The sequence below is a fragment of the Neobacillus ginsengisoli genome (assembly GCF_030813055.1).
Map to the genome: position 1 here is coordinate 1 of NZ_JAUSTW010000001.1, position 57,369 is coordinate 57,369.

A 57,369-nucleotide genomic window follows, 5' to 3' on the forward strand; every position below is an offset into this window, starting at 1 on the left:
AGGTTGATAGGTCAGAGGTGGAAGCGCGGTGACGTGTGGAGCTGACTGATACTAATCGTTCGAGGACTTAACCAGTTTTAAAGCGAACTCGTTTTACAAAACTTCTTCTGAATTATCTAGTTTTGAGGGAATGAAAAAAAATTAAATTTCCTCTTGAAAAATATGAAAAAGACATTATAATTAAATAGTGTCTGATAAATAGTCTGGCAATAATGGCGAGAAGGTCACACCCGTTCCCATACCGAACACGGAAGTTAAGCTTCTCAGCGCCGATGGTAGTTGGGACGCGAGTCCCTGTGAGAGTAGGACGTTGCCAGGCTGTAAATATGGAGGATTAGCTCAGCTGGGAGAGCATCTGCCTTACAAGCAGAGGGTCGGCGGTTCGATCCCGTCATCCTCCACCATATTTAATGCCGGTGTAGCTCAATTGGTAGAGCAACTGACTTGTAATCAGTAGGTTGAGGGTTCAAGTCCTTTCGCCGGCACCATTTTTCGAGCCATTAGCTCAGTTGGTAGAGCATCTGACTTTTAATCAGAGGGTCGAAGGTTCGAGTCCTTCATGGCTCACCATTTCAATTTATATGCGGGTGTGGCGGAATTGGCAGACGCACCAGACTTAGGATCTGGCGCCGCAAGGCGTGGGGGTTCGACTCCCTTCACCCGCATCAAAGTTTTTTGCGATTGCAAAATAACTTATCATAACGCGGAAGTAGTTCAGTGGTAGAACACCACCTTGCCAAGGTGGGGGTCGCGGGTTCGAATCCCGTCTTCCGCTCCAGAAGTGCCGGGGTGGCGGAACTGGCAGACGCACAGGACTTAAAATCCTGCGGTAGGTGACTACCGTACCGGTTCGATTCCGGTCCTCGGCACCAAAGTTTTTTGCGAAAGCAAAATAACTTTCAAAATACGCGCCCGTAGCTCAATTGGATAGAGCGTCTGACTACGGATCAGAAGGTTATGGGTTCGACTCCTTTCGGGCGCGCCATTATCAATACGGGAAGTAGCTCAGCTTGGTAGAGCACTTGGTTTGGGACCAAGGGGTCGCAGGTTCGAATCCTGTCTTCCCGACCACTTTTAAAAAGATCTTCATGGGGCCTTAGCTCAGCTGGGAGAGCGCCTGCTTTGCACGCAGGAGGTCAGCGGTTCGATCCCGCTAGGCTCCACCATATTTTAATCTTATATTTGGCGGTGTAGCTCAGCTGGCTAGAGCGTACGGTTCATACCCGTAAGGTCGGGGGTTCGATCCCCTCCGCCGCTACCAATTTTTGAGGACCTTTAGCTCAGCTGGTTAGAGCAACGAGCAAGTCTTCCTTGAGTATGCTACGAGTTGTACCCATCGAGCTGCTTCTTGATTAGGCTTTCTGAGATGGGGACAGACAGATTTTAAACATAAGTAAAAGAACTCTTATTTGGACCTTTAGCTCAGCTGGTTAGAGCAGACGGCTCATAACCGTCCGGTCGTAGGTTCGAGTCCTACAAGGTCCACCAGTAATTTTTTATAATATGGAGGAATACCCAAGTCCGGCTGAAGGGATCGGTCTTGAAAACCGACAGGCGGGTTAAACCGCGCGGGGGTTCGAATCCCTCTTCCTCCGCCATATTATTTGTTTTTTATCTTATCGTCGCGGGGTGGAGCACGTTCGAATAAGCTTCTTCGAATATTATTCAGCGCACCGATTGAGCTGCTTCTTGAGTAAGCTTTCTGAAATCAGGGCGACAATTACTCCGATTAGTGTAATGCAACAAATTTATATTTTTTACCGTCGCGGGGTGGAGCAGTCCGGTAGCTCGTCGGGCTCATAACCCGAAGGTCGCAGGTTCAAATCCTGTCCCCGCAATCCGGTCTGGTAGTTCAGTTGGTTAGAATGCCTGCCTGTCACGCAGGAGGTCGCGGGTTCGAGTCCCGTCCAGACCGCCATTTGTTGGCTCAGTAGCTCAGTCGGTAGAGCAAAGGACTGAAAATCCTTGTGTCGGCGGTTCGATTCCGTCCTGAGCCACCATTTAATGAAAAATATTAATCTTATATCATGGCGATTGTGGCGAAGTGGTTAACGCATCGGATTGTGGTTCCGACATTCGTGGGTTCGATTCCCATCAGTCGCCCCATTTTTAATACTCGTATGCGGGTGTAGTTTACTGGTAAAACCTCAGCCTTCCAAGCTGATGTAGTGGGTTCGATTCCCATCACCCGCTCCAATTATGGGCCTATAGCTCAGCTGGTTAGAGCGCACGCCTGATAAGCGTGAGGTCGATGGTTCGAGTCCATTTAGGCCCACCATAATTTATTTAATTATTCCGCAGTAGCTCAGTGGTAGAGCTATCGGCTGTTAACCGATCGGTCGTAGGTTCGAGTCCTACCTGCGGAGCCATATAGAGAAGTACCCAAGTGGCTCAAGGGGCTCCCCTGCTAAGGGAGTAGATCGGGTAACCGGTGCGAGGGTTCGAATCCCTTCTTCTCTGCCATATTGGCCCCTTGGTCAAGCGGTTAAGACACCGCCCTTTCACGGCGGTAACACGGGTTCGAATCCCGTAGGGGTCATACAAAAAAACTGGTGACAGATTGTCATCAGTTTTTTTGTGCGTTTTTTTCAGTAAAGAATTAAAGATCTTTATTCCCCAAACAAAACGCGATTGTGTCGTTCCCTTAGAACATACCTCAGGACTTTGATTATCTCCCCATGATGTCTCAAGATTATTAACATTGCATTCTTATAGGAATAATGTAACCGCTTTATTTTTAAAAAAATTTCATTTCTTTTGTCGACATCTGAATTTTTTTTCATCAATTTTTGTCGAATACTGTTGAATTATAAATCATTATGATGATTAAAGAAGTTTATTGTCCGAAAAGATAAAAAACTTTTTGAGGAATATATTAAATTTCCAATTATAATTGAACGATGTAATACATATTTTCAAGAGGAATGAGGAGAGCCATGACAGTGAACACATTATTTCCTACTGATTACCAGCTGCATTTATTTCATGAGGGTAGTCTTTTCCAAAGTCATCAGCTTTTTGGCGCTCATATCTTAAAAGATGCCACCAGGGTATATACACGATTTTGCGTATGGGCCCCTAATGCTAAGCAGGTGAGGCTTGCAGGGGATTTCAATAGCTGGAATGGTGAAGGATATGAACTGCAAAAAGTAAATGATGAAGGGGTTTGGATTATTGTTATTAATCAAAACCTGGAAGGTAGTCTTTATAAGTATGAAATTTTATCACAAACCGGAGAAACCCTCCTAAAAGCAGATCCATTTGCATTTTATTCTGAACTTAGACCGAATACGGCATCAATTGTGTATTCTTTACAGGATTATGAGTGGCAGGATTACCAATGGATTCATCGCAGAGAAAAAACAAATTTTTTATCTGAGCCGGCAGTTATATACGAAGTTCATGTAGGGTCTTGGAGAAAAAAAGCTAATGGTGATTTCCTTACATATAAAGAATTGGCCTCAGAATTAATTCCATATGTAATTGAGCATGGTTTTACCCACATTGAGTTATTACCACTTGTTGAACATCCTCTTGATGCCTCCTGGGGATACCAAGGTACAGGTTATTATTCCGTCACTTCCAGATACGGAACACCAAATGATTTCAAGTATTTTGTGGACCAGTGTCACCAGAATGGATTAGGTGTAATTCTAGACTGGGTGCCGGGACATTTTTGTAAGGATGCCCATGGATTATACCAGTTTGACGGTACACACTTATATTCATATCGCACAGAAAATGATAGAGAAAATCATGTATGGGGAACAGCGAACTTTGATCTTGGAAAAGGAGAGGTACAAAGCTTCCTCATTTCGAATGCATTTTTTTGGATGGACTACTACCATATAGATGGATTTAGGATGGATGCAGTTGCTAATATCATTTATTGGCCCAATTCTTCCGAGAATGTAGAAAATCCATTTGGAATAGAATTTTTAAAGAAATTAAATAAAGAAGTACACGAGTATGCTCCTAATTTCCTAATGATTGGTGAGGACTCTACTGACTTCTCTAATGTGACTGCACCTGTTCATTATGGCGGATTAGGATTTGATTATAAATGGAATATGGGCTGGATGAATGACGTTCTGGAATATGCAGAAACCCCGCCGTTCAACCGCTCCAATGTACATTCAAAAATAACTTTTTCGTTTTTATATGCTTATTCAGAAAAATTTATGCTGCCATTTTCACATGATGAAGTAGTCCATGGAAAAAAGTCATTACTAGATAAAATGCCAGGTGATTACTGGGAAAAATTTGCTCAACTTCGGTTATTGCTGGGTTATATGTTTGCCCACCCAGGCAAAAAGTTATTATTCATGGGGTTTGAATTAGGTCAATTTGCAGAATGGAAAGATAAAGAACAACTCGATTGGAATTTAATGGAATATGACATGCACCGAAATTTAAACACATATGTTAAAGAATTATCAAAGATATATAAACGTTCAAAACCGCTATATGAATTAGACCATTTATGGGAAGGGTTTGAATGGATAGACGTAAATAACAGCAAGCAATCCATTTTTTCTTTTATCCGAAAAGGTAAGAATGAAGATGAATTCTTAGTAGTCATTAGCAATTTTACCGGCGTTAGTTACCAAGATTATAAAGTGGGTGTACCGAAACTTGGCGAGTATCGGGAAATTCTTAATAGTGACTATGTGGAGTACGGTGGTACAGGACATATTAACAAAAAAGTAATTGTTGCTGCTGATGAGCCATTTCATGGAAGGCCATATTCGGTAAATATAACAATTCCACCATTTGGTTTTTTAATTTTAAGACCGGTCAAAAAACGGAAGGAGCGAAAAGGAAATGGCAAAGAAAAAGTGCGTAGCAATGCTGTTGGCAGGAGGGAAAGGAAGCAGGCTTAATTCGCTTACGAAAGATTTAGCAAAGCCGGCTGTTCCCTTTGGCGGGAAATACCGCATCATTGATTTTCCATTAAGCAACTGCAGCAATTCAGGTATTGACACGGTAGGAGTGTTAACACAATATCAACCCTTGCTGCTAAATTCATACATTGGAATTGGAAGTGCCTGGGATCTTGACCGTAAAGATGGAGGAGTAACGGTTTTACCGCCTTATGCTGAATCGTCAGAGGTAAAGTGGTACACCGGGACAGCAAGTGCAATCTATCAAAATCTTAATTATCTAAAGCAATACCAGCCGGAATATGTGTTAATCCTATCCGGCGATCATATTTACAAAATGAACTATGAGAGCATGCTTGATTATCATATTGAAAAACGGGCAGATGTCACAATTTCTTTAATTGAAGTTCCATGGGCGGAGGCCAACCGTTTTGGAATTATGAATACAAACGAAGAAATGAGAATAACAGAATTTGAGGAAAAGCCAAGCAGCCCGAAAAATAACCTAGCTTCCATGGGCATATATATCTTTAACTGGAATATACTTAAAGAATATTTGGAAATGGATGACCGAAACCCTGATTCTAGTCATGACTTTGGTAAGGATGTTATTCCATTACTGTTGGAAGAGAAGAAGAAATTATTTGCTTACCCGTTTAAAGGATATTGGAAAGACGTTGGTACGGTTGAAAGCCTTTGGGAAGCAAATATGGATCTCTTAAATGAAGAGTGTGACTTGGACTTATTTGACCACGGTTGGAGAATTTATTCAGTCAATCCGAATCAACCTCCGCAATATATATCTCCGGACGCATTAGTTAAAGAGTCATTAATTAATGAGGGCTGTACAATTGAAGGGGAAATTGAAAAGTCTGTTCTCTTCCAAGGGGTAACAGTAGGAAAAGGCTCGATTATCAAAGAAGCAGTGATTATGCCTGATGCAGTAATTGGGAAAAATTGTTTAATTGAAAAAGCCATCGTTCCAAGCGACGTGACTGTTCCCGATGGAACCGTGATCCGTTCATTTGATGATGAGATTATTCTAGTAACAGAAGAAATGTTAAGTGGGTTATACCCTGCTTTTTAAGTGTCCAGCTTCAGCGCCTAGCCCCTCGAGGTCGCGTCACGCCTGCCAATGAAGTCAAAAACCGACTTCACCGTCAAGCCCGCAAGCAGCCGTCAGGGCAGACCAAGGCGCTTCAGCTTTTCTATAAATATTAGGAGGGAATCGGGTTGAAGAGAAAGTTATTAGGAGTAATTGACGCAACAACTTACCATGATGATTTAGAGGATCTTTTAACACACCGATCACTGGCAGCTCTGCCGTTTGCAGGACGTTACCGCCTGATTGATTTTGTTTTATCAAATATGGTGAATTCAGGAATTCGCAGTGTAGCCATATTTCCAAAAATGCAATATCGTTCATTAATGGACCATCTTGGTTCGGGTAAAAATTGGGACTTGAATCGCAAGCGCGATGGCCTATTCTTTTTCCCGTCTCCGATTGTTGATAACGATGATAATCGAATCGGATCCTTTGATCATTTTGCTGCTAATATCGATTTCTTCTACCGCAGCACACAAGAATATTCTATCATTGCTAATAGTTATACCGTTTTTAATACAAATTTTAGGTCGCTATTAGAGTGGCATATCCAATCAGGCTGTGATATCACGGAAATTCATCATAAAGACGGTCATTCGATGGAAATGTATTTAGTAAAAACCTCTTTATTAATTAAGCTGATTGAAACAAGAGATGTTACAGGCTATTCCTGTATGAAGGATGTCGTTAATGATCTTCATAGCCTTTATACCATTTGCCACTACGATTATTCCGGATACACTATGATGATAGATTCAATTCAAAACTATTTTTCTACTAGTATGAATTTATTGCAATCCAACGTATGGAAACAGCTATTTTTAAAGGAGCAACCGATTTATACAAAAGTGAAAGATGAACCTCCAACGAAGTATGTGAAAGGGTCGTCTGTTCAAAATGCAATGATTGCAAATGGCTGTATCATCAACGGTACAGTAGAAAATAGTATCGTTTCCCGCGGCGTAAAAATCGGTAAAGGAACGGTTATAAAGAACTGTATTATTATGCAGAAGTGTCAAATTGAAGATAATTGCTATCTGGATTCCGTTATATTAGATAAGGATGTAAAGGTGGAGGCCGGAACGCACCTAACCGGCTCGGCCCGTTCACCATTTGTGATTCGTAAAGGTACCAAGCAAGGAGCGTTGATGAATTCGTGAAAGTATTATTTGCAGTTTCTGAATGTGGTCCATTTGCAAAATCTGGGGGACTCGCTGATGTAGCAGGTTCCCTCCCAAAGGAACTAAAAAGTCTTGGAACAGATGTTAGAGTGATTCTTCCAAAATACGGTACGGTCTCTGAAGAATATAAAAAGGAAATGAAAAAGGTAAAAGAATTTTCAGTTTCTGTCGGATGGAGAAACCAGTATTGCGGTATAGAAGAACTGACATACCAGGGCGTCACTTTTTATTTTATTGATAATGAATACTATTTTAAACGGGATCGCCTTTATGGTTATTACGATGACGGCGAAAGATTTGCATATTTTAATAGGGCCGTATTGGAAGCAATCGAACACCTTAATTTCTATCCGGATGTCGTTCATTGCCATGATTGGCATACTGCAATGATTCCCTATCTTTTAAGAATGGAATATGTTAACCGAAAAGGCTATGGCACCATTCGTACAGTTTTTACCATCCACAATCTTCAATTTCAAGGGATTTTTCCAAAAGAGGTATTGGGAGATTTGTTGGGAATGGATTTTCAATATTTCCATCCTGAACATTTAGAGTTTTTTGGCGCTATTAATTTTATGAAAGGCGCACTTGTAGCGGCAGATGAAATTACGACCGTCAGCCCTACCTATAAAGAGGAAATTCAAACAGCCGCATTTGGAGAAAAACTGGAAGGTCTACTGAAGACAAGAGAAGAGGATTTAGTAGGGATTCTAAATGGGATTGATGAGGATTTCTATAATCCGGCTAATGATTCATTAATCTATCAGACCTATACACCGAATGAGTATAAGAAAAAGGCTATTAACAAAAGAGAGGTTCAAAAGCTTTTTGGATTGCCGCAAAAATCAAAAATACCGTTAATGGTGATGATTTCACGGCTTACAAAGCAAAAGGGTCTCGATCTTGTTAAATGTGTTCTTCATGAAATTTTACAGGAAGATATTCAAGTAATCATTCTTGGAACGGGTGATTATGAATATGAAGAATACTTGAAGTATGCTGCACATATGAATCCTGATAAATTAAAGGTTAATATTGGTTTCAATGAAAATCTAGCACATAAGCTATATGCTGCGGCTGACTTGTTTTTAATGCCATCACTTTTTGAACCATGCGGACTTGGACAGTTAATTGCCATGAAATATGGTGCAGTTCCGATTGTTCGGGAGACGGGTGGGTTAAATGATACAGTACAAGCTTGGAATGAAGTTACAGAAGACGGAAATGGTTTCTCATTCAGGAATTTTAATGCCCATGATATGCTCTACACCATAAGAAGAGCAATTAGTTTTTATCATGAGAGCGATGTCTGGGGCAAAATTGTCCAGCAAGCGATGCTGATGGACAATAGCTGGGCTCAGTCAGCATTTAGATATAATCAGCTCTATGCCGGACTCATCTCTAGGAGTGAAACCCATGTTTTCTAATAAAACAGAGTTCAAGGAGACCTTTTTAAAAAGGCTTGAGATGTTATATGGTAAGAGTTTTTCGGAGAGTTCTGAGCGGGACCATTATCAGACACTCGGTAACATGATACGTGAATATGTAAGTAATGATTGGATTAAAACAAACGAGAGTTACTTAGCTGGTAAAGAGAAACAAGTCTATTACTTATCCATTGAATATTTATTAGGGAAGCTCCTAAGGCAAAATTTAATCAATTTGGGGATTGAAGATACTGTACAGCAAGGTCTTCATGAACTGGGAATTGATTTAAGTGAGCTGGAGGAATTAGAAGCGGATGCAGGTCTGGGAAACGGCGGCTTAGGAAGATTGGCCGCCTGTTTTTTAGATTCCCTTGCTTCTTTAAATCTCCCCGGTCATGGTCATGGAATCCGTTATAAGCATGGCTTGTTTGAACAAAAAATCGTCGACGGCTATCAAGTAGAATTACCGGAACAATGGCTTAGGGGAGGTAATGTTTGGGAGGTTCGTAAAGCGGATTTGGCCGTTAAAATCCCATTTTGGGGTAAGGTGGAAGCAAGGACGGAAAATGGGCGACTTGTGTTTCATCATTTAAATGCTGAAACGGTTACGGCCGTTCCACATGACATGCCGGTCATTGGTTATGAGACAAAAACTGTCAATACCTTAAGGCTTTGGAATGCGGAGCCTTCCCAGTTCCCGTTTCATACCGATATTCTACAATACAAAAGAGAAACGGAAGCTATATCGGAATTTTTATATCCGGATGATACACACGATGAGGGGAAAATCCTGCGGTTAAAGCAACAATACTTATTAGTTTCGGCGAGCCTTCAATCAATCATCAAAACCTATCGGAAACAACATCCCAACATGAATCTTTTCCATCACCATGTCTGTATCCATATTAATGATACTCACCCGGTTTTGGCCATACCGGAATTGATGAGAATCTTAATTGATGAAGAAGGATTCGAGTGGGAGCGTGCCTGGCATATTACAACAAATACAATCTCCTATACCAATCATACAACCTTAACAGAAGCTTTGGAAAAATGGCCAATTCGAATTTTTCAACCGCTTCTCCCAAGGATCTATATGATCGTTGAGGAAATTAATGAGCGCTTTTGCCAACAGCTTTGGGAACAGTCTCCGGGAGCTTGGGAGAGAATAGGTCAGCTTGCAATTATCGCTGACGAATATGTAAAAATGGCTCACTTGGCAATCGTTGGCAGCTTTAGTGTAAATGGTGTGGCAAAGCTACATACAGAAATTCTTAAAACACGGGAAATGAATCAATTTTATCAACTGTTTCCAGAGAAATTTAATAATAAAACCAATGGTATCGCTCACCGTCGCTGGCTTTTAAAAGCCAATCCAAAACTATCAACGTTAATATCCGATGCAATTGGGACTAACTGGGCTACTTCACCAAATGATCTTACCCAATTATTGAAATACCAGGACGATCCATCATTTTTAGAACAATTGTTTAAGATTAAAAAGGAAAACAAACAAACACTTGCCGATATCATTTACAGTAAAACGGGAACAATTGTCAATACGGACGCGATTTTTGATGTACAGGTGAAACGGTTGCATGCCTATAAAAGGCAGCTGTTAAATGTTTTACATATAATGTACCTTTATAATCGTATTAAAGAGGATTCAAGCTTTACAGTAGTTCCAAGAGTGTTTATTTTCGGAGCAAAAGCATCACCAGGTTATTATTATGCAAAAAAAATTATCAAATTAATTAATACAGTAGCAGAAAAAGTAAACAATGACCCAATTATCGGAGATAAAATGAAAGTGATTTTCCTTGAAAATTATCGGGTTTCCCTTGCAGAAAAAGTATTCCCGGCATCTGATGTGAGTGAACAGATTTCCACAGCCAGTAAAGAAGCCTCAGGAACGGGAAATATGAAATTTATGATAAACGGGGCTCTTACGTTGGGAACTTTGGACGGTGCCAATATAGAGATTCAAGAATTGGTAGGGGCATCGAATATCTTTATTTATGGTCTTACAGCTGAAGAAGTTCTTCATTATTACCAACATGGAGGTTACCAATCCATAGAATACTACCATCATGATAGCCGTATCCGACAAGCGGTGGATCAGCTTGTAAATGAATTTTTCCCTGGGGTACACAATGAATTTGAGCCTATCTTTGATTCATTACTTGAGGAAAATGACCAATATTTTGTATTAAAGGATTTTGCCTCATATGCTGATACGCATAAAACAGTCGGAGAAACTTTTATGGATCAGCGAAAATGGCAAAAAATGAGCCTCATTAATATTGCCCATGCCGGATATTTTTCAAGTGATCGGACGATAAAAGAATATGCGGATAATATATGGGGGATTAAACCACGATAAAAAAAGCTTTTGCCAATTGGCAAAAGCTTTTTTTTTAAGAAAAATAGTGTCCAATGAAAATTCCAACGGCTAGTAAAAATCCAAAAATCGTATTCGTTTGCGCAGTAGCTTTCATCGCCGGTGCCATTTGAATCGGCAAGGTATTTTCAATAAATCCTTTTGTCGCTTTAATGGCTTTTGGTGCACTTAAAATTACGATCGCAATCCAGATAGGCGCAACTCCAGTTATAATGAGGGCTAAAACCCATAAATATGAAAATGTAAACATGCCGGCTAATAAATAAATGGCTCTTTTTTTGCCTAAAAGAATTGCAACAGTTTTGCGCCCATTTTCTTTATCGCCATCAAGGTCACGGATATTATTCGAAAGCATGATTTCACCAACAAGGACCATAATTGGAACTGAAACCAGAATACTCGTGCTATCGACCGTTCCCGTTTGAATAAAGAAGGAAATTAAAATGATTAGCATTCCCATAAAGAAGCCCGCAAAAACTTCTCCAAATGGAGTATAAGCAATCGGGAATGGTCCGCCAGTATAAAAATAACCGACTGCCATACAAAAAAGCCCAACTAATGCCAGCCACCAGCTGCTATTGGCACAAATATAAACGCCTATTAATAACGCAATTCCATAAAAGCCAAACGCAAGGTTGATGACTGTTTTCGGTTTGATGCCATCGCGGACAATGGTACCGCCAATTCCTACAGAATGCTCCGTATCGAGGCCCCGTTTAAAATCGAAATATTCATTAAACATATTGGTTGCTGCTTGTATTAATAAACTGGCGATTAACATTGCTACAAAGAGCCCTACATTAATTTTGCCATGCCTAAGGGCAAGTGCTGTCCCCAGCAATACAGGTACGAATGATGCTGTTAAGGTGTGGGGACGGGTCATTTGCCACCAAACCTGGAAACCACGGTTGGATTCAACAGCAGGTCGCTGTATATTTGGCTGCATATTTTTTCTCTCCCTTTTTAAAAATTTTATTTTCTATTTTCAAAGCGTTCTTTATAAGAAGGATAAGGTTTTCCAAACCTTAGTTTAGGGAATCGAGCTACTAGTGTCAATGACTTTTTCCTAGATTAACTAGAAGAAAATGCCTGTTGGATTATTATTATGGGATTAGAGGAAAACTGAAATAACTATATAAGCACGTTTACAACCTGATTTGTTTTTTTTGATATATAATAGGAATATAAATGGATAGGTAGTGACAAGAATTATTGACTTCTTTACAATTGGAGTAGTATCTTAAAATAAGCTTTAAAATGAATGGATAACAGTCATTTTGGCTGTTTTGGAGGGATTTTTTTGGTTACCATTCAAGAAACGGAATTAAAGGAAAGGGGTCTTTTGGCTGTTAGTCGTGCTAAAGAACTTGGCCGGCCCATTTTAATTAGTGAAGTTCATAAAATGGACACGATTAACCCTTTATCATTTTTTAATATTGGAAAAGAGCGCTTTCTGGGTGAACGTTTTTTCTGGAAAGACCCGACTGACGAGATTATGCTTATTGGACTTGGAATATCAAAACAAATTCAATCGGATCAGGTTACTGACCGCTTTTTTCATGTTGAAGAAGAATGGCAGAAATTTTTATTGGAAAGTCTTATCTTTAATCCATATCCGGAAAATGGTTTAGGTCCTGTTATGTTTGGAGGATTCTCATTTGACCCTAATAAAATGAAAACGGATTTATGGTCCAAGTACTCTGATTCTTTGTTCCATATTCCAAAATATTTGTTGAGTATCATTAAAGGTCAAACGTATCTAACCACGAATATCGTTTGTACTCCCCATGATAATCAAGATTTATTTATTAAAGTAACGGAAGAGAGAAAACGGTTATTTAATTCTCTTGATCAAAGTTATCAGTTAAGAACAGTTAATCTTCTTGAAACAAAAGAAGTTTCCCCTGAAAAATGGAAAAAGACTGTAGAGGATGTTGTACAGGATTTGAAGTCAGGACCATTAAAAAAAGTCGTCCTTGCACGAGAGCTCAGATTAGTTTTTGACGCTCCTTTTGAAGCTGAAACAGCACTTTTCAATTTGTTTAATCAGCAGCATGAAAGTTTTATTTTCGTTTTTGAATCGAATGGTGACGCCTTTTTAGGTGCATCCCCAGAAAGACTTGTAAAAAAACAGGGGAATGACGTTTTTTCCACTTGTCTTGCAGGTTCGATTCCAAGAGGCAATACCGAAGAGGAAGACAAAATTTTAGGCGAACAATTATTAAATGATCAAAAAAATCTAATTGAGCATGGATTTGTCGTGGAAATGATCAAGGAAGCATTAGAAGAAACCTGCGACCAGGTTATACTCCCGGACAAGCCGCAATTAATGAAAATTAGAGATATTCAGCATCTTTATACACCTGTTATTGGAAAATGTCAAAAGGATGCTTCCATTTTGTTATTAGTCGAAAGACTTCATCCAACACCTGCTCTTGGCGGACTTCCTAAAAAGGAAGCAGTTGAAAAGATTAGGGAACTAGAAGAATTGGACAGAGGTTTTTATGCCGCTCCATTAGGATGGGTTGATTATCGTGGAAACGGAGAATTTGCTGTTTCGATTCGCTCCGGTCTCATCCAAGGCAATGAAGCATCATTATTTGCCGGATGCGGTGTTGTAGCGGATTCTAATTCTGAAAGTGAATATTTGGAAACAGGCTTGAAGTTTAAACCAATGCAGAGAGCCTTAGGGGGAAAATAACATGGAGCATCAAGAATCACTAACAGCTTATATCGCTGCCTTTGTCAGCGAACTCGTTCAAACCGGGATAACGGATGTTGTTGTCAGTCCGGGATCCAGGTCAACACCAATGGCGATGGTAATGGCGGAGCACCCTGATCTCACGCTGCATATCCATGTTGATGAACGCTCTGCTGCATTCTTTGCCTTGGGGATTGCGAAGGCGTCCAAAAGACCTGTCGCTATTCTTTGTACTTCAGGTACGGCTGCCGCCAATTACTACCCGGCAATTGTAGAAGCGCATTATTCCCGGGTACCTTTACTGGTGTTAACAGCAGACCGGCCTCATGAACTTAGGGAAGTAGGAGCACCGCAGGCGATAGATCAAATTCATCTATATGGAAATCATGTAAAATGGTTTGCCGAAATGGCCTTACCGGAAAAAAATAACGATATTATCCGCTATGCCCGGACAGTGTGCGCACGTGCTGCAGCACTTGCTAGTCAATCTCCTTCAGGTCCGGTCCATTTGAATTTTCCATTTCGGGAACCGCTCATACCTATTATGGATGAAAATCTTTTTCAAACTGAGGAACGCCCGAATGGGTATGTAAAGGTACATAATGGAGATTTAACAATAAATAGTTATCAGTTTAGAGATATTGCTGCTAAGTTGAGTAGAAAAGAAAAAGGTATCATAATTTGTGGAAATTTAGAGACGGAAGGATTTGCTGATGCTGTAACCATTTTAGCTTCTGTTTTAAATTTTCCTATTATAGCTGATCCCTTATCACAGCTAAGAAGTGGTAAACACTCTAGCGAAAATATTATTGAAGCCTACGATACGTTTCTACGGAATGAAGATGCTAAATCATTTTTAAAACCTGATGTAGTTATCCGATTTGGAGCTATGCCGGTTTCAAAAGCGTTAACGATATTTTTAAAAGAAAATCACAGTGCTGAACAGTATGTAATTGATAGCGGCGGCGGCTGGCGAGATCCTGCCGCCTTATCTACTGATATGATTTTTTGCAATGAAACATTCTTTTGTAAATCTCTCATTTCGTATATCAAGCCTAAAGCTCCTACCGGTTCATTGGAGAAATGGAGAAACATTAATACGCTTACGAAAGAACACATGAAAATAATTAATGACTCTACAGAATTGAGTGAAAGCCGCCTGTTCTATCAATTGGCTGATATGCTGCCGGAAGGGGCTACCCTTTTTGTTGGAAATAGTATGCCAATTCGTGATTTAGATAGTTTTTTCCTCAATAATGAGAAGTCTATTAAAGTCATGGCTAATAGGGGAGCAAATGGAATTGATGGTACTGTTTCTACTGCCCTGGGCGCCGCCTTATACTCTAAACCATTATATTTAGTATTAGGTGATTTAACGTTTTTCCATGATTTAAATGGTCTTATAGCGGCAAAGCTATACAATATTGATATTCATATCATTGTTATTAACAATAATGGCGGCGGGATTTTTTCTTTCCTTCCACAGGCGGAACATGCAAAAAAATTCGAACTACTCTTTGGTACGCCTTTAAATATTGAATTTGAACATGCAGTAAGAATGTTCAATGGGAATTATATGAACATAAAGGATTGGGACCAATTTGGCTCGGTTATGAAAGTTTCTCTGGAAACTCCCGGTTTAAACGTTCGTGAAATTTCAACAAATAGGGATAGAAATACATTAGAACATCGCGAATTTTGGCGTTCTGTTTCCTGGGAAATATCAAATTTTGTAAAAGGTGAACGTAAATGAATGTTGTAATCGACGGGATTCGCTACCATGTCGAAAAAGAAGGTGAAGGGTTTCCACTTCTTCTTCTTCATGGCTTTACTGGAGATTCATCTACATGGACTTCCTTTTGCCCTACATGGGGAAAGCATTCAACACTCATTTTCCCTGACATAATTGGACACGGGAAAACGGATTCTCCCGATAAAGGCGATCGTTACCAAATTGAATCGGTTGCAAATGATCTTAAAATCATCCTTGATAAAATAGGTGTGAATCAAGTTGATATATTGGGATATTCAATGGGAGGAAGGCTTGCACTGACCTTTGCGATTCTTTTTCCTGATAGAATTCGGAAGCTAATATTAGCAAGTGCTTCTCCAGGTCTATTAACGGAGCAGGAAAGAGAATCAAGGCGGATGAAAGATAAAGAACTTGCAGAATTTATTCAGGAAGCCGGTATTAAGCCTTTCGTAGATTATTGGGAAGCAATCCCGCTCTTTTCTACTATGCATCGTCTCTCTCTGACCGTTAAGGAAACGATTCGAAATCAACGTTTGCGAAATTCTCCATCGGGCCTTGCAAATAGTCTTTTAGGAATGGGGACAGGCACGCAGCCTTCCTGGTGGGAAAATTTAAGCAAAATAACAAATGCGGTTCTGCTGGTAACCGGAGAAGAAGATGCGAAATTCTGCGATATAGCCCAAAAGATGCTTGAAAAATTACAAAATGGTACTTGGATAGCGCTTAATAACAGCGGGCATGCATTACATGTGGAAGAACCAGAAAAGTTTGGTACAATAGTAAGTGACTTTTTGTCAAATTGATAATACGAGGAGGATTCTTGTTTTGACAGTAGAATGGGTTGCAGCACGAAAATATGAAGAAATACTTTATGAAACCTATAACGGTATTGCTAAAATCACGATTAATCGCCCCCATGTACATAATGCATTTACACCAAAAACCGTTATGGAATTAATCGATGCAGTTGCTTATGCACGTGATGATTCTAGTATTGGCGTTATTGTGTTAACAGGGGCCGGAGATAAGGCATTTTGCTCCGGCGGAGACCAAAGTGTACGTGGACATGGCGGATATGTTGGTGAGGACCAAATTCCTCGTTTAAATGTTCTCGACCTCCAACGTTTAATTCGTGTGACTCCAAAACCGGTGGTTGCAATGGTTAAGGGATATGCGATTGGCGGCGGCCATGTACTCCATATTGTATGTGATTTAACAATAGCGGCAGATAACGCTGTTTTTGGACAAACAGGACCGAAAGTTGGTAGCTTTGATGCCGGTTATGGTTCCGGCTATCTTGCCAGAATCGTCGGGCATAAGAAGGCACGTGAAATCTGGTATTTATGCCGTCAATATAATGCTCAGGAAGCGCTTGACATGGGCTTGGTCAATACCGTTGTTCCTTTAGATCAAGTGGAAGAAGAAACAATTAAATGGTGTGAAGAAATGCTTGAGAAAAGCCCGACTGCTCTTCGTTTCTTGAAAGCTGCATTTAATGCTGATACAGACGGCTTGGCAGGTATTCAACAATTTGCCGGTGACGCGACACTACTTTACTATACAACAGATGAAGCGAAGGAAGGCCGCGATGCATTTAAAGAAAAGCGTAAGCCGGACTTCGGTCAATTTCCGCGTTTTCCTTGATAAGAGTTTTTTACAGCAGCTTGGTGGATTCCATCAAGCTGTTTTTAATAAGAAAAGCGCAAGCTCCCCGTTTAGCGGCGTATGGACTGGAGCGCTTCGACTGAGATAAAGGAAACACGGAGAGCGTTAGCGATCCGATGTTGACTTATCGTAGGGAGAAGAGCGAAGTACACTAGCCGCTGGGAGCTGAAGCTAGACATTATAAAGGGTAGTGACGAGTATGCAAAACAATAGCCTGCCTAATTTTTTGAAAAAAAGAGCGTTTCTGACACCTGATCGGACTGCGATTTATTTTCATGAAGAGGCTATAACCTTTAAAGAACTTTATCATCGTTCGTTCAAAGCTGCCGGCCAGCTTCAAGCATTAGGGATTAAAAAAGATGATTATGTTGGTGTATTACTAAAAAACCATCTTGATACAGTTATTATCTTATTTGCTCTACAATTATTAAGTGTAAGGGCAGTCATTCTGAATAACCGTTTAACATCAGGAGAATTGGTTTGGCAACTGAATGATTCAAAAGCAAAATTCGTAATTCTGGAACCGGCTTTTTCCGAAGTGGAAATGGCATTAAAAGCTGGTGTAGCTTCCTTAAGATGCATTTCCAAAGATCAAATGCTTTCATCCAAAGCAGAAGATCCAATCATTCAAGAGGAAGTGGATTTGTCTAACGTCTGTACTGTTATGTACACATCAGGGACAACCGGAAATCCAAAAGGGGTAATGCAAACCTATGGAAACCATTGGTGGAACTCTGTAGGGTCTGCATTAAATCTGGGATTTATTGAACGGGATTGCTGGCTATGTACCGTACCGATTTTCCATATTAGCGGATTTTCCATTTTAATGCGCGGTGTGATTTATGGCATGCCAATTGTACTTCATGAAAGCTTCGATGTAGAGAAAGTATTATTTGATATTAAAAATAAACAGGTCACGATTATGTCTGTGGTTGGAACGATGCTTTCCCGGATGATTGACACCATTAAAGATGCTCACCTTCCTGAACAGTTCCGGTGCATGCTGCTTGGGGGTGGACCTGCACCCTTGCCTTTATTACAATCTTGCGTTGAGAAAGAAATTCCCGTTTTTCAAACGTATGGTATGACAGAAACGGCCTCACAAATTGTAACCCTTTCCCCGGAATACAGCTTAACGAAACTTGGTTCTGCCGGGAAACCGTTGTTTCCTGCGCAAATTAAAATAGAACTTGAAGATGGGACAATTGCTTCATCAGGGAAGGCAGGAGAAATTATAGTAAAGGGACCTAACGTTACCCCCGGTTATTTAAATCGGCCCGAGGCAACAATGGAAAAACTAAGGGATGGATGGTTGCATACAGGTGATGTTGGATATTTGGATGAAGAAGGCTTTTTATACGTGCTTGATCGCCGGTCTGATTTGATCATTTCAGGGGGAGAAAACATTTATCCAGCTGAACTCGAAAGTGTTTTATCAGGACACCCTAATGTAGCAGATGTTGGGGTTACAGGATTAGAGGATGATAGATGGGGGCAGGTCCCGATTGCATTTGTTGTCAAAAAAGATGGGGCAGATGTCTCTGTCGAAGAGCTTGTTGATTACTGCATGAGCCGGATGGCTAAATATAAGATTCCGAAAGCAATATATTTTATCGACCACCTTCCGAGAAATGCAGCAAAAAAATTATTGCGAAGAAAGCTGAGGGAATGGCTGAGTGAGGGCAGATTTGAATGAGAAAACTATCATCTGTTAAACTCTATGTAATTAAGATGCCATTAAAATCGCCTTTCCTTACTCATTTAGGGGCTGTAAATGAGCGGGAGGGAATTATTGTTGAGGTAACAGATGCAGACGGAATTTCCGGGTTTGGAGAGGGTGTAGCATTTTCATCACCATGGTATACCGAAGAAACGGTTGAATCAAGTCTTCATATGTTAACTGATTTTTTAATTCCGCTTCTGCAAAAACAGCCGATTAAACATCCTGAGGATGCTTTGACCCTGTTTAAATCAATTAAAAGAAATAATATGGCTAAAGCAGCAATAGAAACAGCATTATGGGATTTGTACGCAAAGAAAATGTCTTTACCGCTTTCAAAAATCCTTGGAGGTACCCGTGAGAAGATTCCTTCAGGAGTTGTCGTAGCTACTGATTCCGTTGCAAATGCTTTGAAGCAAATAGAAGCATATCTTGATGAGGGGTATCAGCGGATGAAAATAAAAATTAATCCAAATCAGGATTATTTCTTTTTATCGGAGATTCGCCGCTACTACCCGGATCTGCCGATTATGGCTGACGCTAACTCTTCTTATAGTTTAAAGGACATGGACCGGTTAAAGGCACTTGATGATTTTCACTTACTTATGATTGAGCAGCCGCTCGCACATGACGATATTATTGACCACGCGCTCCTTCAGAAAGAAATTAATACACCGGTTTGTTTGGACGAAAGTATTGTTACCTTTGATGACGCTAGAAAGGCAATTGAATTAGGCAGCTGCAAGGTTATCAATATTAAGGTTGGGCGTGTTGGCGGACTTTACGAAGCTAAACGAATACATGATTTTTGTGTAGAAAAGGATATTCATGTTTGGTGCGGTGGAATGATTGAATTTGGAGTCTCACGTGCTCATAATATTGCTCTTGCTTCTTTGCCGGGGTTTTCAATTCCGGGAGACATATCCGCATCCGATCGTTTTTGGGAGCAAGATATCATTACCCCGGAGGTGACGGTTGAAAATGGATATGTAACTGTGCCGCAAAAACCCGGGATTGGATTTGAGATCAATCTAAAAAGGCTAAATGAGCTTTTACTGGATAAAAGAGTATTCACTTTTTAATAATAAGAACCAGGACATCATCCTGGTTCTTATTATTAAAGTTACGATGGTTCAAAGGTTTTACAGTCTGTTTCCGCTTGTGTATCAGCTGATTTCCCTGTATGGCTGACCACATAGATTTGTTCGGCACTGCATTTATTTCCTTTTGCCCAATAACTGCAATTATTTACTTCACATAATACATCTTGTGCCATTTGTATCACTCCTTTAGTTTTGTAATACAGGAATAGCATTTGATGATTTTAGTAAAACAATGCCTGCCAGTAATAGGGAACAAAATAGGAAAATAGGAGGAATTTAATGATTGTCATTTTGCTGCGAGTAAAAAAATTGGTTAACATGGCTAGATTTCTGTATCCTAAAATATGAGATTAAAAAAAAGGCGGGGGTAAAAATGAGCGCATCATTATTGAAAGATATCCTTGAATTCAATCAAAAATTCGTAGAAGATCGTGAATATGAAAAATATGAAACGACTAAATTCCCAAAAAAACGAATGGTCATTCTCACTTGTATGGATACAAGATTACTCGAATTATTACCGAAAGCTATGAACGTTAGTAATGGGGATGTAAAATTGGTGAAAAACGCCGGTGCACTTGTTTCCCATCCTTTTGGAAGTATCATGAGGAGTATTCTGATTGCTGTTTATGAATTGCAAGCGGAAGAAGTTATGGTAATCGCTCATTACGACTGTGGCATGAGTGGGTTAAAAGCCGAGCCTGTTATCGAAAGTATGAAAGAGCGAGGAATTACACAAGAAACCATTGATACACTTATCTATTCCGGCATAGACATTAAACAGTGGCTTCACGGATTTGATAATGTTTCAGAAAGTGTTGAGCACAGTGTCGGGATCATTAAAAATCATCCATTAATGCCAGAAGGAGTTCCTGTTCACGGTCTTGTCATTGATCCTAAAACCGGTAAGCTTGACCTTGTTGTTGATGGATCTTTGGCTTAATGATTTTTTTTCTCCGGAACGGGGTCAATCCCGCCAGGATGAAAAGGGTGGCATTTCAGGATCCGTTTGATTGTTAGCCATCCGCCTTTTATGGCGCCAAAGCGCTGCACAGCTTCCAACCCATAATGGGAGCATGTGGGATAAAATCGGCATGTTGGCGGTTTTAATGGTGATATCACTATTTGATAAAAACGAATAAGCGAAATGAATACTTTTTTCACCATGTGTCTCTCCTTTACTGCAATTAGTTTAAACATACCATAAAAAATTTTTTTAGTCTAAATTGTTAATTATATGTAAGTAGATGAAAAAACTCGGATTTTAATGTATGATATTTGTAAATAATAAAAGGAGTGATAACATGCCTTCAGTTGAAAGCTTTGATTTAGATCATAATGCTGTTAAAGCCCCTTATGTCAGACATTGCGGTGTCCATAAGGTAGGAAGTGACGGTGTTGTTAATAAATATGATATCCGTTTCTGCCAGCCTAATAAGCAGGCAATGAAACCTGATGCCATTCATACGCTTGAACACTTGCTCGCTTTTAATATTCGGAAGCATTCTGAAAAATATGACCACTTTGATATAATTGATATTTCTCCGATGGGCTGCCAAACAGGTTATTATCTTGTTGTCAGCGGTGAACCGACTGTTGAAGAAATCATTGATCTTTTAGAGGATACGATGAAAGATGCGGTTGAAATCATCGATATCCCTGCTGCAAATGAGAGACAGTGCGGGCAAGCGAAGCTCCACGATTTAGAAGGTGCAAAACGTTTAATGCGCTTCTGGCTTGAACAAAGTAAAGAAGATTTAAAGCAAGTATTTGCATAAAAATAGAGGATGACTCTTTGGGTCATCCTCATTTTTCTTCCTTCTTATCCATTTGATTTTCATTCATTTCATTATGAATATTCGGGTTATTCTCCAGTGGATCCACTGTATGCTTGTAGGTGTAGGCTTTTGAAGTGGTAATAACACTAAGTAAGAGAACAACAATGACAATAATTATACAGACTACAAAAATGGTATACAAATTTGTCCCTCCTCACTTCATATTGTAGCATGATTGCTTAAGGAAGAAGGGGATATTATTTCAAGAGGATTTTTAAATATGGAAGGAATAAAAAGGGAAGCTTACATTTTATGCTTCCCTTTCCTGTCGTATGTAATTTCAATGAATATTTCTTGGATAGTAAGTATGGGTTCGATGCTGTCCGTACTCTTCCTGTGCAAATTTCGCTTTTAAGCTTTCGATTAAATAAAGACCCATTAAATCGTAAAGTTCCTGTTTATCCATCTCCTGAATTAAACTTAGCAAATCTTCATGTGTCATTTCTTCTAAAAATGCAAAGGCGAGCATATCGATATCTTCTTCATCGCCTGTAAGCTTGTTTCGATACATTTCGTAAAGTTCATCTACTAATTTCATTTGGTTCACCTCCCGGAGATTGTTATTTCTTATCCATTATTAATCAATTCCCAAAAACTTGAAAAATATCCCTTGGCCAATTGTTAGAAAAATCTGTTTTTTTAATTTTATATCATTATATCGTATTCACCGTTAAAAAATGAACTAAATTTTGAAAAAGAATAAAATTTAGCCGTTTGTGGAAAACGATAAACATTGAGAAAAAGGGAGCTGAAAAAATGGATGAACAAAAGAAAACCTATTATATAGATGTTGGCACTGGGCATATAACACAAAATGCAACAAGTTCCACATGGAGCTATAAAATACAAGCCAATGATGAAGAGATTATACAGTTACGTGAGCTTTTTGATCAAAATTATTCGACTGAATGGCAAAACTTTTTTCGAGCCCATGTCCCATATGTTCAATATCATTATGACCGGGAAAATGATGCCTATGACAATATGATTCAGCAAGTATATAGCATGATTCACAAACTTGGTGACGAAGATGCAAAAAATCATATTGAAAGTATGAATATTTTACCTAATGGAGATTAATTAAACAAGACGGAGAATCCTTATCAAACAAAAGGTAAGGATTTTCCGTTTTTTTCGATTATAATAAGAGCAACATTGTAATGGGTGAGGCGGTATTTACATGAAAGAGTTTTTAGATTTATACGGGAATAAGGTCGAGCTTTCCTTCCTCCAATGTTCTTTTCAAGAGGAAGCCAAACATGTGTTGGTTATTTGCCAATATGGTGAAGCCTGGCTTTTAACAAATCATAAGGAACGGGGGCTTGAATTTCCCGGAGGAAAAATGGAGATCGGGGAAAGCCTTGACGAAGCTGCACAGCGTGAAGTTTATGAAGAAACGGGTGCCATTTTAGGAAAACTGCAACCTATTGGCTCCTACAGAGTTACAGATTGTAAAGGATCATTTGTCAAAGCGATATTTTGGGGAAAGGTAATTAAGCTGGTGGACACGAATACTTTTTACGAAACAAAAGGTCCAATTCTTATAAAGGGAGACATCTTACAATTACGCTTTGGGGCTGAATATAGCTTCATCATGAAAGACCCGGTAGTTGAGGAATGTATTAAATACATTCATGAGCTGCAAAGCAAAAAAGAATAGCAGATGCCTAAAACAGTCCACTACTCTTTAATAAGTTTTTTCTCCAAGAGGTCTACAAGCTGATACATAATCGTAGCGAAAACAGCGATCACCACGAGGGACAAGAAGACGAGGGTAAAATTAAAAACTTGAAAGCCGTAAAGTATCATATATCCGAGACCTTGTGAGGATACAAGGAATTCGCCGACGATTACTCCGACCCATGATAAGCCAACGTTCACCTTCAACGTTGAAATAATTGTAGGAAAACTTGCGGGCAGTATTGCTTCTTTAAAGCATTGAAAACGTGTGGCGCCAAATGTTTGGAGCACTTTTATATAGTTTGGATCTACTTCCTTAAACGATGTATAGACAACAATCGTTGTGATGATGACCGAGATGATCGCTCCCATTGCGATAATGGAAGGATAACCGGTACCGAGTGAGACGATTAGAATAGGACCTAAGGCTACTTTTGGCATGGCATTAAAAATAACAAGATAGGGGTCAAGAACTTTTGAAACCATGGGCGACCACCAAAGAATAGCGGCTAAAATTGTACCTAGTAAAGTAGCAAGGATAAACCCAAATATGGTTTCAGTTAAGGTAACCCCCAAATTTGTTAATAGGGAACCATCTTGAAGCTTTTCGAAAAATAATTTCCCAATTTTTGATGGTGAACTGAAAAGCAGCGGATCGATCCATCTTTTTTGGCTTGATAGTTCCCAGCCAAAGAAAAAAAGCAAAAATATGACTACTTGATAAATACGAACCCTTCTTTTTTCAATTTTTAATGATTGAATATACTTTTTATGGAGGAGTTTGACTTTATTGTTTTCGTGATTCAAGGGACTCCAGCTCCTTCCATATGGTTTGAAAGATACTTGAGAATGCCTCATGGTTTCTGGCCTCAAACGGGGACAATCTACGTAGCTCTTCCGGCATAACAAATGTTCGATGCAGCTTTCCGGGACTTGGGGAAAATAGAAAAACCCGATCACTCATAGCAATAGCTTCACTAATGTCATGGGTCACAAGAATAGCGGTTTTACCATAATTCTTTAGCGTTCCGGATACCAAATCCTCTAATTTTAGCTTTATTTGATAATCAAGTGCGGAGAACGGCTCATCTAACATCAGCAGTTTTGGTTCAGTTGTCAACGTTCTCACCAGAGCAACTCTTTGTCGCATACCACCTGATAATTGTTTGGGCAGCTGTTTTTCTACTCCGCTCAAACCAATTTGGTTTAATAGGTTTAACGCATTCGCTTTGGTCTTTGAATTTAGTTGTTTTGATAATTTCAGACCTAATAAGATATTTTCTTCAATCGTCTTCCAAGGAAACAAATAGTCCTGCTGAAGCATGTAGCCAATTTTATTTTTTGAAGTTGACACAGCCTCATTTTCTAAGATTACAGTACCTTGCGTTGGTTTAATCAAGTTAGCAATGATGGAGAGAAGAGTTGTTTTTCCACAGCCGCTTGGGCCAAGGAAGGAAACAAATTCTCCTTCCTCAACCTGCAGTGAAATATCGGAAAGAGCCGTGGTGGCCGAGGTTTTTGTAAAATAAGTGTGATGAATATCCTGAACCAATAAGAAACTCATAAGGACGGCCCCCTTTTTCGCTTATTTTTTGATGACTTTTTCTGCAATTGCTGTGTTTACAATAGCCTTATAGTCAACTTCCTTTGGAAGCACTCCGGACTCTTTCATGATCGTCTGAAGATTGTTCCACTCTTCCTTATCGAGGATTGGATCAGTTGAGAAGGAGCCTTGGCTTTTATACCGTTCGACAACCGTTTTAATAATTTCAAAATCTGTATCCGGGAAATACGGTTGAACAGCTTTGGCTATCTCCTCTGAACTATGTGTAGCAACCCATTGTTGAGCCTTGTAAATTGCTCTGGTGAAGCTTTCAACAGTTCCTTTGTGATTGTTGATATAGCTTTGTTTCGTCATAAAGGTTGTATAAGGGACATGTCCTGACTCCGTACCGAAGGAAGCGACAATATACCCTTTTCCTTCCTTTTCAAAAATACTGGCAGTCGGTTCGAATAATTGAACGAAATCACCGGTTCCCGATGCAAAAGCGTTCGCGATATTGGCGAAATCAATATTTTGGATTAAATTTAAATCTTTATGGGGATCTATTCCATGGTTCTTTAAAACAAATTCACCAACCATCTGCGGCATCCCGCCTTTGCGTTGACCTAGGAATGTGGTTCCCTTTAATTGATCCCATGTAAAATGATCGATTTTTTTTCTTGAAACAAGGAAGGTCCCATCTGTTTGTGTCAATTGGGCAAAGTTAATGACCGGATCATTCGCGCCTTGGGCATAAACATAAATGGATGTTTCAGAGCCAACCAGTGCAATGTCAGCACCGCCTGAAAGCAATGCTGTCATCGTTTTGTCTCCGCCGGCGGTCGTGGTTAGTTGAACATCCAAACCTTCATCCTTGAAAAACCCCTTTTCTAAGGCCACATATTCAGGGGCATAGAAGATGGAACGGGTAACTTCGGCAAGCCGAACCTTCACCAATTTCTTCGTTTTCGAATTGTTAGTATTAGTATTGCAAGCAGCTAAGGAAAACATAAGAATAGCAATGAGAAGAAAGGAAAAACTGAATTTTGACCATTTTTTCATGAATTGTACCTCCTTAAATCTGGGCTTCTTTTGCCTGGAATATCGTATGAAGGGGATAAAAAATGTGTGAATGCCCAGTTGCAGAAATTTCAAAAACAAAGAAAGGAGGGATTAGGGCTGGAAGAATATAACGGTAAAATCGTTGAAATAAATGAGTTTCCCTCACCAAATCCGAAGGTTGAATTAAAGGTGATTACTTACATATCAAACGGACTCCGGGTAAAAGGAATGCTCGCCGAACCGAAAACCAGGGATACCAGTGAAGGGTTTTTATATTTGCGGGGCGGGATAAAAAACGTCGGTAAAGTCAGACCTTCAAGGATTGCCCAGTTTGCTTCCGAGGGTTTCATCGTCTTTGCCCCCTATTATCGCGGAAATCAAGGTGGAGAGGGCAATGAGGATTTCGCAGGGGATGACCGCGAGGATGCTTTTGCAGCTTATCGGCTATTACAATCACTTCCCGGGGTGAGACATATTCATATCTTTGGATTTTCGCGCGGCGGTGTAATGGCATTGTTGACAGGGATCCAATTTTCTGAGGCTGCGTCCATTGTTACATGGGGAGGGGTCAGTGATATGTCCTTAACCTATCAGGAACGCAAAGATTTACGCAGGATGATGAAAAGAGTAATTGGCGGAACACCGGAAAAATATCCGGAAAGGTATCAAATACGTACACCACTTTACGAGCTGGAAAAGCTTTCACCACCGGTTTTAATTATTCATGGTGTAAATGACGAGAATGTTTCTGTTGAGCATGCCTACCGGCTTGAACGTAGGCTAAAGTTGCTGAATAAATCGGTGGCATGCTGGTATTTTGAAAAGTTTACACATTATTTTCCTCCTGCTGTTAACAGAAAAATAGTTGAGGACTTAACGAAGTGGATGAAAAATCAAATCAAAAGATGATAAAATAAAAGAAATAAACAAGCAGAGGAGTGTAAAGAATGGGTATGCCCCTTGAATTAAATACAATGATTGTGACAAAGGGAAGAGAAAAAAGGGTCGAAGAAAATCTGTTCCTTCTTGAAAAGGAAGGATATCGACTTTATCCGATTGAGATTCCTATTGATGTAAGAAAAACAATGGACAGCGATTCAAGCGGAACAGCATTAATCAAAAAAGTCGAGTGGCAAAAAAACAGCACGACGTTGACATATCAATTAATTTCCTTAAATACGACGAATTAAGCAGGGCACCTGACCTTTGTGTTTTTTTGAAAAAACCCCCATCAATTGATGGGGGTTTCTTTCTGTTTAGTAAAACTCTTCTTAGGCAATTGGGCCGCCTTTTTCTTCAATGTCGGCTGAAACGTTTGTGAATTTTTTAAAGTTCTCACGGAATTTTTCCGCTAATTCTTTTGCTTTCTGTTCATAGGCAGCCGCATCCGACCATGTTTTATTTGGTTGGAGAACTTCATCAGGAACACCGGCAATGTGTAACGGAATATTTAAGCCGAAAATTTCATCCTTAACCGTTTCCACTTCATTCAATTCACCTTCAAGAGCAGCCTGCACCATTGCTCTTGTAAACATAAGCTTCATGCGGTTACCTACACCATATTCTCCCCCTGTCCAGCCTGTATTAACAAGGAAGACATTCGCATTATGCTCGAGTATTTTTTCACCGAGCATTTCCGCATACCGTGTCGCCGGCAATGGTAAGAACGGAGCTCCAAAGCAGGTTGAGAAGGTTGCCTGCGGAGAAGTGATTCCGCGTTCTGTCCCGGCAAGCTTGGAGGTATAACCGCTTAAGAAGTGATACATCGCTTGTTCCTTAGTTAATTTTGCAATTGGCGGTAATACTCCGAATGCGTCAGCAGTTAAGAAGATGATTGTGTTTGGATGACCCGCAATACTTGGCAGCACAATATTATCAATTGCATCAATTGGGTAAGCTGCACGAGTATTTTCTGTTAATGTGCCGTCATCATAATCAGCAATTCTCGATTCTTGATTAAGGGTCACATTTTCTAAAACTGTTCCAAAACGAATCGCATCAAAAATTTGCGGCTCTTTTTCACGGGAAAGATTAATGCATTTTGCATAGCATCCGCCTTCAATGTTAAAGACGCCGTTTGATGACCAACCGTGCTCGTCATCGCCAATTAGCCGGCGATTAGGATCGGCAGATAATGTGGTTTTTCCTGTACCTGAAAGTCCAAAGAACAGGGCTACATCACCTTCTTGACCTACATTCGCAGAACAGTGCATGGATAAAATATTATTTTCAGGTAACAAATAATTCATCACGGAAAAAATCGATTTTTTCATTTCACCTGCATATTCTGTCCCGCCAATTAAAACAGTCCTGCGTTCAAAAGAAATAATAATAAATGTTTCTGAGTTCGTACCGTCAACTGCTGGATCTGCTTTAAAATTTGGAGCAGAGATGACTGTGAATCCGGGATCATGTGCCAGTAATTCATCTTCATTTGGACGAATAAACAATTGATGAACAAATAAATTATGCCAGGCATACTCATTAATTACCTGGATTGGCAATTGCGATTTTTTATCAGCGCCTGCAAATCCTTTAAAAACATAAATTTCGTTTTTTTGTTTTAAATAGTCTACTACCTTATTATAGAGGTTGTTGAATTTTTCCTCTGATATGGGTTGATTTGCACTCCAGGCAATCTTATCTTTTGTTGATTCTTCACTAACAATAAATTTATCTTGGGGAGATCTCCCTGTGTATTTACCCGTGGATACCCGAATGGCTCCAGCAGAAGTTAATGTCCCTTCGTTACGGCTTAAGATTTTTTCAACTAATTGGGGAACCGATAATTGCACTTGAACATGATTTTCTTTTAATAATTCATTTAATTCATTTGGAATGTGAACAGAATTCATTTAAGGGGACCTTCCTTTTCCATGTATTTAAATGTGATAACATCTTATGATTAGTATAACACATTTATTCTAATAGTCTATACTAATTAGTAATTCAGATTGTATTTTATACTATATCCGCAAATTTGATGAATAGTTATTAAAAATCATTATTTTAAAAAAATATTCAAGATAAAAACGTACTGCGCTTTTTTTAATTTGGGCTCAAACAAAAAATACTATTTAATTAGGAATGATAAATTGTATGTCCCTACTAAGGCGATTTTTTTATATTCCCGTTAAATTTTGAAAAAATCCATTGACATTGTTCGATAATGTGCGGTATGATTCATCCTTGAACGGATACTCTCTTATCCCGAGCTGGTGGAGGGACAGGCCCTATGAAACCCAGCAACCTGCTATATGAGAAAAACGACCTCTTAATGGTCTTTTTCCTAGCGAAGGTGCTAATCTGACGCAAGGCTCTGACCTTGAACGATAAGAGTGAAAGGCCCGGAACAACCTTTCCTCACTGGTAAGGTTTTTTGTTTTGTATAAGTCCTTTTATGATAAGAGTTAGGAATAAAGCTTTTAGTTTATTCCCTTCTAATAAAAATCCTTTGTTTATTTCATACTATAAAGGGAATGAGTTCCGTATCAATGCACGAGGTTCAAGAAGTATTCCTGTAACCTTCTAAAACCTCGATTATCTCATATTATAGGAGGAATTCAGTTGTCAACAAAACGTCGTTTGTTCACTTCTGAATCAGTAACTGAAGGTCATCCTGATAAAATCTGTGACCAAATTTCTGATTCCATTTTAGATGCAATTTTAGCGAAGGATGCTAATGCTCGTGTTGCGGCAGAAACTTCAGTAACAACAGGACTGGTACTTGTAGCCGGTGAAATCACAACTTCTACTTACGTGGATATTCCAAAAATTGTTCGTGAAACGATTAAAGGTATCGGGTACAATCGTGCTAAATACGGCTTTGACTCTGAGACTTGTGCCGTTTTAACTTCTATCGATGAACAGTCTCCGGACATTGCCATGGGTGTTGATCAGGCACTTGAAGCACGTGAAGGTCAAATGTCTGATGAACAAATTGAAGCAATAGGTGCAGGAGACCAAGGTTTAATGTTTGGTTTCGCTTGTAATGAGACAAAAGAGCTAATGCCTCTTCCAATTTCTCTAGCTCACAAGCTTGCACGCCGTTTAACAGAGGTTCGTAAAGAAGAGCTTCTTCCTTACCTCCGTCCGGATGGAAAAACTCAAGTAACAGTTGAATATGATGAAAACGACAAACCGGTTCGTATTGATACAATTGTTATTTCTACTCAACATCATCCGGAAGTCGCTTTAGAGCAAATTCAACGCAACCTAAAGGAATTTGTCATCAACCCGGTAGTTCCGGAAGAACTAATTGATGAAAACACAAAGTATTTCATTAACCCAACAGGCCGTTTCGTAATCGGCGGACCTCAAGGGGATGCAGGCTTAACCGGCCGTAAAATCATCGTTGATACGTACGGTGGATATGCTCGTCATGGCGGCGGTGCATTCTCCGGTAAGGATCCAACGAAGGTTGACCGTTCTGCAGCCTATGCTGCACGTTATGTAGCTAAAAACATTGTCGCAGCAGGACTAGCTGAGAAATGTGAAGTACAGCTTGCCTATGCAATCGGTGTTGCTCGTCCGGTTTCAATTTCTGTGGATACATTCGGTACAGGCAAAGTCAGTGAAGATGTTTTAGTTGATCTGGTAAGTGAAAACTTTGACCTTCGTCCTGCCGGAATCATTAACATGTTGAACCTTCGCCGTCCAATTTACAAACAAACAGCAGCATACGGACATTTTGGACGTACTGATGTAGATCTTCCTTGGGAGCGCACTGATAAAGCAGACTTATTGCGTGAACAAGCAGCAAATCGTTAAAATAAAAGGGAGTTGCATTTTACATGTAACTCCCGTTTTTATTTTAACGTCTAAATGAACAGTATACGTCTTCAAATGCGAGGTTTAAGCAGGCTAAAATAGGTGAAAACTGAATGGTACCTTAAATTTCCTAACGTTCACAGTGCCATTTTTGCAAAAATAGTGGTAGTATTAGAGAGTATGTTTTTTGAAGTACGTCCTATATAGGATATTTAGAATGGAGTAGGTGAGGTACATAATGTGTGGTTTTATTGGTTGTGTACACGACAAAACACAAAACAATAGTGATGAACAAAAACAACAATTTAAAAATATGAACGATATTATTACCCATCGCGGCCCTGATGATGATGGTTTTTATTATGATGACCATATTCAGTTTGGGTTTCGGCGTCTAAGTATTATCGATATTGAAAGCGGGCATCAACCGCTTACTTATGAAAATGAGCGCTACTGGATTATTTTTAACGGCGAGGTTTATAACTATGTAGAGCTTCGTGAAGAACTTCAGAAAGTTGGTTTAAGCTTTGCAACGAGTTCTGATACAGAGGTTATTATTGCCCTCTACAGTCACTTGAGAGAAAAAGCCGTGGAAAAACTTCGCGGGATGTTTGCGTTTGTCATTTGGGATAAACAAGAACAAACCCTATTCGGAGCAAGGGATCCTTTTGGAATTAAACCATTTTTCTATTTAGAAGATAGCGGAAAAACTTTCTTCGCTTCTGAAAAGAAAAGTATCTTACTGGCTCTTGAAAACGATGTACTTAATTATGATTCCTTACAGCATTATTTAACCTATCAATTTGTTCCTGAGCCAAGCACGTTGTCGGAAGGCATTAAAAAGCTGGAGCCTGGACATTATTTTACAAAAAAAATTGGCTCTCCAATGGAAATGAACCGGTATTGGAAGGCGCATTTTAAACCTGTTCAAAAATCGGAACCGGATTTTATTAAAGAAATTAAAGATGTATTATTTGATTCTGTAAAAATGCATATGCGCAGTGACGTTCCGGTTGGTTCTTTTTTATCGGGCGGGATTGATTCATCCATCATTGCTTCTATTGCCAAAGAGTTTCATCCTTCCATCAAAACGTTTTCAGTTGGCTTTGAACGCAATGGCTTTAGCGAAATTGACGTTGCCAAAGAAACGGCTGAAAAGCTTGGTGTTGAGAATATCAGTTATGTAATCTCGCCGCAAGAGTATATGGATGAGCTGCCAAAAATTATGTGGCATATGGATGACCCTCTTGCAGACCCGGCGTGCGTTCCGCTTTATTTTGTGGCCCGTGAAGCAAGAAAGCATGTAACGGTTGTTCTATCAGGTGAAGGTGCCGATGAGCTTTTTGGCGGCTACAATATTTACCGTGAGCCGCAATCATTAGAAGTATTTAATAAAATTCCCCGTGTTGGAAAGGTTCTGTTAAAAGGGATTGCCAACATGATGCCGGAAGGTGCAAAAGGGAAGAGCTTCATTGAGCGCGGTGTTACTCCAATGGAAGAGCGCTACATCGGTAATGCGAAAATGTTCACTGAAGAAGAAAAACGTGAGCTTTTAACAGTATATCGTGAGGGATTAAATTATACTGATATTACGAAGCCGCTTTATATGGAATCCAGAGGCTACGATCCTGTCGATCGGATGCAATACATCGATATCCATACATGGATGCGCGGTGATATTTTACTCAAGGCAGATAAAATGACGATGGCTCATTCGTTAGAGCTGCGCGTTCCTTTCCTTGATAAAGAAGTATTTGCAGCAGCATCAAAAATACCGACAAGCTTGAAAACAGCTAACAATACTACTAAATATATTTTACGAAAAGCAGCCGAAGGAATTGTCCCGGCACACGTGCTTGACCGTAAAAAACTAGGTTTCCCTGTCCCAATCCGTCATTGGCTGAAGGATGAAATGAATGAATGGGCGAAAACAATAATCCGTGAAAGCAATACGGATCATTTAATCAATAAAACGTACGTATTGAGATTACTTGAAGACCATTGCCAAGGTAAAGCAGACAACAGCCGGAAAATTTGGACTGTTCTCATGTTCATGGTGTGGCACCAAGTGTATGTAGAAGAAAAGTATTCCTTTGCTGAGAAAAGAGTCCTTGAGACTGTTAATAACTAAATGGTAATAAAAACGAGGCTGACTTATTTCATATAAGTCAGCCTCGTTTTTATTGGGATTGAATTGACTTATAATACTGAGCTTTTTCTGCATATTCACGAACGATTCTTTCCATATCCTCAATATCATCAGGATTTAATTCTCTAATAACTTTAGCAGGTCTGCCAAATGCTAAGGTATTAGGAGGTATTTTCTTTCCTTGCGGAACAAGGCTGCCGGCACCGATGAAAGCACCTTCACCAATTTCTGCATTATCAAGGACTATGGAGCCCATTCCGATTAACGCCTTTTTTCTTATAATACAGCTATGAAGAATTACTTGATGACCAATGGTGACCTCGTCTTCTAAAATAAGTGGATTATTAGGGCTTTGGTGTAAAACAGAGTTGTCTTGGATATTCACTTTATTTCCAATTTTCGTCGGAGCTACATCACCTCTGATGACTGTGTTAAACCAGACGCTCGACTCTTCACCAATTTCAACATCACCTGTAATGGTTACAAAATCCGCTAAAAAGGCAGATTCAGCAATTAAGGGGTATTTATCATTAAATGGGTAAATCACAATTTTTCTCTCCTTTTTAATGAATCATGAAAGTAATTTAAGAAAACTTTTCCTATCTATGGTAAAGTACTTTCAACAGTACATGCAAATATTTACTCACCTAACACTGGATAATTCTTGCTGTTATACGTTCAAAGTGTAATAATGTTAAAATAAAAAAATATGGAGTTTTATTTTTTAGGAGGAAAAGATAAATGTGGAAGTGGGAAGCGGAAGGGGAAGCGAAAGCAGTCATTGTGATGGTTCATGGGGCAATGGAACACCACAGACGATATGGCTGGCTCATTGAAATGTGGCGAACATCTGGTTTTCATGTGATAATGGCTGATCTTCCTGGACAAGGTATGACAACTAGATCCCGCAGGGGCCATATTGATTCTTTTGATGAATACATATTTGAAGTAAAGGACTGGGTACAGGCAGCTTATCGTTATGATTTACCTGTATTTTTGCTTGGACACAGCATGGGAGGTTTAATCTCGATTCGTCTGCTTCAGGAGGAAAGGGTAAATATTGCTGGAGTCATACTATCCTCTCCATGCCTAGGTCTGGTTAAAACTCCATCCAAATTTTTAAGTGCTGTATCATATGGATTAAACGTGGTGTTTCCATCTTTAAGGATGAATTCTGGATTGACCGTTCAAATGGCAACAAGAAACCTAGATGTTTGTGAAGCAGATTCAAATGATACACTTTATGTAACAAAGGTTTCCATTAGGTGGTATCGCGAATTAGTGGCTGCCATAAAGCTTGCGTTCATGAATCTTGAGAAAACCTTTGATGTTCCAATGCTGGTTATGCAAGGCGGAGATGACAAGATCGTCAATAAAGCCACGGTCAAGCAATGGTTTAACCACGTGCCATTATCAGAAAAGAGATTTAAAGAATGGCCAAAATGCTACCATGAAATCTTTAATGAACCTGAACGCGAAGAGGTATTTGAATACGCAAAGGACTTTGTCAACAGCCAATTAAAATCAATTGGTTATATTGTTTAAAGGGGTGAAGGGATGATGTTTTCCATGAAGCCAATCAGCCTCATGTCTCAGGTATACCGCAAAATAATCCCTGCCGTCCATCAAGAACTGGGTTATTGGAAAAGCCGCGCGGAAAAAATTCCGAACCCGGAGCTGCGAAATCAGGCTCTTGCCAGTATTGAGCATAAAACGTTTCACTGTGAAGGAGGGGCAATTCTCGCTTTAATGGCAGAGGAACATTACCAAAAGGCGGTAAAGTTTATTGTAGCCTATCAGACCATCAGTGACTACTTAGATAATCTTTGTGACCGGAGTACTTCCCTTGACCCTAATGATTTTGCTGCGCTCCACGAATCAATGGCAGATGCATTAACATTGGAAGTCAGTGATAAAAACTATTACAGGCTTCGAGCGGATCAAGATGATGGCAATTATTTAAAAGATCTATCAGAAACATGCCGTTCTGTTTTACGTGAAGTGAAACATTATGATTTAGTCAAGGATTATCTCCTTGAGCTTTGTGAGTATTATTGTGCCTTGCAAATTCACAAACATGTTGCCCATGAAGAACGGGTGCCTCGTTTAGAGAAATGGTTTCATAGCTATCAAAATAAACTGCCTGAGATGGAATGGTATGAATTTTCAGCATGCTCTGGATCGACATTGGGGATTTTTTGTTTGATTTCTTATGCGATGCGAGGGGATTTTAAGGCTAGTGATGCTGAAAATATTCGCAAGGGATATTTTCCTTATATTCAAGGTTTGCATATCTTATTGGATTATTTCATCGATCAGGAGGAAGATTTGGCTGGCGGTGATTTGAATTTTTGTTTTTATTACGAAAATCATGAAAAGCTTTTTAATCGATTAAAGCACTTTGTTATGGAAGCTGACCGACATACAGAGTACCTTCCGCATAAAAAATTTCATCAGCTCATCAATCGGGGCTTATTAGGGATATATTTATCAGATAGTAAAGTCCGAAAGCAAAAAAATGTCCGAAAGCTGGCAAAAAGGATTATTAAGTCCGGTGGAATCATCAGTTACTTCTTTTATGTAAATGGCCTTGCATACCGTTCATTTCAAAAATTCGTGCCCTCGTTTGTGATGAGGCTGATCTTAAAATGAAAAATCCAGGGCGCCAACTGTAAAATGTACCCTATAGAGTAGACACTTAAAAGTCTGCCTATAGGGGTACTTTACTGCGTGGTTTTATCTTTTTTCAATTGCGACAATAAAAGGCGGATTTTTTTGTTGATTAATAAATTGATACTGTAAAACATGTGCAGCTTTTTGATCAATTTGTTGGCAATAGTCGAGCAGAATATCCCGTTCAATAGCCCCTTCATCGTGACCATGATAAATGACAATGACAATTATTCCTTCGGGTGCCATAATCTCTAATAACTGTTCAACCGCTGAAATTGTGGTTTCAGGTCGGGTCACAATTGCTTTATCACTTCCGGGTAAGTAGCCTAAGTTAAAAATTGCCCCGGTTACATTTCCATGATGTATGGAAGGGATATTTTCCAAAAGCTTTTCATGACCCTCATGAAAAAGTGTCACCCGCTCCAAAAGACCCTTCTGAATAAGTCTTTCTGTACTGGCGGTAATCGCTTCCTCTTGAATATCAAAACCAAATACCAAGCCATTTGCTCCAACCAGTTCGGCTAAAAATAACGTATCATGTCCATTTCCCAAGGTTGCATCAACAACAATATCTCCACGTCTAACAGCTTTTTCAAGTATTTTTTTAGCAAAGGGAAGAATTCGTTCTAATTTCATGCTGTTACTTCCCTTCCAAATAAAATTTACCCTGCCAGCTGTCTCTTCGCTTAAGTTCTGCATCAATGGAATTTAAAACTTCCCATTTGTTTACACTCCACATCGGACCAACCATTAAATCAATCGGTCCATCACCCGTAATTCGATGAACAATCATTTCCGGCGGTAAAATTTCCAATTGGTCGCATACTAAGCTTACATAGTCCTCTTTAGAAAGGAATTCGAGCATTCCTTTTTCATATTGCTTCACCATTGGTGTACCTTTCAAAAGATGAAGCAAATGGATTTTAATGCCTTGCACATCCAAATTCGCTACTTCCCGAGCTGTTTCCATCATCATTTCATAAGATTCAAGCGGCAGGCCATTAATAATATGGGAGCAAATGCGGATTCCATGTTTTCTGAGCTTATTCACGCCGTCAACATAGCATTGAAAATCATGAGCCCGATTGATGAGTAAGGCTGTACGTTCATGGACAGTCTGTAAACCAAGCTCGACCCATAGATAGGTTCGTTCGTTTAATTCCGCTAAATACTCAACGACATCATCGGGCAAACAATCCGGTCGTGTGGCAATCGACAACCCAACAACTCCATCATGTTCGAGGACCTTCTCAAATTTTTCACGAAGAACCTCTACCGGGGCATGTGTATTTGTGTAGGCCTGAAAATAGGCCATGTATTTGCCGTCTCTCCATTTTGTATGCATCTTTTCTTTAATTTCGCGGAATTGTGTTTCCAGGGTCTCAGTCCGGTCACCGGCAAAATCCCCTGAACCGGCCGCACTGCAAAAGGTGCAGCCGCCATGAGCGACGGTACCATCACGGTTTGGACAGTCAAAGCCGCCATCGAGTGCCACTTTAAAAACCTTATGGCCAAATTGCCGGCGAAGGTGGTAATTCCATGTATGATAACGTTTATCGTCCGAAGCATATAGAAAAGGTTTGGTCTGAAGCATGTCAGAAACCTCCTTTAATTTTAAAAATTTAAACACATAAATTCAATTTTATCATGAAGTATATGACATATCCAATTGTACAAATTGGCAGCAATTATCGATAATCCTTTGTCATAGGAAAATGAATGGGGAACACAATAAGAAATGAAGCAGTGTGCTTCAAAGAAGGTTATTCCTAGTGCCACACATTTAAGGGGGTTCTTAGATGGCTACTCGTGAATCAATGGAAAGTCTAATACAAAAATGTGAGGATACTCTTCGGTTTGCCCAAAATCAATATAAAGAAAGCAGCCTTCAGCAGCATTATAACAACGATGATTATACAGCAGCATTGCAGCAGCTTGAAGAAACATACCAAGATATTTGTACGATGGCACATAGCGCAAATGCACAGCAGAGAGAGCAGCTGCACAGAATGAGGCTGCAGCTTCAACAGCAACAAAACACAATGATATTACAAGGGTATTAAGAGGAGGAAAAGCAGTTGAAAAAACGTTCTAAACAACAAAACCCCGAACAAAAGACACGAAATGGCAGTAACAATCAAGATATAGAGCTTGGGCAGGATTATGATCTAGTCAAACAGTCCAAGAAGAATTATGAAAAATCAGGCGGACAGCCGGTTAAATCGAAATTTCATCAAGAACAATAACTATCATCTTAAATCAAACAGAACCCTCAACTTCATTAGTTGAGGGTTATTCTTTTGACGAAACCTGCCTAAGAAAAATCATTGCGCCTTACCGGAAAACAGTCTAAAATTACCTAGGGAATCGAAATAAGTATTAAAGGAGCGTTTTTCATGCCACGTGCCTTATGGCTCTTAATTATTGGGATGGCGGTGAATGTTACTGGCAATTCTTTTTTATGGCCTTTAAATACAATTTATATCCATGATCATTTAGGGAAATCATTATCTGTTGCCGGAGTTGTTTTAATGTTAAACTCCGGAGCGAGCGTTATCGGAAATCTTTTTGGCGGCCATTTATTTGATAAAATAGGCGGCTATAAATCTATTCTTCTAGGAATCTGTATCACCCTTCTTGCACTTGTCGGACTATCCATCTGGCATGAATGGCCGGAGTATGTGGTCTTTTTAACCATTGCCGGATTTGGCTCCGGGATTGTTTTTCCTTCTATGTACGCCATGGCAGGAACCGTATGGAAGGAGGGCGGGCGTAAGTCATTTAACGCCATTTATGTTGCCCAAAATCTTGGAGTAGCAATAGGGACTTCGCTTAGCGGAGTTGTTGCGGATTATTCATTTCAACTAATCTTTCTAGCCAATGCCATTGCGTATGTCATCTTCTTGCTCATTGCGATTTTTGGCTATAAAGGGATCTCTACAGGGGGAACATCAAAATCCAAAACCACTAAGGGTCAACAGGCTATCCACAACAGAAAAAATATTAATGCTTTATTGATCCTTTGCTCCGGCTATCTATTATGCTGGGTAGCCTATGTTCAATGGACCACCACTATTGCTTCCTATACACAAGAAATCCATATTTCGTTAACACAGTATAGCTTTTTATGGACCGTGAATGGTATGTTAATTGTCCTCGGACAGCCAGTACTAAATAAATTATTAAAATTCATTGCAGCCTCACTAAAGGCTCAAATGCTAATTGGAATCGTCGTTTTTATTATTTCATTTTTGGTTGCCGGAAACGCCCATGCCTTTATCGGTTTTATGGTTGGGATGATTATTCTAACAATCGGCGAAATGTTTATCTGGCCTGCGGTTCCAACGGTCGCATTCGATTTAGCACCAAAGGGCAGGGAAGGATTTTATCAGGGAATTGTAAACAGTACAGCAACCGGAGGCCGAATGCTTGGACCTTTACTTGGCGGAATGCTCGTTGATCTCTACAGTATGTCCATGCTATTTTTTGTATTAATTGCCTTGTTCCTTATTGCGATTGTTACCACTCTTGTTTATGATCACCGCTTAAAAGCAGGAAAGAAATTTGCTGCAAATGGTTCTTAATCTAATAGCCGGTTCCTCTTGGGGAGCCGGTTTTTTCCGTTTATAGAAGGCTCTTTTCTTTAAAGATTGTGATTTTTGAAATAGAAAACTGCTATCCGCAAATGAAAGTTCTTTTTCATTACATTGATATTAGAGACAGTTTCAGGTAAAGAATAATCATATTTAAATCTTGTTTAAAAAGTAGATATTTCGTCTAACCTGAAATTAGGCATTCCTTTGCTTGCAACATGTTAGAAAATTTAATACAATAACCGTATACTTTTATATTGAAAAAACAGTGATGAGGAATAGTAATGGTTAATACCCGAATTTAGAGAGTTGACGGCTGGTGGGAGTCAACCGGGAACATCATGAACTCGCCTTAGAGTTGCAAGCATGAACTAAAAAGTAATGTTTGCCGTTTTCCGCGTTAAGGATGAATGAAGCGAGTGTTGACAACACTAATGTGGGTGGTACCGCGGGAGATACATACAATCCTCTCGTCCCGTTTTTGGGATGAGAGGTTTTTTATTTTTTTATAGGAGGAAATCGTTATGAGTTTCGATCATCAACAAATCGAAAAGAAGTGGCAACAGAAATGGGAAACAGAAAAAACCTTTAAAACAAGCGAAGAATTTGGAAAAAGAAAATTCTACGCTTTAGATATGTTTCCATATCCTTCAGGGGCGGGGCTACATGTTGGACACCCTGAAGGCTATACAGCAACCGATATTCTTTCCCGCTTAAAGCGGATGCAGGGCTATAATGTACTTCATCCGATGGGCTGGGATGCCTTCGGGTTACCCGCGGAGCAATATGCATTGGATACCGGTAATGACCCGGCAGAATTCACAAAGCAAAATATTGATACATTCCGGAGACAAATTAAATCACTAGGATTCTCCTATGATTGGGACCGTGAAGTGAATACGACGGATCCTGAATATTATAAATGGACGCAGTGGATATTTTTAAAACTATTTGAAAAAGGCCTTGCCTATATTGATGAAGTAGCGGTTAACTGGTGCCCGGCACTTGGAACCGTTTTGGCAAACGAAGAAGTTATTGATGGAAAAAGTGAACGCGGCGGCCACCCGGTAGAACGCCGTCCAATGAAGCAATGGATGTTAAAAATCACGGCTTACGGTGATCGTTTGCTTGAAGACCTTGAGGAGCTTGATTGGCCGGAAAGTTTGAAGGAAATGCAGCGCAATTGGATCGGTCGTTCTGAAGGTGCAGAAGTAACCTTTAATATTGATGGTCACAATGAAACCTTTACTGTCTTTACAACACGTCCTGATACATTGTTTGGTGCAACCTATGCAGTGCTTGCTCCGGAGCATTCATTTGTCGATAAAATTACTACCGCTGAACAACGTGCTGCAGTGGATGCTTATTTAGATAAAGTAAAAACAAAAAGTGATCTTGAGCGTACGGATCTGGCAAAAGAAAAAACAGGAGTATTTACCGGTGCGTATGCAATCAATCCGGCAAATGGCGAGAAAATGCCAATCTGGATTGCCGATTATGTTTTGGTAAGCTACGGTACAGGTGCGATCATGGCTGTACCTGCACATGACGAGCGTGACTATGAATTTGCTAAACAGTTTGATTTACCGATCAAGCAGGTTGTTGCCGGCGGAGATGTTCAGAAAGAAGCTTACACAGGTGACGGCGAGCATATTAATTCCGATTTCTTAAACGGTTTGGATAAGCTTGAGGCAATTCAAAAAATGATTGCTTGGCTTGAAGAAAAGGGCATTGGTACAAAGAAAGTAACCTTCCGTTTACGCGATTGGCTGTTTAGTCGCCAGCGTTATTGGGGTGAGCCGATTCCTGTTATCCATTGGGAAGATGGTACAATGACCGCTGTTCCGGATGAACAGCTTCCATTAACATTACCGAAAACGAAAGAAATCAGACCATCTGGAACAGGCGAATCGCCACTTGCAGTGATTGAAGACTGGGTTAATGTTGTTGATCCCAAAACGGGTAAAAAGGGTCGCCGTGAAACGAATACAATGCCGCAATGGGCAGGCAGCTGCTGGTACTATTTACGCTATATTGATCCGAAAAATGATCAAGCATTAGCTGCTGAAGAAAAATTAAAGCATTGGCTTCCGGTGGACACTTATATTGGCGGAGCAGAACATGCGGTGCTCCACCTACTTTACGCTCGCTTCTGGCATAAATTCTTATATGATATCGGGGTTGTGCCTACAAAGGAACCATTTCAAAAGCTATTTAACCAAGGAATGATCTTAGGCGAAAACAATGAGAAAATGAGTAAGTCAAAAGGAAATGTTGTAAACCCTGATGATATCGTAGCCAGCCATGGTGCTGATACTCTTCGCTTGTATGAAATGTTTATGGGACCGCTTGATGCATCGATTGCCTGGTCAACGAATGGCCTAGATGGATCACGACGCTTCTTAGATCGGATTTGGCGTTTAATGGTTGAAGAAGATGGGGAAGTAAATCCAAAAATTCAGCCAAATGAAGATGCTTCTAATTTAGAAAAGATATACCATCAAACAGTGAAAAAGGTAACCGAGGATTACGAAGGCTTAAGATTCAATACGGCCATTTCGCAAATGATGGTATTTATAAATGAAGCCTATAAGTCAACGGTTCTACCAAAGGATTATATGGAAGGCTTCGTGAAATTACTGTCACCTGTTTGTCCGCATATCTCCGAGGAGCTATGGGCAAAGTTAGGTCATATTGAAACAATTTCTTATGAGGCTTGGCCTGCATATGATGAAGCAAGGCTAGTGGATGAGGAAGTTGAAATTGTCATTCAAGTAAATGGTAAAGTAAAAACAAAGCTTATGGTCCCAACAGATGCCACCAAGGAATCGTTAGAAGAAATTGCTATGGATGACGACCGAGTGAAGGAACAAATTGAAGGAAAAACCATTCGTAAAGTCATCACGGTGCCGGGCAAACTAGTAAATATAGTAGCTAATTAATACTATGGAAGAGAAAATTTTTGAACTAAGACAACTGTCTAGCTCCAGCGCCCAGCGGCTAGTGTACTTCGCTCTTCTCCCTACGATAAGTCAACATCAAATCGCAAAAAACGCGATTCGTGTTTCCTTTATCTCAGTCGAAGCGCTCCAGTCCATACGCCGCTAAACGGGTGCTTGCGCTTTTCTAATAAGGGGATGATATGAATGGAAGAATTACAAATTATTACACCGGAAGAATTGCAGAAGAAGCTCGAGAATGGGGAAAAGCTGGAGCTTGTAGATGTTAGGGAAGATGAAGAGGTGGCAGCGGGGATGATTCCGGGGGCAAAGCATATTCGCATGGGTGATATTCCAATGAACCTTGACTATTTTGATAAAGATAAAGAATATATTTTTATCTGCCGCTCCAGTCACCGCAGTGGAAATGTATGCTTCTATCTTCAAGATCAAGGATATAAAGTCCGTAATATGATTGGCGGCATGCTGGCATGGACAGGTGAGACGAAATAAAGATAAAACCAATTCCACATTTCGGAATTGGTTTTTTTATTCACTATAATCAGTGAGATACATTAAGCTTTTGCCGATCTTTTAAGAGTAATCCACCCATGATCATCAAGGGGACAATGTTGACAACTGCCAGTACAGTTCCTTGGAAGTCGGTACCAATGAAGGGGCAATTCTCCAAAGATTCGAATTTCTCCGCCAACGTTGATAAAACCATAGCCTGATTTTCATTTGCAAACATTTCATGACTGATTGAGATTTGCACCAGTTTACTCATGGAATTGAAACGATAGTTATACTTCAGGTTCCACCTGTTGTGGTATCGAAGCCGCCCCGCTGCCTTGCCCCGCCGCCGAATGAATCCTGATTTTGCGAGTTATTACCATTATCTAAGGAATTACCGTTGTTACTGGAAAACGCATCGCTATTAGTAGAATTATCATCAAAGAAGCTCTGATTTGAACCATCTGTATTTTGATTAAAATGCTGCTGGCTTGTATTCTTATTTGAAGAGGAATTCTGCCTAGCTGTTATTTGATTGCTGGTCTTATCTCCATTTGTAAGTCCAAGATAGGAAACCATTCCGGCAACCAATGCTAAGCTGCTAAAGCTGACTCCCCAGGAAATTCGTTGTTTTTTATTCAATTTAAATACTCCTTTCATTTAAACTGCTTACCTTCTAAAAGCAGTTTACAAGTTAATTCTTAATATAAACTTAATATATACTAGGTTTTTATTTTTAAAATTCAGAAAAATGGTAATACTGATAGAAAAAAAAGGAAAGGGAGAGGAAATTGATACAAGTAAAACTGTTTGATCGGGAACACGAGAAGGATTTAGAAAAGGAAATGAATCACTTTCTCAAAGGATTGGATGAAAAGAAATTGCTGGATATTAAATATAATGTAGCGGCCATGCCGGAGGAAGAAGAGGAAGAACAAATTTATTGTTTTTCTGCCATGATAATTTATCGGGCCTGACAATTTGTCAGGCCTGATTTACGTTTTCCCGGGCAAAATGGGCAGCATTGGTTCCTGCGAGTCTGCCGGTTACGAGTGCAGAGGTGATATTATAGCCTCCTGTATAGCCATGAATATCAAGAATTTCTCCGCAAAAATAAAGGCCATTCATTAATTTCGAACCCATTGTTTGCGGCTCCACTTCTTTGACAGTAATCCCGCCGCCTGTCACAAATGCTTTTTCAAGTGGAAGTGTGCCATTTACGTTAATGGTAAATTGCTTGCAGCTTTTTGAAAAACTGCGGATCTTTTCATTAGAGATTGTGCCTCCCTGTTCGGATGAATCAATCTCATTTAGCTCTAATAAAAATAGTAGATATCGTTCAGGTAGAATTCCTTTTAAAGTATTCTTTATGCTTTTTTTCGGCTCTTTTTTCACTAGCTTTACGATTTCTTGAAAAAGTTCTTCCTCTTTTTTATCAGGTAAAGCATCAAGATTCATCGTTACTTCTTTTAAATTCCATTTCTTCATTGCTTTGACAACAAACTGACTGCAACGGAGTACAGCGGGGCCGCTGATTCCGAAATGGGTAAAAATCATATCCATTCGGTGTGTTATGATGGGCTTCCCCTTTGGATTCAGGACGCTTAAATCAATGTCTCTTAATGAAAGGCCTTGCAGTGCTTTAGTTTGAATAAAAGGCTCATTAGACGTGATTGGCACTTCGGTTGGAAAAAGTTCTGTTACCGTATGCCCAGCTTTTTCCGCCCAGGCGTAACCATCACCCGTTGACCCGGTATGGGGAACAGATTTGCCGCCCACCGCAATTACAATGGATTTTGCTTTGATTTTTGAACCATCCTTTAATATTACTGCAGCAGCCTGCCCATTTTCATAAACTACATCATCTACAGGACAATTCTTGAATACTCGGACATGTAATTGTTCCAGTTTTTCCAACAGTGCATCCACGACCGATTGCGCTCTATCGGAAACCGGGAACATCCGCCCATGATCTTCTTCCTTTAACTCAATACCTAATTTTTCAAAAAACCGAATGATATCTTCATTACTAAAGATCGAAAAAGCACTGTATAAAAACTTACCGTTTCCCGGCAAATGCTTGATGATTTCTTCAATAGGAAGCCTATTTGTAACATTACAGCGCCCGCCGCCTGAAATGGCAAGCTTTCTGCCAAGCTTGTCCCCTTTATCGATTAACAATACTTTCGCACCCTTTTCTCCGGCAGCAATGGACGCCATTAACCCGGAAGGACCGCCGCCAATAACAATGACATCAAATTCCATATTTCACCAACTTTATTTTATATTCGTTTAGTTACGGATAAACTATAGTATAATCTTTACCAGTCTTACCGAAAAGAGTAGGTTAAGTCAACGATTTTTAATAAATTTAACAGTATTGTTAGTAGCGTCATAGAGAAAAGAGTTGTAAACTACAATAGTGTGCAAAAAAAGTCGAAATAACTTTGTGATTGAATGCACTTATTTTTCTTAGTAGGAAGGGATTTTATGGGGTCTAAGCTTTTAAGGGGAACGTTTATATTAACCGTTGGTACGATACTTTCCAAAGTTCTCGGCTTAATTTATGTTATTCCGTTCTATCAAATAGTAGGAAAACAAGGGACTGCACTGTATAATTTTGGCTATGTTCCCTATACCATATTTATTAGTATCGCAACGGCAGGTGTACCGTTAGCTGTTTCAAAATTTATTTCAAAGTATAATGCCCTGGAAGAATATGCGGTCGGAAGGAAATTATTTAAATCCGGATTAGTTATCATGTTGACAACCGGGGTTGCAGCCTTCCTTATTATGTACTTCATAGCACCGGTGTTGGCTGAAATGAGTATAAGCGGAAAAAAACAATCGATAAGTGTGGATGATGTGACAACGGTCATCCGTGCCGTTAGCTGGGCTTTAATCGTCGTTCCGTTTATGAGTTTAATTAGGGGATACTTTCAAGGACACCAATCAATGGGTCCTTCAGCTGTTTCCCAAGTTGTTGAGCAAATTGTTCGGGTTGCTTTTACCCTTATAGGGGCATATGTTGTCCTAAAATATATGAGTGGAAGTATGGTCTCGGCCGTTAGTGTTGCAACTTTTGCAGCGTTTATTGGAGCAATTGGCAGTTTATTTATATTGTTTTGGTATTGGTACAAAAGAAAACCATATTTGAACGAGCTTCTTGAACAGGATAAAGGCACGCTAAATATCTCACTAATGGAAATATATAAAGAGATTTTTATTTACGCCGCTCCGTTTGTATTTGTTGGAATTGCCAATCCTTTATTCCAATCGATCGACCAATTTACCTTTAGCAAGGCTATGGCTGAGATTGGGAAATCGGGGCCTTATGCAACAGCAGCTTTTTCAACGTTGAATTTTGAGTCCCATAAGATTGTCATTATTCCAGTCTCACTGGCAACAGCTTTTTCCTTAACACTTGTGCCAAGTATTACCCAGGCATTTGTAAATAAAGACCAAAAAAGTATGAATCACCAGATAAATCAGACCTTTCAGGTTATGTTATTTTTAACCTTGCCTGCGGCAATCGGGCTTTCTTTATTGGCTGAACCTGTCTATACAGTGTTTTATGAGCATGAGGCCCTTGGTACACAAGTGTTAGCGGCTTATGCACCAGTCGCAATCTTATTTTCTCTATATTCGGTTACGGCAGCCATACTGCAGGGTATCAATGAACAGCGCTACACGATTTTAAGTTTGCTTGTTGGGCTTTTAATAAAATTAGCCCTCAATATTCCGCTTATTAAAATGATGGATACGAGGGGGGCCGTTCTTGCTACAGCACTAGGTTATACTTCATCAATTGTCATTAATCTGATTGTGATTAAAATTTACTCTCGCTATCAATTTCGTTTCGTATGGCGAAGAAGCTTATTAATAGTCATTTTTGCAGGCGTGATGTGGTTAGGAACTGAATTCGTTTATAAATCCCTATCATTATTCTTATCTCCTGCTTCAAGGGTACAATCGTTAATTCTTATTTTAATAAGTGCAGGAGTTGGAGCTGGTATCTATTTTTACTTAGGCCTCAAATCAGGACTTGCTGACAAGTTATTTGGTCATCGGATAGTCCGCATCAAGCAAAAATTGAAATTGCCAGTTTGATATTGAAAAATGATATCTTCTTAACTAGAAGGAGAATAACAAAATGAGAATTGATAAAATGCTTGCTAATTTGGGATTCGGAAGCCGTAAGGAAGTTAAGCAGCTACTGAAAAGCGGTGCTGTAAAGGTGAATGATGTTGTTGTGAAGGATGCGAAACAGCAGGTTGACCCAAATAAAGAAACCGTCACCTTGAACGGCGAAGTAATTGAATATAAAGAATTTATCTACCTAATGATGAACAAGCCCCAAGGAGTACTTTCAGCCACTGAAGATAGCGCCTGCGAAACGGTGATTGATTTATTGGAGCTTGAAGATCAGGTATATGAACCGTTTCCTGTTGGGCGATTGGACAAGGATACGGAAGGGCTGCTGCTGATTACCAATGACGGTCACCTGGCCCATCGGCTGCTTTCACCAAAAAAGCATGTTCCTAAAACGTATTTTGCGGTGATTGATCGTGAAGTTACGGAAGAAGATGTGAAGGCGTTTGCCGAAGGAGTTACCCTGGATGACGGCTATGAAACAAAACCAGGCGAATTAAAAATCTTAAAATCAGGGATTCGTTCCGATATCGAGCTTACCATCACAGAAGGTAAATTTCATCAAGTGAAAAGAATGTTCGAAGCCGTAGGAAAAAGTGTGGTTTACCTTCAGCGGATATCGATGGGACCGCTAGCCTTAGATGAGACGCTCGAACTTGGTGAATATCGTGAATTGACGGATGAAGAAGTAGAATTATTGCAGGATTATCAAGTAAAATAAGCAAAAAGCAACCTGACTTTAGGAGAGTCAGGTTGCTTTTTTGTTATGCTGCTAAAAAAGCTTTAAGCATCCAGTTATGTTTGCTTAGTTTGCCGATTAATTCCAAGAACATATCACTGCTTACTTCATCATTGCTTTGTTCAGCTGCTTCCATACCGGCTTTTAATTCATCAATAAGTTGTGAGTAATCTTTTACAATTGATTGTACCATTTCTTCTGCAGTTAAAACTTCGGTTGTCTCTTCAATCGTTGTAAGCTGAAGATATTCTTTTAATGTTGAAATTGGTTTGCCGCCGATGATTAATAGCTGTTCTGCTAATTCATCAATGGTGCTTGCTGCTTCATTATAAAACTCTTCAAACTTAGCGTGTAAGGTAAAGAATTGTGGACCTTTCACATACCAATGAAAATGATGTAATTTTGTATATAAGACATTCCAGTTTGCGATTTGTTGATTAAATACTTGTTCTAGTGTCATGGATGATTCCTCCTTTTTCTATCTTAATTAATTATATCACATATTATTTAAAAGTGAATATTAAATAATAATAATTATCATTAAAGTAGAATCCTAGTATCACCTTATTTATTTTATCCGAACAATAAAAAAACAGTCTAAATTAATTTGGATAATTTAAACTGCTTATCATATGGGGCAGTGGGATGATGAGCAAAGATTAATAACTAGGCAAATCAATGGGTATCCTAAAAAATATTTAAGGACGAATAACTGTAATTAGGGGGAGCAGTCATGAAATTAACACATGAACAGCATATCGAATTACATGGTTTTAATAACTTGACAAAATCACTTAGTTTTAATATGTATGATGTTTGTTTCACTAGAAATAGGGAAGAGCGTGAAGCATATCTCAAGTATATTGATGAGCAATACAGTGCAGACAGATTAACAAAAATCTTAAAACATGTATCGGATATTATTGGAGCACATGTATTGAATATCGCTAGTCAAGATTTTGAGCCTCAAGGGGCAAGCGTGACTCTTTTGGTTTCCGAGGGTCCTGTGGAAAATGCGCCATCAGAATCTTTCGAGGAATCACCGGGTCCTCTCCCGGAATCGGTGGTTATGCAATTAGATAAAAGCCATATAACTGTTCATACCTATCCTGAATTCCATCCCGATGAAGGAATCAGTACATTTCGAGCAGATATTGATGTATCCACATGCGGTGAAATTTCTCCGCTAAAGGCTCTCCATTATTTAATCCGTTCGTTCGAGACAGATGTAATGACCATCGATTACAGAGTTCGCGGTTTTACAAGGGATAAAAACGGTCATAAGCTATTTATCGACCACGAAATCAGCTCGATTCAAAATTATATTCCTGAGGATGTAGGAGAATTATTCGACATGATTGATGTGAATGTCTATCAAGAAAATATTTTTCACACTAAATGCAAACTCCGGGAATTTGATTTAAATCATTATTTATTCGGGTATACAAAAGAAAAATTAGATCCTGATGAACTCATAGAAATTACCGAAAGATTAAAGATCGAGATGGATGAGATTTTTTATGGAAAAAATATTGTCAATAACTATTAAAAACAATTCATCAAAAAAGTGATATCCAAGGTCCGGATATCACTTTTTTATTAATTAAATAGGACTTATCAAAAAACTGAAATTTTTAGAGTGGAAATATTGCTAATATTTTTAATTTTTGTATAATATAGGAAGAAAAAAACTATGTGGAGGGGTGATGTGGGTATGAAAAAGAACAACGCTTCAATTCACTTCTCTCCTCGCCTCATTTATTTTTAAGGATCAAAGCATTTTGCTTTGGTCCTTTTATTTTGGGAGGGAAATAAAATGGAAAAGTATAAACGTATTCTAATAAAGCTTAGTGGAGGAGCATTGGCTGACCAAGAGGGAAATAGTTTTGGTGTGGACAATTTGGAGCATATTACGGATGAAATTATCTCATTAGTGGATATGGGAATTGAGGTATCTGTTGTAATCGGCGGCGGAAATATTTTTCGCGGAAATCTGGCGGAACAATGGGGGATAGACAGGGTAGAGGCAGATAATATCGGTACCTTAGGAACAATTATAAACAGTTTGATGCTTCGGGGTGTATTAAAAGCCAAAATAGAAAAGGAAGTTAGGGTAATGACCTCTGTTCCTGCTCCGACCGTTGCAGAACCTTATATCAGGCTAAGAGCAATCCACCACCTGGAAAAAGGCTATATCGTCATTTTTGGCGGCGGGAATGGTCAGCCGTTTGTAACAACGGATTATCCAAGTGTGCAAAGAGCAATTGAAGTGAATTGTGATGCCCTTTTTGTAGCGAAGCAAGGCGTAGATGGAGTCTTTACATCTGACCCAAGAACAAATCCGAACGCAAAAATGTACAAAAATTTGCATTATAACGATGTTGTTCAAAATAACATTAAAGTGATGGATCAATCAGCATTATTGCTTGCCCGGGATTATGAATTACCGGTACATGTTTTTAACTTTAATCAAGTTGGGGCTATGAAGGCGGTTTGTTCGGGAGAACGAATTGGGACCTTAATTAATAATGGTGAAACAGAATTGCTTATATAAGTTATGAAATAATAATTCAGCTTTGGAAATAATAAAAGTCAGCTAAGTACAGCTGACTTTTTTAGCTTGACATGAAACCAAATGGTGTTATATAGTGTTAATGTGAAACCAAATGGTTTCGTATTTATGGTAGAAAAATGGAATCGAGGAGATATTCTAATGGGAAATGAAACACAACAATTATTAGACATCAAACATACAGTAGTCGTTAATGCACCAATTACGAAAGCCTGGGACGCAGTTGCGACATCAGAAGGCCTTTCTGCCTGGTTCATGCCAAATGATTTACAACCAATTGAAGGGCATGAATTTCATTTAAATGCAGGTCAGTTTGGTATGTCTCCTTGCAAAGTAACAAAAGTTGATCCGCCTAACAGCCTTTCTTTTAACTGGGGAAAGGATTGGAAGCTTACCTTTGAATTATCAGAGCTGAACGATAAAACGGAAATCACGCTGATTCATTCAGGTTGGGATGCGGACAAGGTTACCGAATTCGGTGCACCGCATACAGCGGTACGGGGTAATATGGATCAAGGATGGGCAGGCCTTGTCACAAAGTTAATGGGATATGTTGAGGCGTAAATGGCTGCTGCTTCAGCAAAGCATGATGTATTTCAAGCGATCGCTGACCCAACCCGTCGTAAGTTATTGAAACTATTAAGCAATCAGGAACTGCCTGTCACCGTTATTAGTGAGAACTTTCCAATTAGCCGAACCGCGGTTTCCAAGCACCTTCATGTATTAGCAGATGCAGGATTGGTCAAAGAGAGGAAAGTCGGCCGGGAAACACGATACAGGCTCGAGCCGGAGCCGTTACTTGAATTAAAAGATTGGCTTCAATTTTTTGAACTATTCTGGGAAAATAAGATGGCGGCTCTTAAACTTTTCGTCGAGTCTGATACAGTGGATGGTTCGACTCCTGAACATCCCCTAGAAATAGTTGAACAAAAGAAAACAAAATGATGAAGGAAAAGAGGGGTAAATCATTACCTCTCTTTTTTATTTTAAAGACTAAAAATTACCCTAATGAATTTTTTTTGGTTGAAGGAAACTTTTTTAGAATTGTCGAATATTCTAATATTAATATTGGAGGATGATTAAAATGAGTACGACACCAAGGATTCAAAGAAAGATATTGCAGTATTCAGTGTTGTTTAAAATGCTTGGAATCATAAGTGACCAAGAGTTTAAGTCAATTACAAATTATGATTTTGTACATCACCGCCGCTAAAAAGGTTCAGTTATCATAAAAAAAATAAGCAAGCGAAAAATTCGCATGCTAATTTTTTTTGAGTTTAATAAATGACAGGATGCTCAGTATGCATAATGTTATAAGACATACGGAAGTGCCAATTAAATTGTTAGGATTAAACATAAAACCAATAAAGATTAATGATAGTGAAACAATGGCCAATATCGTTGTATAAGGGAACCATTTTACCTGGAATGCCGGTATGTCCTTGTACTGTGGACGGAGCTTTAATTGTGCCGAACAAATGCTGAGCCAAATGATCATTACTGTGAAACCGGGAATGGACATTAAGTAACTAATGACTTGACTCGGTGTTAAATAGGCTAAAAAAACACCAATCAATATACATACGCTTGTAATAAGAATTCCGTTAAGAGGAATTCCTCTTTTTGAAATTGCTTGAAGTCCTTTAGGCGCCACACCGCTTTGAGCCATTGAAAAAAGCGTTCTGGAAGTAGCGTATATACCTGAATTTGCGGCTGATAAAACAGCAGTTAAAAGAACAAAGTTCATGATATGTGCGGCTATAGGGATTCCTGTAAGGCTGAAAACCTGTACGAAGGGGCTGTTCTCCGAGGTCACTTTGTCCCAAGGCATAATTCCACAAATAATAAGGATGGGAAAAATGTAAAAAATGATTACCCTCCATACTGCGCCTTTAATGATTTTGGGTAACACTCTCTCGGATTCTTTCGTTTCTGTTACGGCCACACCGATTAATTCAGCACCGCCATATGAAAACATGACAACTAAGAACGCACTTAAAGTACCGCTTAATCCGTGCGGGAAAAAACCTCCATGGGATGTAAAATTAGAAAATGGGTTTTGGGTGTCACTTGGAATAATCCCTGTCAGAATGAAAATACCTAATAAAATGAAAGCGATTAAAGCGAGAATTTTAATTCCCGCAAACCAAAACTCAAGCTCCCCGTAGTATTTTACTTGAAATAAATTTATTCCGACGATTAAAGAAGCACATAGAAAACTTAAAAGCCATAATGGCACTGAAGGGAACCAGAATTGTAAAAAACTGCCTGATGCCAATAATTCAACAATGGTAACGACAATCCAGTTGATCCAATAGAGCCAACCAACAATAAAGGATACCCGGATTCCAAATGCTTTTTTGACAAGATGTTGGACGTTTAAGTTTGGAAATGCAATTGCCATTTCCCCTAAGGCTGCCATGACAATAAATAACAATAGACCGCCAAATAAATAGGTTAGCACTACACTTGGCCCCGCAATATTTAACGTATCTGAGCTTCCTTTAAAAATCCCTGTCCCGATCATTCCTGCTAATGCAATAAACTGGACATGTCTAGGCAAAAGTCCCTTTTTTAAGTCTTGATGATTATTTTCCATTTTGCTCCTACCTTTTTTATGAATTTATGGATGATAGCTAGTTTGCTTTTTTGCTTAAACGCTTTTAAGTGCTAAAGTATTATATTAATATATCATATTCTAGTAAGTTGTCAAACTATGATTTCACTTCTTAAAGTCCTTTCCGGCACCGGTTCGAATTTTTACAAACAAAAAAAGCACGCAAGTTGCGTGCTTTTTAATAGGCTTTTTCAAGGGTTTACAATTATTAATGTTTTTCAACGTTAAGATGTCATTTTTACTTTCTTTTCTGTAGTTGTCCATTTTCCGCGGCTTGGGCTTATTACCAAGTCATTATAGGCTAAGACATTTAAATCTCGTTGAATGGTGCGAGGAGTGATACCAAATTCCTCTACAAGTTCCTGCGTTGTCACAGTGCCGTTATTGCGAATAAACATGTAGATACATTTGATGCGGTTTAACATCCGGTTAGTTGAAGGTTTCAAAAAACCACTCCCTATCCTTTTTCTAAACCTATGGCTTAATCCCTCTACCGACAGCCTCTTTGAAGAATAAATCTTCAAGAATATGTAGTTTTCTTTTCCGCGCAGACAACTCCTTCTTATGGATAGTTATAGTGGAAACTAAGAAGTTATACATCTAATATTATTGTACCCACAATTTCTGAAAATTTCCACCATAATGATGAACTTTACAAATTATTAATAAACAAAATACATAAATTGTTCGGCTTTTCTCACCCCTTCATGTTCTCTTATTACAGGTTATGGGGCATATAGCTAGGAATATGATAAATTATTCGAATTTTTTGTTAATTTTTTCTGGGAACTAACAAGACAAAAACCATATGGGCTAGCTTAAATAAATATTCATTTCTTTTTTATTTAGAAAATTGATAAGATATTTGCAATAATGATAGTGGTTACAAAATATGAGTATCATTTTTTCATTAGGAGGCAAAAGAAATTGACGAATATCAATTGGATGAGTGAGGTAGAAAAAAGAAAAGATTCACTCATTAAAGACACCAGGGAATTGTTACATATCAAAAGCCTTTTAGACGAAGAACATGCGGTCCCTGATGCACCGCTAGGCAAGGGAGTAAAAGAGGCACTGGATTTTATGCTTAATCTCGGTGAGAAAGATGGATTTACTCCAAAGAATGTCGGGAATGTAGCGGGTCATCTTGAGTTTGGAGAAGGAAAGGAATTACTTGGAATCCTCTGCCATGTAGATGTCGTTCCCGAAGGGGATGGGTGGTCAAGCGACCCTTATGGGGCGGAAATTCGTGAGGGTAAAATTTTCGCTCGAGGAGCACTCGATGATAAGGGACCGACTATGGCAGCTTATTATGCAATGAAAATTGTCAAAGAGCTCGAATTGCCTTTAAAGAAACGAGTGCGAATGATAATTGGTACCGATGAAGAAAGCAATTGGCGTTGTGTTTCCCATTATTTTGAACAAGAAGAAATGCCTACTTTAGGTTTTGCACCTGATGCAGATTTCCCGATCATCAATGCTGAAAAAGGGATTGCGGATTTTGATATGGTGCAGAAAAAAATGCTGCAGGGTGAGTCCAACGCAAAAGTGGATGTGCTCAACTTTGTTTCCGGTAAGAGATATAATATGGTTCCTGATTATGCAAAAGCCACACTTTTCGTAAAGGATAATCAGCTAGAGACAATCCAGGAGTTTAAAGAGTTTGTAAAGAATTTTGAGTTGGAAAGCGGATGTCATGTTGAAAATGGCGAATTGATTTTAGAAGTAAGGGGAATTTCAGCGCATGGTATGGAACCAAAAAACGGGAAAAATGCAGGAGTTTATCTGGCAGAATTTCTTTCTAAGCAAAATTTAGATGAAAATGCCATACATTATTTCCAATTTGTTTCCCGTTATTTCTTCAATGATTCAAGAGGCTTGAACCTTGGCGTAGCCTATTCGGATGATATCTCCGGGGAGTTAACCTTAAATGTGGGTATCCTTTCTTATACGAAGGAAACCGGAGGCAGGCTGGGGATGACCTGCAGATACCCTGTAACGAACAAAATGGATGCTACGAAAGAAAAATTAGATGATCTTTTGGTAAAAGAAGGGTTTGCTATCGAAAACTTTTCTGATTCTAAACCGCATCATGTGGACGAGAAGGAATTTCTCATTCAAACGTTGAAGAAGGTTTATGAAGAACAAACAGGTGAAAAGGCAGAATTGCTTTCCATTGGAGGAGGGACGTATGCACGTTCTCTAAAATCAGGGGTTGCTTTTGGGCCGTTATTTCCAGGAAGACCGGATATCGCCCATCAAAAGGATGAGTATATGAATATTGAAGACTTACTTAAAGCAACTGCCATTTACGCACAAGCCATTTATGAGTTGGCTCAAGGTGAATAAGTAAAACAGAGGAGAAATGGGAGAAATGAAATTTGCTATTTTAAATGGGGAAATCATTGAACGTTCGCAAGCAAAAGTTGATGTGGAGGATCGAGGCTATCAATTTGGTGATGGGGTATATGAGGTCATCCGCGTCTACAATGGGAAAATGTTTACCGCCAAGGAGCATTTATACCGATTTGTTAGAAGTGCTGACAGCATTGGGATAACTCTCCCATATAAAGATGAACAATTGTTGGAACTGCTTGAAACGCTGATTGTTAAAAATAATCTTCAAACAGGAATCATTTATATGCAAATTACAAGGGGGGTCGCACCGAGAAATCATGCTTTTCCAACCGGAAAAGTTATTCCGGCTTTAGTAGCTTACACTAAAGAAATAAACCGGCCGGTTGAAGGCTTAAAAACAGGAGTCACAACAATTCTTACTGAAGATATTCGCTGGCTCCGCTGTGATATTAAAAGCTTAAATTTGCTCGGGAATTTATTAGCAAAACAAAAAGCAAGCGAAAAAGGGTGCTTTGAAGCCATTCAGCTTCGAGGTAACGATGTAACAGAAGGAAGTTCATCCAATATTTTCATCGTCAAAAATGGCGTTGTGATCACTCATGAATCTAATCATTTTATATTAAAAGGAATTACAAAAGATGTTATTTTGCAGGTTTGTTCCGATAATGGTCTTCCTGTCGAGGAGAGGACCTTCTGTTTAGCAGAGCTTGAACAGGCGGATGAAGTATTCCTTTCGAGCACGACGGCAGAGGTAATGCCGATTGTCGAGATTGAAGGAAACAAAGTAAACGGTGGTGCAGTAGGTTCCATCACTAGAAAATTACAGGAATTGTTTGAACAGGAAATTGAAACCCAATGTGGTAGTCTTGCTGATAAGATATTATTTTAATGGAAAAAGACGTGCTGGCCAGCACGTCTGCTTTTTTATTCAAATTGGAACAGGTCACTAGAAAGATATCTTTCCCCTGTATCGCAAGCAATGCAAACGACTACTTCGTTAGGTGATAGCCGCTTTGCTACTTCTAAAGCTGCAAAGCAGGCTCCACCAGACGATGGACCGACAAGGATGCCTTCTTCACTTGCTAACCTTCGAGTAATTTCATATGCATCCTCATCTTCAATTTGATGAATTTCATCGTACACATCTTGATTAAGTATTTCCGGAATAAACCCCGGACTTGTCCCGACGAGCTTGTGCTTGCCGGGATTTCCTCCTGATAAAACAGGGGACCCTTTTGGCTCCACTACATGGACTGACAAATTTTTAAAATGTTCTTTTAGCGTTTCACCTGTACCAGTAATGGTCCCCCCTGTTCCGGCTGTTGCGACAAAAGCAGAAAGCGGCTTTCCGATTTCCTTCATCGCTTCGATGATTTCAAGTGCTGTCGAATAACGGTGGGCATCGGGGTTTGCTTTGTTTTCAAACTGCATGGGGATAAAACTATTGGGAATTTCTTTGGCTAATTCCTGTGCTTTTTTTATCGCCCCGGGCATTTTTTCATCTCCGGGAGTAAGCACGACCTCAGCACCATACGCTTTTAGTATATTAATTCGCTCCTGTGTCATCGTATCAGGCATGACGATTACTGATTTATAGCCGCGTGCCGCAGCATTCATGGCAATTCCGATTCCGGTATTTCCGCTGGTCGGCTCAATGATGGTTGAACCTTCCTTCAAGTAGCCGAATTTTTCAGCTTCGACAATCATGTTAAAAGCTGCCCGATCTTTCACACTTTTGCTTGGATTGTAAAACTCCAGTTTCAAGTAAACCGAGGCACCGTCTTTAGGTGCTAATCGATTGAGTTTAACTAATGGTGTTTCCCCAATCAATTCGGCAATATTGTTTACAACCTTCATTGTTTGCCTTCCTTTCAAGTAATTAATTTTTTCTCTCTTCCTATCATAAATAAAATCCCCGATGAAGTAAAAAATATCGGATAACTGTTAACGACAATTAAATACAATTTGCCTAAAATAGCTTAAAATTGAGAAAAGGAATGAGAAGCCAATGGAACATCAAACACATTTTTTCTTTGCTGTAAAAATCCCTGAAGAAACGAAATTAATTATGAAGGATCATTGTGAAAAATTAAAGGAAGCCTTCCCTTTTAGCCGATGGGTACACTATCAGGATCTGCATATTACCTTGGCATTTTTGGGCTTTGCCCCAACCGAAAAACTTAAATGTGCTGAAAAAAATGTAAAAGAGGTCTTAAATCAAACGGAGTCGCT

Annotated in this window: 56 protein-coding genes, 21 tRNA genes, 1 rRNA gene, 1 riboswitch and 1 other annotated feature (1 of these 80 only partly in view); of the genes, 59 read left to right on the forward strand and 19 right to left on the reverse strand. The window is 39.4% G+C overall.

Annotated features, from left to right (window positions below; genetic code table 11):
* Positions 1-202: 202 nt before the first annotated feature.
* From rrf to J2S10_RS00135, 27 genes are all read left to right on the forward strand, one after another.
* Positions 203-319, forward strand: a 5S ribosomal RNA gene (rrf, locus tag J2S10_RS00005).
* 9 nt (positions 320-328) lie between these two features.
* Positions 329-404: transfer RNA gene (locus J2S10_RS00010), tRNA-Val, on the forward strand.
* An 8-nt stretch (positions 405-412) separates the two neighbouring features.
* Positions 413-488 (forward strand) — tRNA-Thr (locus J2S10_RS00015).
* Between the two features lie 6 nt (positions 489-494).
* Positions 495-570: transfer RNA gene (locus J2S10_RS00020), tRNA-Lys, on the forward strand.
* 13 nt (positions 571-583) lie between these two features.
* Positions 584-665, forward strand: a tRNA-Leu gene (locus J2S10_RS00025).
* 38 nt (positions 666-703) lie between these two features.
* A tRNA-Gly gene (locus tag J2S10_RS00030) sits at positions 704-778 on the forward strand.
* A 5-nt stretch (positions 779-783) separates the two neighbouring features.
* Positions 784-872 (forward strand) — tRNA-Leu (locus J2S10_RS00035).
* Positions 873-908: 36 nt separating this feature from the next.
* Positions 909-985 (forward strand) — tRNA-Arg (locus tag J2S10_RS00040).
* A 9-nt stretch (positions 986-994) separates the two neighbouring features.
* Positions 995-1,071: transfer RNA gene (locus J2S10_RS00045), tRNA-Pro, on the forward strand.
* Between the two features lie 19 nt (positions 1,072-1,090).
* Positions 1,091-1,166: transfer RNA gene (locus J2S10_RS00050), tRNA-Ala, on the forward strand.
* An 18-nt stretch (positions 1,167-1,184) separates the two neighbouring features.
* Positions 1,185-1,261: transfer RNA gene (locus tag J2S10_RS00055), tRNA-Met, on the forward strand.
* Between the two features lie 150 nt (positions 1,262-1,411).
* A tRNA-Ile gene (locus tag J2S10_RS00060) sits at positions 1,412-1,488 on the forward strand.
* 17 nt (positions 1,489-1,505) lie between these two features.
* Positions 1,506-1,598: transfer RNA gene (locus tag J2S10_RS00065), tRNA-Ser, on the forward strand.
* A gap of 166 nt (positions 1,599-1,764) precedes the next feature.
* Positions 1,765-1,838, forward strand: a tRNA-Met gene (locus J2S10_RS00070).
* A 3-nt stretch (positions 1,839-1,841) separates the two neighbouring features.
* Positions 1,842-1,918 (forward strand) — tRNA-Asp (locus J2S10_RS00075).
* A gap of 6 nt (positions 1,919-1,924) precedes the next feature.
* Positions 1,925-2,000: transfer RNA gene (locus tag J2S10_RS00080), tRNA-Phe, on the forward strand.
* Positions 2,001-2,030: 30 nt separating this feature from the next.
* A tRNA-His gene (locus tag J2S10_RS00085) sits at positions 2,031-2,106 on the forward strand.
* Positions 2,107-2,122: 16 nt separating this feature from the next.
* Positions 2,123-2,196, forward strand: a tRNA-Gly gene (locus tag J2S10_RS00090).
* Positions 2,197-2,201: 5 nt separating this feature from the next.
* Positions 2,202-2,278: transfer RNA gene (locus J2S10_RS00095), tRNA-Ile, on the forward strand.
* 16 nt (positions 2,279-2,294) lie between these two features.
* A tRNA-Asn gene (locus J2S10_RS00100) sits at positions 2,295-2,369 on the forward strand.
* 3 nt (positions 2,370-2,372) lie between these two features.
* Positions 2,373-2,463: transfer RNA gene (locus tag J2S10_RS00105), tRNA-Ser, on the forward strand.
* A gap of 4 nt (positions 2,464-2,467) precedes the next feature.
* Positions 2,468-2,539 (forward strand) — tRNA-Glu (locus tag J2S10_RS00110).
* Between the two features lie 397 nt (positions 2,540-2,936).
* Positions 2,937-4,883 (forward strand): 1,4-alpha-glucan branching protein GlgB, encoded by a 1,947-nt coding sequence (gene glgB / locus J2S10_RS00115; RefSeq protein WP_307403425.1) that lies wholly within the window; start codon positions 2,937-2,939, stop codon positions 4,881-4,883.
* Entirely contained in the window at positions 4,825-5,970 is a 1,146-nt protein-coding gene (locus J2S10_RS00120) for a glucose-1-phosphate adenylyltransferase (protein WP_307403427.1), read from the forward strand. Before glgB ends, J2S10_RS00120 begins: the two co-directional genes overlap by 59 nt.
* A gap of 146 nt (positions 5,971-6,116) precedes the next feature.
* Positions 6,117-7,148, forward strand: coding sequence for a GlgC family sugar phosphate nucleotidyltransferase (locus J2S10_RS00125; protein WP_307403429.1), 1,032 nt, complete (start codon positions 6,117-6,119; stop codon positions 7,146-7,148).
* Positions 7,145-8,596, forward strand: coding sequence for a glycogen synthase GlgA (gene glgA, locus J2S10_RS00130; protein WP_307403431.1), 1,452 nt, complete (start codon positions 7,145-7,147; stop codon positions 8,594-8,596). The genes J2S10_RS00125 and glgA overlap by 4 nt, the downstream gene beginning before the upstream one ends.
* The gene (locus J2S10_RS00135; RefSeq protein WP_307403434.1) at positions 8,586-10,979 is read left to right on the forward strand and encodes a glycogen/starch/alpha-glucan phosphorylase; all 2,394 of its coding nucleotides are present in this window, start codon (positions 8,586-8,588) and stop codon (positions 10,977-10,979) included. The genes glgA and J2S10_RS00135 overlap by 11 nt, the downstream gene beginning before the upstream one ends.
* Positions 10,980-11,013: 34 nt before the next feature.
* Here the strand turns inward: J2S10_RS00135 and J2S10_RS00140 are convergent, their stop codons facing one another.
* Complete coding sequence (locus tag J2S10_RS00140; RefSeq protein ID WP_307403436.1) at positions 11,014-11,943, reverse strand: 1,4-dihydroxy-2-naphthoate polyprenyltransferase; 930 nt, start codon at positions 11,941-11,943, stop codon at positions 11,014-11,016.
* 354 nt (positions 11,944-12,297) lie between these two features.
* Here J2S10_RS00140 and J2S10_RS00145 point away from each other — a divergent pair, with 354 nt between their 5' ends.
* From J2S10_RS00145 to menC, 6 genes are all read left to right on the forward strand, one after another.
* Positions 12,298-13,698: an isochorismate synthase gene (locus tag J2S10_RS00145; RefSeq protein WP_307403438.1), complete on the forward strand. Its 1,401-nt coding sequence runs from the start codon at positions 12,298-12,300 to the stop codon at positions 13,696-13,698.
* 1 nt (position 13,699) lies between these two features.
* Positions 13,700-15,451, forward strand: a complete 1,752-nt coding sequence (menD, locus tag J2S10_RS00150) for a 2-succinyl-5-enolpyruvyl-6-hydroxy-3-cyclohexene-1-carboxylic-acid synthase (RefSeq protein ID WP_307403440.1) — start codon at positions 13,700-13,702, stop codon at positions 15,449-15,451.
* Positions 15,448-16,254, forward strand: coding sequence for a 2-succinyl-6-hydroxy-2,4-cyclohexadiene-1-carboxylate synthase (menH, locus tag J2S10_RS00155; RefSeq protein WP_307403442.1), 807 nt, complete (start codon positions 15,448-15,450; stop codon positions 16,252-16,254). The genes menD and menH overlap by 4 nt, the downstream gene beginning before the upstream one ends.
* A 22-nt stretch (positions 16,255-16,276) precedes the next feature.
* The gene (menB, locus tag J2S10_RS00160; protein WP_307403444.1) at positions 16,277-17,095 is read left to right on the forward strand and encodes a 1,4-dihydroxy-2-naphthoyl-CoA synthase; all 819 of its coding nucleotides are present in this window, start codon (positions 16,277-16,279) and stop codon (positions 17,093-17,095) included.
* 220 nt (positions 17,096-17,315) lie between these two features.
* Complete coding sequence (locus tag J2S10_RS00165) at positions 17,316-18,812, forward strand: o-succinylbenzoate--CoA ligase (RefSeq protein WP_307403446.1); 1,497 nt, start codon at positions 17,316-17,318, stop codon at positions 18,810-18,812.
* Positions 18,809-19,918 (forward strand): o-succinylbenzoate synthase, encoded by a 1,110-nt coding sequence (gene menC, locus J2S10_RS00170; RefSeq protein ID WP_307403448.1) that lies wholly within the window; start codon positions 18,809-18,811, stop codon positions 19,916-19,918. The genes J2S10_RS00165 and menC overlap by 4 nt, the downstream gene beginning before the upstream one ends.
* A 41-nt stretch (positions 19,919-19,959) precedes the next feature.
* Here the strand turns inward: menC and J2S10_RS00175 are convergent, their stop codons facing one another.
* Complete coding sequence (locus J2S10_RS00175; protein ID WP_307403450.1) at positions 19,960-20,112, reverse strand: DUF1540 domain-containing protein; 153 nt, start codon at positions 20,110-20,112, stop codon at positions 19,960-19,962.
* A 200-nt stretch (positions 20,113-20,312) separates the two neighbouring features.
* On the opposite strand from J2S10_RS00175, the gene J2S10_RS00180 reads away from it, so the two are divergent.
* Complete coding sequence (locus J2S10_RS00180; protein WP_307403452.1) at positions 20,313-20,882, forward strand: beta-class carbonic anhydrase; 570 nt, start codon at positions 20,313-20,315, stop codon at positions 20,880-20,882.
* Here J2S10_RS00180 and yidD read toward each other — a convergent pair.
* Entirely contained in the window at positions 20,879-21,106 is a 228-nt protein-coding gene (gene yidD, locus J2S10_RS00185; protein WP_307403454.1) for a membrane protein insertion efficiency factor YidD, read from the reverse strand. The genes J2S10_RS00180 and yidD overlap by 4 nt on opposite strands.
* Positions 21,107-21,243: 137 nt before the next feature.
* Here yidD and J2S10_RS00190 point away from each other — a divergent pair, with 137 nt between their 5' ends.
* The gene (locus J2S10_RS00190; protein WP_307403456.1) at positions 21,244-21,717 is read left to right on the forward strand and encodes an S-ribosylhomocysteine lyase; all 474 of its coding nucleotides are present in this window, start codon (positions 21,244-21,246) and stop codon (positions 21,715-21,717) included.
* A gap of 28 nt (positions 21,718-21,745) precedes the next feature.
* On the opposite strand, the gene ytzI is transcribed toward J2S10_RS00190, so the two are convergent.
* Both ytzI and J2S10_RS00200 read right to left on the reverse strand, forming a co-directional pair.
* Positions 21,746-21,919, reverse strand: coding sequence for a YtzI protein (gene ytzI, locus J2S10_RS00195; RefSeq protein ID WP_307403457.1), 174 nt, complete (start codon positions 21,917-21,919; stop codon positions 21,746-21,748).
* Positions 21,920-22,057: 138 nt separating this feature from the next.
* Positions 22,058-22,315, reverse strand: coding sequence for a DUF6154 family protein (locus J2S10_RS00200; protein WP_307403459.1), 258 nt, complete (start codon positions 22,313-22,315; stop codon positions 22,058-22,060).
* A gap of 218 nt (positions 22,316-22,533) precedes the next feature.
* Between J2S10_RS00200 and J2S10_RS00205 the strand changes: the two genes are divergently transcribed.
* Positions 22,534-22,857 carry a hydrolase gene (locus J2S10_RS00205; RefSeq protein WP_307403460.1) on the forward strand — a complete coding sequence of 108 codons (324 nt, stop codon included), beginning with the start codon at positions 22,534-22,536 and terminating at the stop codon, positions 22,855-22,857.
* A gap of 100 nt (positions 22,858-22,957) precedes the next feature.
* The gene (gene ytkD, locus J2S10_RS00210) at positions 22,958-23,437 is read left to right on the forward strand and encodes an RNA deprotection pyrophosphohydrolase (protein ID WP_307403463.1); all 480 of its coding nucleotides are present in this window, start codon (positions 22,958-22,960) and stop codon (positions 23,435-23,437) included.
* 20 nt (positions 23,438-23,457) lie between these two features.
* Here the strand turns inward: ytkD and J2S10_RS00215 are convergent, their stop codons facing one another.
* The 3 genes from J2S10_RS00215 to J2S10_RS00225 are packed head-to-tail and all read right to left on the reverse strand — an operon-like array spanning position 23,458 to position 26,062.
* Positions 23,458-24,264, reverse strand: coding sequence for an ABC transporter permease (locus J2S10_RS00215; RefSeq protein ID WP_307403465.1), 807 nt, complete (start codon positions 24,262-24,264; stop codon positions 23,458-23,460).
* A complete protein-coding gene (locus tag J2S10_RS00220; protein WP_307403467.1) occupies positions 24,245-25,021 on the reverse strand; it encodes an ABC transporter ATP-binding protein in 777 nt (258 codons plus the stop codon). Before J2S10_RS00220 ends, J2S10_RS00215 begins: the two co-directional genes overlap by 20 nt.
* Positions 25,022-25,042: 21 nt before the next feature.
* The gene (locus tag J2S10_RS00225) at positions 25,043-26,062 is read right to left on the reverse strand and encodes an ABC transporter substrate-binding protein (protein WP_307403469.1); all 1,020 of its coding nucleotides are present in this window, start codon (positions 26,060-26,062) and stop codon (positions 25,043-25,045) included.
* 117 nt (positions 26,063-26,179) lie between these two features.
* Between J2S10_RS00225 and J2S10_RS00230 the strand changes: the two genes are divergently transcribed.
* Both J2S10_RS00230 and J2S10_RS00235 read left to right on the forward strand, forming a co-directional pair.
* A complete protein-coding gene (locus tag J2S10_RS00230; protein ID WP_307405093.1) occupies positions 26,180-26,971 on the forward strand; it encodes an alpha/beta hydrolase family protein in 792 nt (263 codons plus the stop codon).
* A 38-nt stretch (positions 26,972-27,009) separates the two neighbouring features.
* Positions 27,010-27,252 carry a DUF2584 domain-containing protein gene (locus J2S10_RS00235; protein WP_307403471.1) on the forward strand — a complete coding sequence of 81 codons (243 nt, stop codon included), beginning with the start codon at positions 27,010-27,012 and terminating at the stop codon, positions 27,250-27,252.
* Between the two features lie 81 nt (positions 27,253-27,333).
* Here the strand turns inward: J2S10_RS00235 and pckA are convergent, their stop codons facing one another.
* The gene (gene pckA / locus J2S10_RS00240; protein WP_307403473.1) at positions 27,334-28,917 is read right to left on the reverse strand and encodes a phosphoenolpyruvate carboxykinase (ATP); all 1,584 of its coding nucleotides are present in this window, start codon (positions 28,915-28,917) and stop codon (positions 27,334-27,336) included.
* A gap of 347 nt (positions 28,918-29,264) precedes the next feature.
* Positions 29,265-29,401: riboswitch (SAM riboswitch) on the forward strand.
* A gap of 228 nt (positions 29,402-29,629) precedes the next feature.
* Here pckA and metK point away from each other — a divergent pair.
* Both metK and asnB read left to right on the forward strand, forming a co-directional pair.
* On the forward strand, positions 29,630-30,832 hold the full coding sequence (gene metK / locus J2S10_RS00245; protein WP_307403475.1) for a methionine adenosyltransferase: 1,203 nt from the start codon (positions 29,630-29,632) through the stop codon (positions 30,830-30,832).
* Positions 30,833-31,070: 238 nt separating this feature from the next.
* Positions 31,071-32,963 carry an asparagine synthase (glutamine-hydrolyzing) gene (asnB, locus tag J2S10_RS00250; protein ID WP_307403477.1) on the forward strand — a complete coding sequence of 631 codons (1,893 nt, stop codon included), beginning with the start codon at positions 31,071-31,073 and terminating at the stop codon, positions 32,961-32,963.
* A gap of 49 nt (positions 32,964-33,012) precedes the next feature.
* Here asnB and J2S10_RS00255 read toward each other — a convergent pair whose 3' ends face one another.
* Positions 33,013-33,528 carry a gamma carbonic anhydrase gene (locus tag J2S10_RS00255; RefSeq protein WP_307403480.1) on the reverse strand — a complete coding sequence of 172 codons (516 nt, stop codon included), beginning with the start codon at positions 33,526-33,528 and terminating at the stop codon, positions 33,013-33,015.
* Positions 33,529-33,722: 194 nt separating this feature from the next.
* Here J2S10_RS00255 and J2S10_RS00260 point away from each other — a divergent pair, with 194 nt between their 5' ends.
* Together J2S10_RS00260 and J2S10_RS00265 are read left to right on the forward strand one after the other, a co-directional pair.
* Positions 33,723-34,526, forward strand: coding sequence for an alpha/beta hydrolase (locus J2S10_RS00260; RefSeq protein ID WP_307403482.1), 804 nt, complete (start codon positions 33,723-33,725; stop codon positions 34,524-34,526).
* Between the two features lie 15 nt (positions 34,527-34,541).
* Complete coding sequence (locus J2S10_RS00265; protein ID WP_307405095.1) at positions 34,542-35,633, forward strand: tetraprenyl-beta-curcumene synthase family protein; 1,092 nt, start codon at positions 34,542-34,544, stop codon at positions 35,631-35,633.
* Between the two features lie 84 nt (positions 35,634-35,717).
* On the opposite strand, the gene J2S10_RS00270 is transcribed toward J2S10_RS00265, so the two are convergent.
* Complete coding sequence (locus J2S10_RS00270; protein WP_307403484.1) at positions 35,718-36,290, reverse strand: class I SAM-dependent methyltransferase; 573 nt, start codon at positions 36,288-36,290, stop codon at positions 35,718-35,720.
* Between the two features lie 4 nt (positions 36,291-36,294).
* Entirely contained in the window at positions 36,295-37,248 is a 954-nt protein-coding gene (locus J2S10_RS00275) for a TIGR01212 family radical SAM protein (protein ID WP_307403486.1), read from the reverse strand.
* Between the two features lie 205 nt (positions 37,249-37,453).
* On the opposite strand from J2S10_RS00275, the gene J2S10_RS00280 reads away from it, so the two are divergent.
* The 5 genes from J2S10_RS00280 to J2S10_RS00300 all read left to right on the forward strand — a co-directional run bounded on the left by J2S10_RS00280 (position 37,454) and on the right by J2S10_RS00300 (position 42,699).
* Positions 37,454-37,717 carry a YtzC family protein gene (locus J2S10_RS00280; RefSeq protein ID WP_307403488.1) on the forward strand — a complete coding sequence of 88 codons (264 nt, stop codon included), beginning with the start codon at positions 37,454-37,456 and terminating at the stop codon, positions 37,715-37,717.
* Positions 37,718-37,732: 15 nt separating this feature from the next.
* Entirely contained in the window at positions 37,733-37,900 is a 168-nt protein-coding gene (locus tag J2S10_RS00285) for a glycogen biosynthesis protein GlgD (protein ID WP_307403490.1), read from the forward strand.
* Between the two features lie 150 nt (positions 37,901-38,050).
* Positions 38,051-39,238, forward strand: coding sequence for an MDR family MFS transporter (locus tag J2S10_RS00290; RefSeq protein WP_307403492.1), 1,188 nt, complete (start codon positions 38,051-38,053; stop codon positions 39,236-39,238).
* A gap of 268 nt (positions 39,239-39,506) precedes the next feature.
* Positions 39,507-39,728, forward strand: a binding site (T-box leader).
* Positions 39,729-39,771: 43 nt separating this feature from the next.
* Entirely contained in the window at positions 39,772-42,189 is a 2,418-nt protein-coding gene (gene leuS, locus J2S10_RS00295; RefSeq protein ID WP_307403494.1) for a leucine--tRNA ligase, read from the forward strand.
* Between the two features lie 204 nt (positions 42,190-42,393).
* Entirely contained in the window at positions 42,394-42,699 is a 306-nt protein-coding gene (locus J2S10_RS00300) for a rhodanese-like domain-containing protein (protein ID WP_307403496.1), read from the forward strand.
* Positions 42,700-42,748: 49 nt separating this feature from the next.
* On the opposite strand, the gene J2S10_RS00305 is transcribed toward J2S10_RS00300, so the two are convergent.
* Positions 42,749-42,961 (reverse strand): hypothetical protein, encoded by a 213-nt coding sequence (locus J2S10_RS00305; protein ID WP_307403498.1) that lies wholly within the window; start codon positions 42,959-42,961, stop codon positions 42,749-42,751.
* 35 nt (positions 42,962-42,996) lie between these two features.
* Positions 42,997-43,341, reverse strand: a complete 345-nt coding sequence (locus tag J2S10_RS00310; protein ID WP_307403500.1) for a hypothetical protein — start codon at positions 43,339-43,341, stop codon at positions 42,997-42,999.
* A 149-nt stretch (positions 43,342-43,490) separates the two neighbouring features.
* On the opposite strand from J2S10_RS00310, the gene J2S10_RS00315 reads away from it, so the two are divergent.
* Positions 43,491-43,676 carry a sporulation protein Cse60 gene (locus J2S10_RS00315; protein ID WP_307403502.1) on the forward strand — a complete coding sequence of 62 codons (186 nt, stop codon included), beginning with the start codon at positions 43,491-43,493 and terminating at the stop codon, positions 43,674-43,676.
* Between the two features lie 7 nt (positions 43,677-43,683).
* On the opposite strand, the gene J2S10_RS00320 is transcribed toward J2S10_RS00315, so the two are convergent.
* Positions 43,684-44,964: a BaiN/RdsA family NAD(P)/FAD-dependent oxidoreductase gene (locus tag J2S10_RS00320; RefSeq protein WP_307403504.1), complete on the reverse strand. Its 1,281-nt coding sequence runs from the start codon at positions 44,962-44,964 to the stop codon at positions 43,684-43,686.
* Between the two features lie 225 nt (positions 44,965-45,189).
* Here J2S10_RS00320 and J2S10_RS00325 point away from each other — a divergent pair, with 225 nt between their 5' ends.
* Both J2S10_RS00325 and J2S10_RS00330 read left to right on the forward strand, forming a co-directional pair.
* Positions 45,190-46,809: a putative polysaccharide biosynthesis protein gene (locus tag J2S10_RS00325; RefSeq protein ID WP_307403506.1), complete on the forward strand. Its 1,620-nt coding sequence runs from the start codon at positions 45,190-45,192 to the stop codon at positions 46,807-46,809.
* A gap of 43 nt (positions 46,810-46,852) precedes the next feature.
* On the forward strand, positions 46,853-47,572 hold the full coding sequence (locus J2S10_RS00330) for a pseudouridine synthase (RefSeq protein WP_307403508.1): 720 nt from the start codon (positions 46,853-46,855) through the stop codon (positions 47,570-47,572).
* Positions 47,573-47,615: 43 nt separating this feature from the next.
* Here the strand turns inward: J2S10_RS00330 and J2S10_RS00335 are convergent, their stop codons facing one another.
* Positions 47,616-48,050, reverse strand: coding sequence for a Dps family protein (locus J2S10_RS00335; RefSeq protein ID WP_307403510.1), 435 nt, complete (start codon positions 48,048-48,050; stop codon positions 47,616-47,618).
* A gap of 273 nt (positions 48,051-48,323) precedes the next feature.
* Between J2S10_RS00335 and speD the strand changes: the two genes are divergently transcribed.
* From speD to J2S10_RS00360, 5 genes are all read left to right on the forward strand, one after another.
* Positions 48,324-49,139: an adenosylmethionine decarboxylase gene (gene speD, locus J2S10_RS00340; protein WP_307403511.1), complete on the forward strand. Its 816-nt coding sequence runs from the start codon at positions 48,324-48,326 to the stop codon at positions 49,137-49,139.
* Positions 49,140-49,406: 267 nt separating this feature from the next.
* Positions 49,407-50,144, forward strand: coding sequence for a UMP kinase (gene pyrH, locus J2S10_RS00345; RefSeq protein WP_307403512.1), 738 nt, complete (start codon positions 49,407-49,409; stop codon positions 50,142-50,144).
* A 159-nt stretch (positions 50,145-50,303) separates the two neighbouring features.
* Entirely contained in the window at positions 50,304-50,726 is a 423-nt protein-coding gene (locus tag J2S10_RS00350) for an SRPBCC family protein (RefSeq protein WP_307403515.1), read from the forward strand.
* Entirely contained in the window at positions 50,727-51,107 is a 381-nt protein-coding gene (locus J2S10_RS00355; RefSeq protein WP_307403518.1) for an ArsR/SmtB family transcription factor, read from the forward strand.
* A gap of 139 nt (positions 51,108-51,246) precedes the next feature.
* The gene (locus tag J2S10_RS00360) at positions 51,247-51,375 is read left to right on the forward strand and encodes a hypothetical protein (RefSeq protein WP_307403520.1); all 129 of its coding nucleotides are present in this window, start codon (positions 51,247-51,249) and stop codon (positions 51,373-51,375) included.
* 48 nt (positions 51,376-51,423) lie between these two features.
* On the opposite strand, the gene J2S10_RS00365 is transcribed toward J2S10_RS00360, so the two are convergent.
* Positions 51,424-52,761 (reverse strand): amino acid permease, encoded by a 1,338-nt coding sequence (locus J2S10_RS00365; RefSeq protein WP_307403522.1) that lies wholly within the window; start codon positions 52,759-52,761, stop codon positions 51,424-51,426.
* 242 nt (positions 52,762-53,003) lie between these two features.
* Positions 53,004-53,225 carry a DeoR family transcriptional regulator gene (locus J2S10_RS00370; protein ID WP_071358441.1) on the reverse strand — a complete coding sequence of 74 codons (222 nt, stop codon included), beginning with the start codon at positions 53,223-53,225 and terminating at the stop codon, positions 53,004-53,006.
* A 481-nt stretch (positions 53,226-53,706) separates the two neighbouring features.
* Between J2S10_RS00370 and pepV the strand changes: the two genes are divergently transcribed.
* A complete protein-coding gene (gene pepV, locus J2S10_RS00375) occupies positions 53,707-55,128 on the forward strand; it encodes a dipeptidase PepV (RefSeq protein WP_307403526.1) in 1,422 nt (473 codons plus the stop codon).
* Between the two features lie 25 nt (positions 55,129-55,153).
* The gene (gene dat, locus J2S10_RS00380) at positions 55,154-56,026 is read left to right on the forward strand and encodes a D-amino-acid transaminase (protein ID WP_307403528.1); all 873 of its coding nucleotides are present in this window, start codon (positions 55,154-55,156) and stop codon (positions 56,024-56,026) included.
* Positions 56,027-56,061: 35 nt separating this feature from the next.
* Here the strand turns inward: dat and cysK are convergent, their stop codons facing one another.
* Positions 56,062-56,994 carry a cysteine synthase A gene (gene cysK / locus J2S10_RS00385; RefSeq protein WP_307403530.1) on the reverse strand — a complete coding sequence of 311 codons (933 nt, stop codon included), beginning with the start codon at positions 56,992-56,994 and terminating at the stop codon, positions 56,062-56,064.
* A 151-nt stretch (positions 56,995-57,145) separates the two neighbouring features.
* On the opposite strand from cysK, the gene thpR reads away from it, so the two are divergent.
* Positions 57,146-57,369, forward strand: partial view of an RNA 2',3'-cyclic phosphodiesterase gene (gene thpR / locus J2S10_RS00390; protein ID WP_307403532.1) — the beginning only. Its footprint extends 367 nt past the window's final position; the window shows 224 of its 591 coding nt (coding positions 1-224); it begins with the start codon at positions 57,146-57,148; the stop codon falls past the right edge of the window.

Coding starts and splice junctions, on each gene's coding strand:
- speD (WP_307403511.1), top strand. CDS start 48,324: ATGAAATTAACACATGAACAGCATATCGAATTACATGGTTTTAATAAC.
- J2S10_RS00265 (WP_307405095.1), top strand. CDS start 34,542: ATGTTTTCCATGAAGCCAATCAGCCTCATGTCTCAGGTATACCGCAAA.
- pckA (WP_307403473.1), bottom strand. CDS start 28,917: ATGAATTCTGTTCACATTCCAAATGAATTAAATGAATTATTAAAAGAA.
- leuS (WP_307403494.1), top strand. CDS start 39,772: ATGAGTTTCGATCATCAACAAATCGAAAAGAAGTGGCAACAGAAATGG.
- J2S10_RS00325 (WP_307403506.1), top strand. CDS start 45,190: ATGGGGTCTAAGCTTTTAAGGGGAACGTTTATATTAACCGTTGGTACG.
- pyrH (WP_307403512.1), top strand. CDS start 49,407: ATGGAAAAGTATAAACGTATTCTAATAAAGCTTAGTGGAGGAGCATTG.
- glgB (WP_307403425.1), top strand. CDS start 2,937: ATGACAGTGAACACATTATTTCCTACTGATTACCAGCTGCATTTATTT.
- J2S10_RS00120 (WP_307403427.1), top strand. CDS start 4,825: ATGGCAAAGAAAAAGTGCGTAGCAATGCTGTTGGCAGGAGGGAAAGGA.
- J2S10_RS00335 (WP_307403510.1), bottom strand. CDS start 48,050: ATGACACTAGAACAAGTATTTAATCAACAAATCGCAAACTGGAATGTC.
- cysK (WP_307403530.1), bottom strand. CDS start 56,994: ATGAAGGTTGTAAACAATATTGCCGAATTGATTGGGGAAACACCATTA.
- dat (WP_307403528.1), top strand. CDS start 55,154: ATGAAATTTGCTATTTTAAATGGGGAAATCATTGAACGTTCGCAAGCA.
- J2S10_RS00205 (WP_307403460.1), top strand. CDS start 22,534: ATGGATGAACAAAAGAAAACCTATTATATAGATGTTGGCACTGGGCAT.
- J2S10_RS00235 (WP_307403471.1), top strand. CDS start 27,010: ATGGGTATGCCCCTTGAATTAAATACAATGATTGTGACAAAGGGAAGA.
- J2S10_RS00290 (WP_307403492.1), top strand. CDS start 38,051: ATGCCACGTGCCTTATGGCTCTTAATTATTGGGATGGCGGTGAATGTT.
- J2S10_RS00190 (WP_307403456.1), top strand. CDS start 21,244: ATGCCTTCAGTTGAAAGCTTTGATTTAGATCATAATGCTGTTAAAGCC.
- J2S10_RS00200 (WP_307403459.1), bottom strand. CDS start 22,315: ATGAAATTAGTAGATGAACTTTACGAAATGTATCGAAACAAGCTTACA.
- yidD (WP_307403454.1), bottom strand. CDS start 21,106: ATGGTGAAAAAAGTATTCATTTCGCTTATTCGTTTTTATCAAATAGTG.
- J2S10_RS00320 (WP_307403504.1), bottom strand. CDS start 44,964: ATGGAATTTGATGTCATTGTTATTGGCGGCGGTCCTTCCGGGTTAATG.
- asnB (WP_307403477.1), top strand. CDS start 31,071: ATGTGTGGTTTTATTGGTTGTGTACACGACAAAACACAAAACAATAGT.
- J2S10_RS00225 (WP_307403469.1), bottom strand. CDS start 26,062: ATGAAAAAATGGTCAAAATTCAGTTTTTCCTTTCTTCTCATTGCTATT.
- J2S10_RS00280 (WP_307403488.1), top strand. CDS start 37,454: ATGGCTACTCGTGAATCAATGGAAAGTCTAATACAAAAATGTGAGGAT.
- J2S10_RS00140 (WP_307403436.1), bottom strand. CDS start 11,943: ATGCAGCCAAATATACAGCGACCTGCTGTTGAATCCAACCGTGGTTTC.
- ytkD (WP_307403463.1), top strand. CDS start 22,958: ATGAAAGAGTTTTTAGATTTATACGGGAATAAGGTCGAGCTTTCCTTC.
- J2S10_RS00135 (WP_307403434.1), top strand. CDS start 8,586: ATGTTTTCTAATAAAACAGAGTTCAAGGAGACCTTTTTAAAAAGGCTT.
- J2S10_RS00360 (WP_307403520.1), top strand. CDS start 51,247: ATGAGTACGACACCAAGGATTCAAAGAAAGATATTGCAGTATTCAGTG.
- J2S10_RS00330 (WP_307403508.1), top strand. CDS start 46,853: ATGAGAATTGATAAAATGCTTGCTAATTTGGGATTCGGAAGCCGTAAG.
- J2S10_RS00260 (WP_307403482.1), top strand. CDS start 33,723: ATGTGGAAGTGGGAAGCGGAAGGGGAAGCGAAAGCAGTCATTGTGATG.
- J2S10_RS00180 (WP_307403452.1), top strand. CDS start 20,313: ATGAGCGCATCATTATTGAAAGATATCCTTGAATTCAATCAAAAATTC.
- J2S10_RS00270 (WP_307403484.1), bottom strand. CDS start 36,290: ATGAAATTAGAACGAATTCTTCCCTTTGCTAAAAAAATACTTGAAAAA.
- J2S10_RS00355 (WP_307403518.1), top strand. CDS start 50,727: ATGGCTGCTGCTTCAGCAAAGCATGATGTATTTCAAGCGATCGCTGAC.
- J2S10_RS00365 (WP_307403522.1), bottom strand. CDS start 52,761: ATGGAAAATAATCATCAAGACTTAAAAAAGGGACTTTTGCCTAGACAT.
- menH (WP_307403442.1), top strand. CDS start 15,448: ATGAATGTTGTAATCGACGGGATTCGCTACCATGTCGAAAAAGAAGGT.
- menD (WP_307403440.1), top strand. CDS start 13,700: ATGGAGCATCAAGAATCACTAACAGCTTATATCGCTGCCTTTGTCAGC.
- J2S10_RS00300 (WP_307403496.1), top strand. CDS start 42,394: ATGGAAGAATTACAAATTATTACACCGGAAGAATTGCAGAAGAAGCTC.
- J2S10_RS00220 (WP_307403467.1), bottom strand. CDS start 25,021: ATGAGTTTCTTATTGGTTCAGGATATTCATCACACTTATTTTACAAAA.
- J2S10_RS00275 (WP_307403486.1), bottom strand. CDS start 37,248: ATGCTTCAGACCAAACCTTTTCTATATGCTTCGGACGATAAACGTTAT.
- menC (WP_307403448.1), top strand. CDS start 18,809: ATGAGAAAACTATCATCTGTTAAACTCTATGTAATTAAGATGCCATTA.
- J2S10_RS00350 (WP_307403515.1), top strand. CDS start 50,304: ATGGGAAATGAAACACAACAATTATTAGACATCAAACATACAGTAGTC.
- J2S10_RS00175 (WP_307403450.1), bottom strand. CDS start 20,112: ATGGCACAAGATGTATTATGTGAAGTAAATAATTGCAGTTATTGGGCA.
- J2S10_RS00165 (WP_307403446.1), top strand. CDS start 17,316: ATGCAAAACAATAGCCTGCCTAATTTTTTGAAAAAAAGAGCGTTTCTG.